This window comes from Rhodococcus sp. NPDC059234, from assembly GCF_042754225.1.
Taxonomy (GTDB): domain Bacteria; phylum Actinomycetota; class Actinomycetes; order Mycobacteriales; family Mycobacteriaceae; genus Rhodococcus_G.
In genome coordinates this window covers 1-55,651 of sequence record NZ_JBHZAH010000022.1, presented here as the reverse complement: position 1 = coordinate 55,651, position 55,651 = coordinate 1, and the positions used below count along the sequence as shown (strand labels likewise).

40 protein-coding genes, 1 tRNA gene and 1 pseudogene are annotated in these 55,651 nt (G+C 65.6%); 24 read left to right on the top strand and 18 right to left on the bottom strand.

Annotated features, from left to right (window positions below; all coding sequences use genetic code 11):
- Nucleotides 1-11: 11 nt before the first annotated feature.
- Nucleotides 12-683, bottom strand: coding sequence for an ammonium transporter (locus ACFXGJ_RS07555; RefSeq protein ID WP_378617730.1), 672 nt, complete (start codon nt 681-683; stop codon nt 12-14).
- A gap of 353 nt (nt 684-1,036) precedes the next feature.
- Between ACFXGJ_RS07555 and ACFXGJ_RS07550 the strand changes: the two genes are divergently transcribed.
- Together ACFXGJ_RS07550 and ACFXGJ_RS07545 are read left to right on the top strand one after the other, a co-directional pair.
- Nucleotides 1,037-4,108: a heterodisulfide reductase-related iron-sulfur binding cluster gene (locus ACFXGJ_RS07550; protein ID WP_378617729.1), complete on the top strand. Its 3,072-nt coding sequence runs from the start codon at nt 1,037-1,039 to the stop codon at nt 4,106-4,108.
- Nucleotides 4,109-4,258: 150 nt separating this feature from the next.
- Nucleotides 4,259-4,441: a hypothetical protein gene (locus ACFXGJ_RS07545; RefSeq protein ID WP_378617728.1), complete on the top strand. Its 183-nt coding sequence runs from the start codon at nt 4,259-4,261 to the stop codon at nt 4,439-4,441.
- 108 nt (nt 4,442-4,549) lie between these two features.
- Here the strand turns inward: ACFXGJ_RS07545 and ACFXGJ_RS07540 are convergent, their stop codons facing one another.
- Both ACFXGJ_RS07540 and ACFXGJ_RS07535 read right to left on the bottom strand, forming a co-directional pair.
- The gene (locus ACFXGJ_RS07540) at nt 4,550-5,728 is read right to left on the bottom strand and encodes an alkane 1-monooxygenase (protein WP_378617727.1); all 1,179 of its coding nucleotides are present in this window, start codon (nt 5,726-5,728) and stop codon (nt 4,550-4,552) included.
- A gap of 154 nt (nt 5,729-5,882) precedes the next feature.
- Nucleotides 5,883-7,280 carry a carotenoid oxygenase family protein gene (locus tag ACFXGJ_RS07535; RefSeq protein ID WP_378617726.1) on the bottom strand — a complete coding sequence of 466 codons (1,398 nt, stop codon included), beginning with the start codon at nt 7,278-7,280 and terminating at the stop codon, nt 5,883-5,885.
- 200 nt (nt 7,281-7,480) lie between these two features.
- Between ACFXGJ_RS07535 and ACFXGJ_RS07530 the strand changes: the two genes are divergently transcribed.
- Together ACFXGJ_RS07530 and bluB are read left to right on the top strand one after the other, a co-directional pair.
- The gene (locus tag ACFXGJ_RS07530; protein ID WP_378617725.1) at nt 7,481-8,737 is read left to right on the top strand and encodes a pyridoxal phosphate-dependent aminotransferase; all 1,257 of its coding nucleotides are present in this window, start codon (nt 7,481-7,483) and stop codon (nt 8,735-8,737) included.
- Nucleotides 8,738-8,746: 9 nt separating this feature from the next.
- Nucleotides 8,747-9,376 (top strand): 5,6-dimethylbenzimidazole synthase, encoded by a 630-nt coding sequence (gene bluB / locus ACFXGJ_RS07525; RefSeq protein WP_378617724.1) that lies wholly within the window; start codon nt 8,747-8,749, stop codon nt 9,374-9,376.
- A gap of 3 nt (nt 9,377-9,379) precedes the next feature.
- Here bluB and ACFXGJ_RS07520 read toward each other — a convergent pair whose 3' ends face one another.
- A complete protein-coding gene (locus ACFXGJ_RS07520; RefSeq protein WP_378617723.1) occupies nt 9,380-10,762 on the bottom strand; it encodes a cytochrome P450 in 1,383 nt (460 codons plus the stop codon).
- Between the two features lie 385 nt (nt 10,763-11,147).
- On the opposite strand from ACFXGJ_RS07520, the gene ACFXGJ_RS07515 reads away from it, so the two are divergent.
- Complete coding sequence (locus ACFXGJ_RS07515) at nt 11,148-12,419, top strand: YibE/F family protein (protein ID WP_378617722.1); 1,272 nt, start codon at nt 11,148-11,150, stop codon at nt 12,417-12,419.
- 10 nt (nt 12,420-12,429) lie between these two features.
- On the opposite strand, the gene ACFXGJ_RS07510 is transcribed toward ACFXGJ_RS07515, so the two are convergent.
- The 3 genes from ACFXGJ_RS07510 to dcd all read right to left on the bottom strand — a co-directional run bounded on the left by ACFXGJ_RS07510 (nt 12,430) and on the right by dcd (nt 15,883).
- Nucleotides 12,430-13,707, bottom strand: coding sequence for an Hsp70 family protein (locus ACFXGJ_RS07510; RefSeq protein ID WP_378617721.1), 1,278 nt, complete (start codon nt 13,705-13,707; stop codon nt 12,430-12,432).
- A 152-nt stretch (nt 13,708-13,859) separates the two neighbouring features.
- Nucleotides 13,860-15,182 carry a UDP-glucose dehydrogenase family protein gene (locus ACFXGJ_RS07505; protein WP_378617720.1) on the bottom strand — a complete coding sequence of 441 codons (1,323 nt, stop codon included), beginning with the start codon at nt 15,180-15,182 and terminating at the stop codon, nt 13,860-13,862.
- A 122-nt stretch (nt 15,183-15,304) separates the two neighbouring features.
- Nucleotides 15,305-15,883 (bottom strand): dCTP deaminase, encoded by a 579-nt coding sequence (gene dcd / locus ACFXGJ_RS07500; protein ID WP_378617719.1) that lies wholly within the window; start codon nt 15,881-15,883, stop codon nt 15,305-15,307.
- A 77-nt stretch (nt 15,884-15,960) separates the two neighbouring features.
- Between dcd and ACFXGJ_RS07495 the strand changes: the two genes are divergently transcribed.
- The 3 genes from ACFXGJ_RS07495 (at nt 15,961) to ACFXGJ_RS07485 (ending at nt 20,095) form a co-directional block, all read left to right on the top strand.
- Nucleotides 15,961-16,034: transfer RNA gene (locus ACFXGJ_RS07495), tRNA-Gly, on the top strand.
- A gap of 2,900 nt (nt 16,035-18,934) precedes the next feature.
- A complete protein-coding gene (locus ACFXGJ_RS07490; protein WP_378617718.1) occupies nt 18,935-19,417 on the top strand; it encodes a hypothetical protein in 483 nt (160 codons plus the stop codon).
- A 534-nt stretch (nt 19,418-19,951) separates the two neighbouring features.
- Nucleotides 19,952-20,095, top strand: a complete 144-nt coding sequence (locus tag ACFXGJ_RS07485; RefSeq protein ID WP_378617717.1) for a hypothetical protein — start codon at nt 19,952-19,954, stop codon at nt 20,093-20,095.
- Between the two features lie 167 nt (nt 20,096-20,262).
- Here ACFXGJ_RS07485 and ACFXGJ_RS07480 read toward each other — a convergent pair whose 3' ends face one another.
- The 4 genes from ACFXGJ_RS07480 to ACFXGJ_RS07465 form a co-directional block, all read right to left on the bottom strand.
- Nucleotides 20,263-20,955, bottom strand: a complete 693-nt coding sequence (locus ACFXGJ_RS07480; protein ID WP_378617716.1) for a hypothetical protein — start codon at nt 20,953-20,955, stop codon at nt 20,263-20,265.
- Nucleotides 20,948-21,406 carry a hypothetical protein gene (locus ACFXGJ_RS07475; protein ID WP_378617715.1) on the bottom strand — a complete coding sequence of 153 codons (459 nt, stop codon included), beginning with the start codon at nt 21,404-21,406 and terminating at the stop codon, nt 20,948-20,950. Before ACFXGJ_RS07475 ends, ACFXGJ_RS07480 begins: the two co-directional genes overlap by 8 nt.
- Nucleotides 21,407-22,039: 633 nt before the next feature.
- On the bottom strand, nt 22,040-22,348 hold the full coding sequence (locus ACFXGJ_RS07470; RefSeq protein WP_378617714.1) for a hypothetical protein: 309 nt from the start codon (nt 22,346-22,348) through the stop codon (nt 22,040-22,042).
- Between the two features lie 48 nt (nt 22,349-22,396).
- Nucleotides 22,397-22,735 (bottom strand): hypothetical protein, encoded by a 339-nt coding sequence (locus ACFXGJ_RS07465; RefSeq protein WP_378617713.1) that lies wholly within the window; start codon nt 22,733-22,735, stop codon nt 22,397-22,399.
- A 962-nt stretch (nt 22,736-23,697) separates the two neighbouring features.
- Between ACFXGJ_RS07465 and ACFXGJ_RS07460 the strand changes: the two genes are divergently transcribed.
- On the top strand, nt 23,698-27,255 hold the full coding sequence (locus ACFXGJ_RS07460) for an SIR2 family protein (RefSeq protein WP_378617712.1): 3,558 nt from the start codon (nt 23,698-23,700) through the stop codon (nt 27,253-27,255).
- Between the two features lie 329 nt (nt 27,256-27,584).
- Entirely contained in the window at nt 27,585-29,330 is a 1,746-nt protein-coding gene (locus tag ACFXGJ_RS07455) for a hypothetical protein (protein ID WP_378617711.1), read from the top strand.
- A 317-nt stretch (nt 29,331-29,647) separates the two neighbouring features.
- Here the strand turns inward: ACFXGJ_RS07455 and ACFXGJ_RS07450 are convergent, their stop codons facing one another.
- The gene (locus ACFXGJ_RS07450) at nt 29,648-31,951 is read right to left on the bottom strand and encodes a pentapeptide repeat-containing protein (RefSeq protein ID WP_378617710.1); all 2,304 of its coding nucleotides are present in this window, start codon (nt 31,949-31,951) and stop codon (nt 29,648-29,650) included.
- Nucleotides 31,952-32,445: 494 nt separating this feature from the next.
- A complete protein-coding gene (locus ACFXGJ_RS07445; RefSeq protein WP_378617709.1) occupies nt 32,446-33,672 on the bottom strand; it encodes a pentapeptide repeat-containing protein in 1,227 nt (408 codons plus the stop codon).
- A 1,310-nt stretch (nt 33,673-34,982) separates the two neighbouring features.
- On the opposite strand from ACFXGJ_RS07445, the gene ACFXGJ_RS07440 reads away from it, so the two are divergent.
- Together ACFXGJ_RS07440 and ACFXGJ_RS07435 are read left to right on the top strand one after the other, a co-directional pair.
- A complete protein-coding gene (locus tag ACFXGJ_RS07440; RefSeq protein ID WP_378617708.1) occupies nt 34,983-35,363 on the top strand; it encodes a nuclear transport factor 2 family protein in 381 nt (126 codons plus the stop codon).
- 545 nt (nt 35,364-35,908) lie between these two features.
- Nucleotides 35,909-36,418, top strand: a complete 510-nt coding sequence (locus ACFXGJ_RS07435) for a hypothetical protein (RefSeq protein WP_378617707.1) — start codon at nt 35,909-35,911, stop codon at nt 36,416-36,418.
- A 362-nt stretch (nt 36,419-36,780) separates the two neighbouring features.
- On the opposite strand, the gene ACFXGJ_RS07430 is transcribed toward ACFXGJ_RS07435, so the two are convergent.
- On the bottom strand, nt 36,781-37,188 hold the full coding sequence (locus tag ACFXGJ_RS07430; RefSeq protein WP_378617706.1) for a hypothetical protein: 408 nt from the start codon (nt 37,186-37,188) through the stop codon (nt 36,781-36,783).
- Nucleotides 37,189-37,665: 477 nt separating this feature from the next.
- On the opposite strand from ACFXGJ_RS07430, the gene ACFXGJ_RS07425 reads away from it, so the two are divergent.
- From ACFXGJ_RS07425 to ACFXGJ_RS07390, 8 genes and pseudogenes are all read left to right on the top strand, one after another.
- On the top strand, nt 37,666-38,523 hold the full coding sequence (locus ACFXGJ_RS07425; RefSeq protein WP_378617732.1) for a potassium channel family protein: 858 nt from the start codon (nt 37,666-37,668) through the stop codon (nt 38,521-38,523).
- A gap of 120 nt (nt 38,524-38,643) precedes the next feature.
- Nucleotides 38,644-39,863: pseudogene (locus ACFXGJ_RS07420) on the top strand (IS3 family transposase).
- Nucleotides 39,864-40,481: 618 nt separating this feature from the next.
- The gene (locus tag ACFXGJ_RS07415) at nt 40,482-42,779 is read left to right on the top strand and encodes an arylsulfatase (protein WP_378617731.1); all 2,298 of its coding nucleotides are present in this window, start codon (nt 40,482-40,484) and stop codon (nt 42,777-42,779) included.
- Nucleotides 42,780-43,630: 851 nt separating this feature from the next.
- Nucleotides 43,631-44,077 carry a TIGR03618 family F420-dependent PPOX class oxidoreductase gene (locus ACFXGJ_RS07410; protein ID WP_378617705.1) on the top strand — a complete coding sequence of 149 codons (447 nt, stop codon included), beginning with the start codon at nt 43,631-43,633 and terminating at the stop codon, nt 44,075-44,077.
- A 31-nt stretch (nt 44,078-44,108) separates the two neighbouring features.
- Nucleotides 44,109-44,333 carry a hypothetical protein gene (locus tag ACFXGJ_RS07405; RefSeq protein WP_378617704.1) on the top strand — a complete coding sequence of 75 codons (225 nt, stop codon included), beginning with the start codon at nt 44,109-44,111 and terminating at the stop codon, nt 44,331-44,333.
- 555 nt (nt 44,334-44,888) lie between these two features.
- Complete coding sequence (locus ACFXGJ_RS07400; RefSeq protein WP_378617703.1) at nt 44,889-45,737, top strand: class I SAM-dependent methyltransferase; 849 nt, start codon at nt 44,889-44,891, stop codon at nt 45,735-45,737.
- Nucleotides 45,738-46,177: 440 nt separating this feature from the next.
- Nucleotides 46,178-46,570 carry a hypothetical protein gene (locus ACFXGJ_RS07395; protein ID WP_378617702.1) on the top strand — a complete coding sequence of 131 codons (393 nt, stop codon included), beginning with the start codon at nt 46,178-46,180 and terminating at the stop codon, nt 46,568-46,570.
- Between the two features lie 241 nt (nt 46,571-46,811).
- Nucleotides 46,812-47,354, top strand: coding sequence for a hypothetical protein (locus ACFXGJ_RS07390; protein WP_378617701.1), 543 nt, complete (start codon nt 46,812-46,814; stop codon nt 47,352-47,354).
- 7 nt (nt 47,355-47,361) lie between these two features.
- On the opposite strand, the gene ACFXGJ_RS07385 is transcribed toward ACFXGJ_RS07390, so the two are convergent.
- From ACFXGJ_RS07385 to ACFXGJ_RS07370, 4 genes are all read right to left on the bottom strand, one after another.
- Nucleotides 47,362-47,991: a hypothetical protein gene (locus ACFXGJ_RS07385; RefSeq protein WP_378617700.1), complete on the bottom strand. Its 630-nt coding sequence runs from the start codon at nt 47,989-47,991 to the stop codon at nt 47,362-47,364.
- 1,184 nt (nt 47,992-49,175) lie between these two features.
- A complete protein-coding gene (locus ACFXGJ_RS07380; RefSeq protein ID WP_378617699.1) occupies nt 49,176-50,060 on the bottom strand; it encodes an SGNH/GDSL hydrolase family protein in 885 nt (294 codons plus the stop codon).
- A gap of 296 nt (nt 50,061-50,356) precedes the next feature.
- The gene (locus ACFXGJ_RS07375) at nt 50,357-50,677 is read right to left on the bottom strand and encodes a DUF202 domain-containing protein (protein ID WP_378617698.1); all 321 of its coding nucleotides are present in this window, start codon (nt 50,675-50,677) and stop codon (nt 50,357-50,359) included.
- Nucleotides 50,674-51,027 carry a YidH family protein gene (locus ACFXGJ_RS07370; protein WP_378617697.1) on the bottom strand — a complete coding sequence of 118 codons (354 nt, stop codon included), beginning with the start codon at nt 51,025-51,027 and terminating at the stop codon, nt 50,674-50,676. Before ACFXGJ_RS07370 ends, ACFXGJ_RS07375 begins: the two co-directional genes overlap by 4 nt.
- 281 nt (nt 51,028-51,308) lie before the next feature.
- On the opposite strand from ACFXGJ_RS07370, the gene ACFXGJ_RS07365 reads away from it, so the two are divergent.
- The 4 genes from ACFXGJ_RS07365 to ACFXGJ_RS07350 all read left to right on the top strand — a co-directional run.
- Nucleotides 51,309-52,511: a DUF1214 domain-containing protein gene (locus ACFXGJ_RS07365; RefSeq protein WP_378617696.1), complete on the top strand. Its 1,203-nt coding sequence runs from the start codon at nt 51,309-51,311 to the stop codon at nt 52,509-52,511.
- Between the two features lie 106 nt (nt 52,512-52,617).
- On the top strand, nt 52,618-54,096 hold the full coding sequence (locus ACFXGJ_RS07360) for an MFS transporter (RefSeq protein ID WP_378617695.1): 1,479 nt from the start codon (nt 52,618-52,620) through the stop codon (nt 54,094-54,096).
- 114 nt (nt 54,097-54,210) lie between these two features.
- On the top strand, nt 54,211-54,870 hold the full coding sequence (locus tag ACFXGJ_RS07355) for a TetR/AcrR family transcriptional regulator (protein ID WP_378617694.1): 660 nt from the start codon (nt 54,211-54,213) through the stop codon (nt 54,868-54,870).
- A gap of 155 nt (nt 54,871-55,025) precedes the next feature.
- A partial coding sequence (locus tag ACFXGJ_RS07350; protein WP_378617693.1) for an MspA family porin occupies nt 55,026-55,651 on the top strand: 626 nt, incomplete at its 3' end.

The window sequence follows — 55,651 nt, the reverse complement described above, 5'->3', positions numbered from 1 at the left end:
GTTCCGAGGTTCTACTTCTTGGCGTAGACCGTGGTGCCGGGCTCGGCCATCAGGGTCTGGCCCAGGCCGACGCCTGCGGCAACCAGGGTCGGACCGCCGACGACGATGGTGCCGACGATGCCGCCGATACCCGCGCCGGTGATCGTGCCGACGGCGGGCATGACGAAGGTGCCCACCACCGCGCCGATGATGGTGCCGAGCAGGCCGCCCGAGGCAGTGGCAACCGCCAGCTGCGAGGTGAAGGTCTGCTGCGCCATCAGGTTCTCCTCGGGCGAGGCGATGTCCTTGACGGCCAGCCCCGCGCCGTTGATCGGCTGCGCGACCAGGTTGCCCGCGATCGGCTTGGCCTTGCCGAGATCGAAGACGGGGGTCAGGGTGACGGTCTTGCCGTCCGCGCTGACCTTCTGATCCATCGGGAACTGCAGGGCGTTGAGCTGCCACGAGAGCGGCAGGCTCACGACGGCCTTGCCGGTGCCGTCCTGCAGCTCGATGTTCTTGCCGTCACCCGAGACCTTGAACGCACCGGCGTCGATGGTGGTCACGACGGACTTGTCGACGATCTTCGAGTCCCAGTTGATCTTCTCCGGAGCAGGCGCCGCAGGCTGCGCGTGCGAGGTGCCGGCACCGATGCCCAGTGCGGCCACCGCCAGCATCGACGACACAGCAAACTTCTTCATTTTCATGCGGTGGATCCCCTCCGGAAGAAACAACATGGCAACAAAACTCTAAACAACAGGCGAACCTTAGTCTGAGGCTCCCCTGAGAAACAAGGACCGTAAGCCGGGCGAAACGATACGGGAACGGAGCCTTACCCGCAGGTCATCCCACGAAGTTAGGTTGACCTGCGCTGAACGCGCCAGAGGGGACGATTTACGGTGAGCGTCAGAAGATCTGTGTCGTCAGATGGACCGACCGACGACGCAAGCATCGGTTCGACGTTGAATCGTGATGCTACCGGCGGGTAACTTATCCGTCATAGACCGAGGCGCCGCCCGACAAGTCGCAGGCGTTGCCGTCACAGAAGAAAGGCCGTGACATGAACGCCCTGACGATCACGTTGGGCACGATCGGCGTACTGCTCAGCCTGGTGTGTTGGGCCTCATTCTTGAGTGGGGCCTGGACCATGGGTAAGACAGTGATGATCGGTCAGTCAGCCCCTGACCGCTGGCGCCCGTTCTTCCCGCGCATCAAGCAGATGATCATCGAGTTCATCGCGCACACCCGGATGGCGAAGTTCCGCACCGTGGGCTGGGCGCACTGGCTCGTCATGATCGGCTTCCTCGCGGGCGCACAGTTCTGGTTCATGGCGTACGGCCAGACCTTCGACCCCACCTGGTCGTGGCCGTTGATCGGTGACACATGGTGGTTCCACCTCGGCGACGAGATTCTCGGCGTCGGCACCGTCGTCGGCATCGTCACGCTGATGGTCCTCCGCCAGCTCAACCACCCGCGGGTGCCCGAGCGCCTCTCCCGCTTCAGCGGCTCGAAGTTCGGCCCCGCCTACTTCGTCGAATGGGTCGTGCTCACCGAGGGCATCGGCATGGTGCTGGTCAAGGCAGGAGTGCTGTCGCTGGAGGGCCACTCCAGTTGGACCGACCCGATCACCGGTCAGATCGCAAAGGTGATCCCGGCGAACGTCGTGCTGATCTCGATCTTCGCATTCGTCAAGCTGATGTCCGGCATGATCTGGCTGTTCGTCGTCGGTCGCAACATCACCTGGGGCGTCGCCTGGCACCGCTTCTCGGCGTTCCCGAACATCTACTTCAAGCGTGAGGACGACGGCGGCGTCGCGCTCGGCGCCGCGAAGCCGATGATGTCCAAGGGCAAGGCCCTGACGATGGACAACGTCGACCCCGACACCGACACCCTCGGAGCGGGTCAGATCGAGGACTTCTCCTGGAAGGGCTGGCTCGACTTCACCACGTGCACCGAGTGCGGTCGCTGCCAGAGCCAGTGTCCGGCCTGGAACACCGGCAAGCCCCTTTCGCCCAAGCTGCTCATCATGTCGCTCCGCGACCACGGCTACACCAAGGCGCCGTACCTGCTCGCGGGCGGCCGCAAGGACATGGGCGGCGACGAGGTCGGCCTGGTCGACGCCGACGGCAAGGTCGACGAGGCCGCGCTGGCCAAGATCCCCGAGGCCGCGCTCACCGAGGCCGGGCGCAAGCTGGTCGGCGAGACGGTCGAGGGCGAGCTCGCCCCGGTCATCGACCTCGAGACCCTGTGGTCGTGCACCAACTGCGGTGCGTGCGTCGAGCAGTGCCCCGTCGACATCGAGCACGTCGACCACATCATCGACATGCGCCGCTACCAGGTGCTCATCGAGTCGGAGTTCCCGTCCGAGCTGGCCGGCCTGTTCAAGAACCTCGAGAACAAGGGCAACCCCTGGGGCCAGAACTCCAAGGACCGCCTCAACTGGATCTCCGAGATGGACTTCGACATCCCGGTGTTCGGCAAGGACGCGGACAGCTTCGAGGACTACGAGTACCTGTTCTGGGTCGGCTGCGCCGGCGCCTACGAGGACCGCGCCAAGAAGACCACCAAGGCCGTCGCCGAGCTGCTCGCCACCGCGGGCGTGAAGTTCATGGTCCTGGGCGCCGACGAGACCTGCACCGGCGACTCCGCTCGCCGCGCGGGCAACGAGTTCCTGTTCCAGCAGCTCGCCATGCAGAACATCGAGATGCTCAACTCCGTGTTCGACGGTGTCGAGCAGTCCAAGCGCAAGATCGTCGTCACCTGTGCGCACTGCTTCAACGCCCTCGGCAACGAGTACCCGGAGGTGGGCGGCGACTACGAGGTCATCCACCACACCCAGCTGCTCAACCGCCTGGTGCGGCAGAAGAAGCTGATCCCGGTCGCCTCGGTCTCCGAGGACGTCACCTACCACGACCCGTGCTTCCTCGGCCGCCACAACAAGGTCTACGACGCTCCCCGTGAGCTGATGGAGGCCTCCGGCGCCAAGCTCGTCGAGATGCCCCGGCACGGCGAGCGGTCCATGTGCTGTGGCGCCGGTGGCGCGCGCATGTGGATGGAAGAGAACATCGGCAAGCGCATCAACGTCGACCGGGTCGACGAGGCGCTGTCCACGGATCCGAAGAAGATCGCGACCGGCTGCCCGTTCTGCCGCGTCATGCTCACCGACGGCGTCACCGCGCGCCAGGAGCAGGGCCTGGGCGAGGGCGTCGAGGTCGTGGACGTCGCCCAGCTGATGCTGAACTCCGTCACCCGGCTCGAGCCGTCCGTGCTCTCGGAGAACCTGAAGGTCGTGCAGCGGGAGAAGGTCGCCGTGCCGGTCGCCGAGGCCGCTCCGGTGGTCGAAGCGCCTGCCGCCGAGGCCACTCCGGCCGCCGCCGCTGCTCCGGCTGCGGCGGCCCCGAAGCCGGCCGCCAAGGGCCTGGGCATGAAGGGTCTGGCCAAGGCTCCCGGCGCGAAGGCTCCCGGCGCCAAGCCCGCGGCCGCCGCCCCTGCCGCCGCAGCCGCCCCCGCCGCAGCGGCTCCGGCCGCCCCGAAGGGCCTCGGCCTCAAGGGTGGGGCGAAGGCTCCGGGCCTGGGCATGAAGGGTGGGGCGAAGGCTCCGGGCGCCAAGCCCGCGGCTGCCGCCCCCGCCGCCGAGGCCGCCCCCGCAGCGGAGGCACCCGCCGCCGAGGCACCCAAGCCGAAGGGCCTGGGCCTCGCCTCGGGCGCCAAGGCGCCGGGCAAGGGTCTGCAGATGAAGGGCGCTGCGAAGGCTCCGGGCGCCAAGCCCGCGGCTGCCGCGGCTGCCACACCGGCACCCGCGACCGCTCCGGCACCGGCAGCTGAGGCCGCACCGGCCGAGGCACCGGCGGCCGCTGCGCCTGCCGCCGCACCGCCGCAGCCGAAGGCCGGTGGGCTCGGCTTCAAGTCCGGGGCGAAGGCTCCGGGCGCGAAGAAGGCCGCTCCCGCCGCCGCTCCGGCACCCGCCGCACCCGCGGCACCGCTTGAGGCCGAGGCTCCTGCCGCCGAGGCCCCCGCCGCGGAGGCACCGGCACCCGCGGCCGCACCGGCCGAGACTGCGGCCCCGCCGCAGGCCAAGCCCGGCGCGCTCGGCTTCAAGGCCGGCGCCAAGGCCCCCGGCCGCAAGAAGTAGCACCAGCGCAGAAGACGCCCTCACCGAACTCGGTGGGGGCGTCTTCTCGTTGCGCCGCACACCTCGTGACTGGATCACGCACCGGGCACGCGGGACATCGTTCGACGGGGCGACGGCCGACTGGTCCCCGCCGGACAGGTACCCGGCGGCGTGCTGTGGGCCGAGAAGCAGCGCGAGGACGGGATCCGCGATGCCGGCTGGCAGGTGGTCCGCTGGACCTGGGACGAGCTGGCGACACCGCACGCGATCGTCGACCGGGTCACCCGGGCGATCGCTCGGGCCCGGAACCGCCCGTCGCCCACCGGCCGGGCGGCGACCTCCCCGGCGCCGTGACCACACCGGAACTGTCAGCGGCACACCCCGGTTCGGCGGCGATCGCGGGTGCGATCTCGCGAACCGGTGTGTGCCGTCACCTGCCCGAGGACGCGGTGCGGCGCCCGACTATCGCCTCGCGGACTCCGGGACCCGCCGCTGCTCGACGGATCGTCCCGGCAGCGCGTTGACCTTGGACACGTCGCCGCCGTAGTGCGCGAGCAGTCGCGGGTCCATCACCCGGCGCCACAGTGGCGGCACGAACGAGAGCCAGATCAGCGTCGCGTAGCCCGCCGGCAATTGCGGGGCCTCGGGCATGCTCCGCAGCGTCTGGTAGCGCCGCTGCGGGTTGGCGTGATGATCGCTGTGCCGCTGCAGGTGGTAGAGGAAGAGGTTGCTGCACAGGTGGTCGCTGTTCCAGCTGTGCTCCGGGGCAACGCGCTCGTACCGACCGCTCGGCAGTTTCCGCCGCAGCAGCCCGTAGTGCTCGAGGTAGTTCGCGGACTCGAGCAGCACGAACCCGATCACGGCCTGCACGACCAGCCACGGGGCCACGCTCCAGCCGAAGACGGCGACGAGAACCGCGAAGAGCACGACACTGATCGCCCACGCGTTGAGCACGTCGTTGCGCGGGCTCCAGGTGCGCCGGCCACGGCGCGCGAGGCGGGCCCGCTCGTGGCGCCACGCGGACCGGACGCCGCCCACGACCGACCGCGGCAGGAAGGCCCAGAACGACTCGCCGTAACGGGCGGTCGCGGGGTCGGCGGGGGTCGCAACCCGCAGGTGGTGGCCGTGATTGTGCTCGACGTAGAAGTGGCCGTACGCCGACTGGGCGAGCGCGAACTTGGCCAGCCACCGTTCGTGGGTGGGTCGCTTGTGACCGAGTTCGTGCGCGGCGTTGATGCCGATGCCCGCGACGACGCCGACGGTCGCCGCCAGGGCGAACCGCTCGGGCCAGCCCATCGGGGCGGTGGTCCACAGGTAGCAGGCGAAGACGAGTCCGGCGTACTGAACCGGCAGGTAGAGGTAGGTACACCAGCGGTAGAACCGGTCGTCCTCGAGCGCCTTCATCGCCTCGTCGGGCGGGTTGGCCTTGTCGACACCGGCGTACACGTCGACCAGCGGGATGACGATCGCCATCAGCAGCACGCCCGCCGCCCAGAACAGTCCGAGGCCGAACGCGTGCACCAGTGCCCACGCGACGAACGGACTCAGCGGCGCCATCAACCCGAGCAGCCACAGATACCGATTCGGTTCGCGCCAACTCCCCTTGGCGCGCACACGGCGCAACGAACGAACCTGACGCATACCTCGAGAACTCCTACCCCCGGACCCTGGTCGCCAATTAGCCAGCGCGAAACTGCAATTGAGCGCCCCCACGACTCAGCAGTATCGGACGAGTGTTAGCCGTTATCAAACCTAGCAAAGCAGTCACCGGCGATCAGTGACCGAGAACACGGTGTCAGCCGGGCAGCCACGCCCCGTGCAGACCCGCGGGCACCCGGATCGGCATGCGGACCCGCGCCACCGGCCCGGCCGCGGGGTCGTCGGCGGTCAGCAGCAGGAACCACGAGGACAGGTCGCCGCGGTCGGTGCCGAGCATGGCCCAGTAGTCCCGCTCGGCGCCGGGGACGAACACCGGCTCCGCGACCGCGAGCGAACCCGGCTCCCAGTGCGTCTCGGTGCCCGCGTCCGGGTCCACGAACCACAGCGAGTCCATGGTGCCCTCACGACCGCGCAACTTGCCGATTGCCGCGATCGTCCCTCCGAGGTCGGTGAGGCGACGGTCGTCGACGCGGGGGAACTCGACGTCCCGGTCGCACACGACCTCCCGGTCCACGGTGCCGCGCACGGGGTCGATCACGGCGCGGACCAGGCCGCCCAGTGCGGGCTGGTCGAAGGTGGTGAGCAGGCCCGGGTACGACCACTGCGCGTAGTCGACGCCGACCCGGCCGTCGGGCAGGTCCCGGGCGTTCGCGAAGTGCCACACCCAGAACGCCTCGCAGCTCGCCCAGCGCACCGGGCCGCCGTCGCGGGGGATCAACGCGATGCGGGTGCCGTCGTCGGGCCGCCAGTCGAGCAGCGACCCACCGGTGAGCATCGCCGGGACGTCGAAGACCAGCGGGCACAGCACCAGCACGACGTAGCGCTCGGTCAGTGCCATGTCGTGGACCATCAGCGCCCTGTCGACGCCCTCGACGACGGTCGGCGGCCGCGACAGCGAGCCGTCCCGGGCGACCACCGACCAGGTCAGGTACGGCGCCTCGAGCAGGTAGTTGAACAGCACCATCTCGCCGGTGACCGGGTCGACCTTCGGGTGCGCGGTGCTGCCGACGGCCATCGCGCCGTCGCAGGTCTCGCGGCCCAGCGTGGACAGGTCGGCCGGGTCGAGCCGGTACGGCGGCGTGGTCTCGGCCATCGCGAGCAGCCGGTCACCGTGCCGGACGACGTTGATGTCGGGCAGTTCGCGGGCCGTGCCCGCCAGCTCCGGCCCGACCTCACGCTCGCCGGGCGTGTACCGATCGGTGACACCCGCCCAGATCACGTGACCGGCCGCCTCCTCCGCGACCACCATCGGTGTCCGGACGAACCGGTTCGTGTACCGGGCGGTGCCCTCGCTCAGCTCGACCCGGTGCACCATGCCGTCGCCGTCGAGCGGGTAGACGTACCGGCCGATCGGATCGAACCGCGGGTTGGGACCGTTGCGCAGGTAGGCGCCGTGCAGGTCGGCGGGCAGCTCGCCGATCACCTCGAGGTCGGAGACGTCCACCTCCTCGCGTTGCGGGGCGAAGATCCCGGTGAGGTGCGAGTGGTGCGCGAGGTCGACCGGCGCCGGTCGACGAATGCTCGGTGCGTTCATGGGAATGCCACTTCCATGTGGGTCCGTGCTCGGCGATGCCACCCTCCAGAATCCTCCCCCGACGGCGGCTGGTCACCGATTCGGGTCCACGGAATCGACCCCGATTCCGGCGCCCCCCAGGTCCACGAAAAGGTTCGTCAGCTACACCACAAGCGGGGTTCGCCAGGAAATTGATTCGACCCGGGTGGCACGATGGTCGGGTGACCGTCTCGGAGCCCTCCCACCACCAGCACGTCATCCCGCGCGAACTGAAGCAGTCCACCAAGCTGCAGAACGTGCTGTACGAGATCCGTGGACCGGTCCACGCGCACGCCGCCCGGCTCGAGGCCGAAGGTCACCGCATCCTCAAGCTGAACATCGGCAACCCGGCGCCGTTCGGGTTCGAGGCGCCCGACGTGATCATGCGCGACATGATCGCCGCGCTGCCCACCGCGCAGGGCTACTCCGACTCCAAGGGCATCCTGTCCGCGCGTCGTGCCATCTTCACCCGCTACGAGCTGGTGCCGGGCTTCCCCGAGTTCGACGTCGACGACGTCTACCTGGGCAACGGCGTCTCCGAGCTGATCACCATGACGATGCAGGCGCTGCTCGACAACGGCGACGAGGTGCTGATCCCGGCGCCCGACTACCCGCTGTGGACGGCGACCACCAGCCTCGCCGGCGGCACCCCGGTGCACTACCTGTGCGACGAGGAGAACGGCTGGAATCCCGACATCGCGGACATCGAGTCGAAGATCACCCCGCGCACCAAGGCGATCGTGGTGATCAACCCGAACAACCCGACCGGCGCCGTGTACTCCGCCGAGGTGCTCAGCCAGATCGTGGCGCTCGCCCGCAAGCATCAGCTGCTGCTGCTCGCCGACGAGATCTACGACAAAATCCTCTACGACGACGCGAAGCACATCTCGCTGGCCACCCTCGCCCCCGACCTGCTGTGCCTGACCTTCAACGGGCTGTCCAAGGCGTACCGGGTGGCGGGGTACCGCTCGGGCTGGCTGGTGATCACCGGACCGAAGGACCACGCCGCCAGCTTCATCGAGGGCATCAACCTGCTCGCGTCCATGCGCTTGTGCCCGAACGTGCCCGCGCAGCACGCGATCCAGGTGGCGCTCGGCGGCTACCAGAGCATCGAGGACCTGATCCTGCCCGGCGGTCGCCTGCTCGAGCAGCGCGACGTCGCCTGGGAGCGGCTGAACATGATCCCCGGCGTCTCCTGCGTGAAGCCGAAGGGCGCGCTGTACGCGTTCCCCCGGCTCGACCCGAACGTCTACGAGATCCACGACGACGAGAAGCTCGTCCAGGACCTGCTGCTGCAGGAGAAGATCCTGATGGTCCAGGGCACCGGGTTCAACTGGCCCGACCACGACCACCTGCGGATCGTGACGCTGCCGTGGGCTCGGGACCTCGCGGTCGCGATCGAGCGGTTCGGTAACTTCCTGGCCAGCTACAGCCAGTAGGAGGACGCAATGACGAGCGAACCCATGTCCGTGTACGACGCCATCGCGATGCGCCGCGACGTGCGCGCCGAGTTCACCGGTGATCGGATCACCGAGGAGCAGCTGACCAAGATCCTCGCCGCCGGACACAGCGCGCCGAGCGTGGGCAACACCCAGCCCTGGGACTTCGTCGTGGTGCAGAAGCCGGAGACGCTGGACGCGTTCGCCGCGCACGTCGCCGGTTGCCGGCGCAACTTCGCGGACTCGCTGCCGCCGGACCGTCGCGCGACCTTCGACCCCATCAAGATCGAGGGCATCCAGGAGTCCGGTACCGGCGTGGTGGTCACCTACGACCACAGCCGCGGCGGCGCCAACGTGCTCGGCAGGCACACCGTCGACGACACCGGCGTGTTCTCGGCGGTGCTGGCTATCCAGAACATCTGGCTGGCCGCGGTCGCCGAGGGCATCGGCGTCGGCTGGGTCTCGTTCTACGAGGAGGACTTCCTCACCCAGCTGGTGCAGCTCCCGTCCCCGGTGCGGCCGATCGCGTGGCTGTGTGTGGGGCCGGTCTCGGAGTTCCAGCAGACCCCCGACCTGGTGCGTTTCGGGTGGCGCGAGGGCAGGCCGCTCGACGAGGCCGTGCACCGCGAGAGCTTCTGACGTTCAGCGCCGTCGCACCTGCAGCCGGAACCCCTCCGGCTTGAGGGTGAGCTGCTCGCCGACCTTCAGCTGATATCCGGGCTCGGGGTCGAACTCGTAGCGGTGCACCAGCAGCGCCAGCGCCAGCACCATCTCGTGCAGCGCGAACTGGCGGCCGATGCAGGCGCGCAGCCCAGTGCCGAACGGCTTGTAGACGTGCCCGGGGCGCGCTCGCACCTTCTCGGGCAGGAACCGGTCGGGGTCGAACGTCTCCGCGTCCGGACCCCACACCGGGTCCCGGTGCAGCCCGAGCACGAGGACGAAGGCCCAGTCGCTCTCCTCGAACTCGTAGTCCCCGATGGTGGTGTCGGCGACGGCCTCGCGGAAGTAGCCGGGCGCGGTCGGCCACAGCCGGAGCGTCTCGTCCACGATCCGTCGGACGTGGCGCAGCTTGGCCACCTCCTCGTACGAGATCTCGGGCCGGTCCTGCCCCGGCCACAGCGCCGCAACCTCGGCCCGCGCCGCGTCCGCGATCGCCGGGTTCGCGGCGAGGAAGTACAGCGCGAAGGCGAGCGCGTTGGCGGAGGTCTCGTGACCCGCGACGAGGAAGGTCAGCACCTGGTTGCGGATGTTGACCTCGTCGAGGCGCTCGCCCGAGTCGGGGTCGGTCGAGTGCAGCATCAGGTCGAGCAGGTCCTGCCGGCTCGCGCCCGGGTCGGCCCGACGGTCGGCGATCACCTCGTCGACGACGCCGGTGATGTACGCGATGTCGGCCTCGTTCTGCCGCTCGGCCTTGCCCGCGAACAGGCCGCGGAACGGGATCGGGATGGCGGTCTGCTCGGCGTGCCGCAGGGCCCGCAGCATCGCGGCGACGAACGGGTCCTCCTCCGCGTCGCGGGCCTCGACGAACGAGTCGAAGCTGTACCCGAACCCGGCCCGCCCGATCATCTCGAGCGTCAGCTTGCTCATCTCCGCGGGCACGTCGACGTACTCCGCGACGGCCCGCTCGTCCCAGCGGTCGATCAGCTCGCGGGTGGTGTCGAGCATCGTCCGGTGGTAGCCGCGCATCGCCTCCCGGGTGAAGCCCGGCATGAGGATGTTGTGGGCCTTGGACCAGTTCGGTTCGGCCTGGAAGGCGGTGAACAGCCCGTCCCCGACGATGGTGCGCAGCTTGGCGAGCGGGCGGCCCACGTGCTTGCGAAAGCGCTTCTCGTCGTTGATCTCCTCGACGAGGTCGGCGCCCGTCACGAAGGTGAGCTTGGTGCCGAGGATGACCCGCCGGTAGATCGGGCCGAGCTGCCGGTGCTGCCACAGCGTGCGCTGGCTCGGTGCGCTGCGATCCATCCCGAGGATGTCGCCCAGGAGCGGGACGCGGCGCGGGGGATGCGGGATCGTGCGGGTCGCCATCAGCTGCCTCGGGGTCGGTGGGACGCGATCGCGGCAACAGTACCCAGCGCCCCGTCGCGGAACTCGACCCGCGGCCCGGTCGCGCCGCGAAAGTTTGGACAGCCTTTGCACCCGCGCGGGACAGATCGACGATCACACGGTAGATTCGGACAGGACACTTCGGTGTCCAGCAAACTCGGTTGCCCCTCCCCCCCCTGTGGGTAATCGAGTCGGTGGCGGGGAGACACCCCCCTGTACCCCGCCACCGCTGCTGGGGAATCCCCGGACCGCCGCCGACGGAGAACGTCGTGAGCGAGCCAGTCGTCCGGGTCGAGCACACCGCGCGCACCACCGTCTGCCCTCACGGTGACCCTCGGTACCCTGACCGAATGCGGAGTCAGGCTCGATGAGTCACGGCCACGGTCACGGCCACACCGGTCCCGTCCCGATCGGCCCCGTCGCCGCCAGGGTCGTCGTCGGGCTGCTCACCGCGATCGGCCTCGCGGTCCTCGTCGGCGCGGTGATCCTGTGGCCGAGCAAGCACAGCGTCGACATACCGTTGCCGTTCCAGACCGCGAGCGGCGGCGCGGTGGTGACCGAGGCGGGGACCGTCACCTCGCAGGACCTCGGACCGTGCGGCAGCCCGTCGGCGGGCCGCGCCTTCACCGGGCCCCCGCAGGCCCCCGCCGACGCCTCCTACCAGTGCCAGCGCAGCATCGTCGACATCGAGTCCGGCCCCAACGAGGGCACCCACACGCTGCTCGAGATCGGCCCCGGCCCTGGCCAGCCGGACCTTCGCGTCGGCGACCACATCCGGCTGGTGCGACAGACCGACCAGTCCGGCACCACCACCTACTCCTTCGAGGACTACTCCCGCGGGCTGCCGCTGCTGCTGATCGTCGCGGCGTTCGTCGTCGTGGTGATCGTGGTCGCCCGCTGGCGCGGACTGCGGGCGCTGCTCGGGCTGCTGGTCGCGTTCGGCGTGCTGGTCGGGTTCATGCTGCCGGCCCTCCTCGACGGCAAGCCCGCCATCCCCGTCGCGCTCGTCGGCGGCTCGGTAATCCTCTACGCGGTGCTCTACCTCGCCCACGGGGTGAGCCTGCGGACCAGTTCGGCACTGCTCGGCACCCTGGCGTCGATGGCGCTGGCGGCGGTGCTGTCCTGGGTGGCCATCGAGATGACGCACCTGACCGGCCTGTCCGAGGAACAGAACACCAACGTGCAGACCTACCTCGGGCACGTGAGCATCACCGGGCTGCTGCTGGCCGGGTTCATCATCGGCTCGCTGGGTGTGCTCAACGACGTCACCATCACCCAGGCGTCGTCGGCGTTCGAGCTGGCGCACCTGGACCCGGGGGCGAACCGGCGCGAGGTCTTCGGGGCGGCGATGCGGGTCGGGCGCGACCACATCGCGAGCACCGTCTACACCCTGGTCCTCGCCTACGCCGGCGGCGCGTTGCCGCTGCTGCTGCTGTTCTCCGTCGCCGGGCGCTCGATCAGCGACGTGCTGACCGGTGACGCCGTGGCGATCGAGATCGTCCGGTCCTCGGTCGGCGGCATCGCGCTGGCCCTGTCGGTGCCGTTGACCACCGCGATCGCGGTCATCCTGGCCCGGCCGACGCGCTCGGGCACTCCCGTCCCGCCCGCACGCCCGGCGGGGCGGCACGCCGCCCGCTGACCCGCAGCCGTCAGCGGACCATCCCGGGCGGGAGCTGGATGCCCGGCGGCACCTCGATCTGAATCGGCTGCGGCAGGTTCAGGTAGCGCGGCGGGGGCGGCGGTGGCGGCGGTGGCGGCGTCGACCCCGAACTGGTCGCCTCGCGCACCGGAGCGGCCGGCGCGGGCGGGGTCGTGGTGACGGAGGTGGGTGGTGTGGTCGTCGCCGGCGCGGTCGTCCTCGGCGGCACCGTGTCCTCGGTCGCGACCGTGGTTCCCTCGGCGCGCTGGTTTCCGTCGTTTCCGCCGCCGAGCGCGAGACCGACCCCGGCCACCACGACCAGGCCGGCCGCCGCGACACCCGCGATCGCGAGCTGACGCTTCGACGTCCGGCCGCGGGGCAGCGGGGGCAGGTCGGCGAGTGCCGGCGTCGGCGGCGCCACGGGCGCGGGGACAGCGACCGGCGTGGCGAGCAGGGCGGCGCCCTGCGCGGTGACCATCTCCGGTTCCGCCGGGACGACGGTCGGCAGGGCGAGCCAGCCGCGCAGCACCGCCTGCACGAGCGGGATCCGGGAGCCGCCGCCGAGCAGCACCACCACGTCGGGCCTGCGACCGGACGCGGTGATCACCTCGCGCGCCAGCCGGGCCGACCCCTCCACCGGCACCGACACCAGGGACTCGAACTTCTCCCGGGTGAGCAGGATCAGCCCGCCGTCGCCGGGCAGGCACACCGCGTCGGACTCGGACAGCTGCTCCTTGGCCGCCCGGCACCGCTGCGCCAGCTCGGCCGCCGCCCACTCGTCGGCCGGGGCCGCGAGACCGTGGTCGCGGTGCTGCTGCTCGCGCACCAGCCAGTCGAAGTAGTCGCCGCAGGCGACGGTGCTGGTCTCGGTGGCCACCACCGACCGGGTGTACCGGTCGACGACGCTGACGGTGACGCCGGAGCTGCCGAGGTCGTAGAGGACGACGGTCTGCGCGTCCCCGAGTTGTCCGGTCTGCTCGAGCAGCGTGATGGCCGCGGTCGCGGAGGGCACCACGTGGTAGTTGTGCAGGCGTTGCCGGCCCATCTCCTGGTGCAGCGCGTCGGCGCGGTGCGGGATGTCGCACACGACGGCGGTGGCGCCGATGTCCGCGTGGTCGTCGTGTTCGAGCAGGACGCCGATGGACTGCGCGGCGAGTTCCTCGCGGCGGGCCGAGTCGACCGCGATGTCCTGGCGGTGGAAGGCGACGGGGCCGTAATGCTCGGGGGCTGCGGGCATCGCCATGCGGACAGCACTGGCCCCCACCGACACTCCAAGAACCGCACTCATCGAGCCGCCTTTTAGCAGACAGGTGCGCACCCCCGACCCTCGTTCAGGGCGCACTGAACTCGGTGAGTCTAGCGAACCAATCCGGGGGCGCTTCGGACAGTGCGACCCGGCCTCGACGACTCGGAACCCGTCGGGCGCCCCGGCTCGTCGGCTCACCCGCGGCCCAGACCCCGATAACTCCAGCCAGCGGCGGTCCACGCGGCGCCGTCGAGGCAGTTGCGCCCGTCCACGATCGCCCGGGCCCGCACCACCGGGTCGAGATCGGTGGGCCGCAGGGCCCGGAATTCGTCCCACTCAGTGGCCAGTAGCACCGCGTCGGCGCCCTCGCAGGCCTCCGCGACGGAGGTCGCGTAGTTCAGCGTCGGGAAGAGTCGACGCGAGTTGTCGAGCGCCTTCGGGTCGTACACGCTGACCACCGCGCCGTGCAGCTGCATCATCCCGGCGACGTTGAGGGCGGGAGAGTCCCGCACGTCGTCGGACTCCGGCTTGAACGCCGCGCCGAGGACCGCGATGTTCGCCCCGAGCAGCGAGCCGCCGACCGCCCGGGTGGCCAGTTCCACCATCTTGGTGCGGCGACGCATGTTGATGCTGTCCACCTCGCGCAGGAACGTGAGCGCCTGGTTGGCACCCAGTTCGCCGGCCCGGGCCATGAACGCGCGGATGTCCTTCGGGAGGCAGCCGCCACCGAAACCCAAGCCCGCGTTGAGGAATCGACGTCCGATGCGGGCGTCGTAGCCGAGAGCGTCGGCCAGCGCGGTGACGTCGGCGCCGGTGGCCTCGCACACCTCGGAGATCGCGTTGATGAACGAGATCTTGGTCGCCAGAAAGGCATTCGCCGAGACCTTGACCAGTTCCGCGGTCGGCAGGTCGGTGAGCAGGAAGGGCACCCCGTCGGCGATCAGTCGGGCGTAGAGGTCGCGGACCAGCCCCTCGGCCCGGCCGGGGCGCGCCCGGTCGACGCCGAGCACCAGCCGGTCGGGCCGCAGGGTGTCCTCGACGGCGAAGCCCTCACGCAGGAACTCGGGGTTCCACGCGACCTCCACGGCGTCGGCTGCGGGCGCGAGTTCCCTTGCCCGCACGCCCAGTTCGGCCGCGGTGCCGACCGGGACGGTCGACTTGCCGACGATCACGGCGGGGCGGTCGAGCAGCGGGGCGAGGGTGTCGATCACCGAGTGCACGTGCCGCAGGTCGGCGCCGTACTCCCCCTTCTTCTGCGGGGTGCCGACACCGAGGAAGTGCAGGTCCGCGAAGGCGGCGGCATCGGCGTACGAGGTGGTGAACTGCAGGCGGCCGGCGTCGATGTTGCGCCGGAGGACGTCCGCCAGGCCGGGTTCGTAGAACGGGACCTCGCCGCCGGACAGCTTCGCGACCTTGCCCGGGTCGATGTCCACCCCGAGCACCTCGTGCCCCAGTTCGGCCATGCACGCGGCATGCGTGGCGCCCAGGTAGCCGGTTCCGAATACGGTGCAGCGCATACATTCTTGATACGCGCCGCGGGTGAGCGGAGCGGGGCGCGGACGCGATGGTCCGGGCAACAGCAGGTGTACATCCGGTTGCCCGCGCAGCCTGCCGAGCCCGCGACGGCGGGACGAGCGGGCTAGGACGTCGGCGACTTCACGAAGTTCAGGTACGCCTTCGACGGCGTCGGCCCGCGCTGACCCTGGTACTTCGACCCGACCGCGGCGCTGCCGTACGGGTGCTCCGCCGGACTGGACAGGCGGATCAGGCACAGCTGACCGATCTTCATGCCCGGCCACAGGGTGATCGGCAGGTTCGCGACGTTGGACAGCTCCAGCGTGATGTGGCCGCTGAAGCCCGGGTCGATGAACCCGGCGGTCGAGTGCGTGAGCAGCCCGAGACGGCCGAGACTCGACTTGCCCTCCAGGCGGCCGGCCAGGTCGTCGGGCAGGCTGCAGAACTCCAGCGTCGACCCGAGCACGAACTCGCCCGGATGCAGCACGAACGGCTCCCCCTCGGCCGGCTCGACCAGGCTGGTCAGCTCGTCCTGCTGCTGCGCCGGGTCGATGTGCGTGTACCGCGTGTTGTTGAAGACGCGAAACAACCGGTCCAGGCGCACGTCCACGCTGGACGGCTGCACCATCGAGTCGTCGAACGGATCGATGCCCAGACGACGGGTCGAGATTTCGGAACGGATGTCACGATCGGAGAGGAGCACAACAAGAGATTAGCGGTCTGCTAGAGTTGCCGCTCGCAGGGTGTTGGACCGCCGGATTGGTGGCAAAACGCCTGCGTGCCGATGTAGTTCAATGGTAGAACATCAGCTTCCCAAGCTGAATACGCGGGTTCGATTCCCGTCATCGGCTCCATGGGGTGTTCACCCATCAGGTGCAGATGAGTTCACCTATCGGCCCGCTGCACGCTCGAATCGCATATTCTCGGCCGGAATGGCTCGGTTCATTCTGACTGCGGCACGTACTTCACGCATTGACGGCGCGGTTGGGGTGCGCGAATCTGGCGAACTTGTTCCCTGAGGACCGAATTCCGGCACATGGCCGAGGTCACTCCGCTGGGACCGGGGTCCCAGCGGTGGGGCGTGGTCGCTAGGTACCGTTAAGCGCTGTTGCAGCCGCACGTGCCAATGGTCGGCGAGTACCCCGCCGGTGCGACTTCGTGTGCCGAGGCTCAGGCTCGGTTTCCCCGAGGAGCTTGCCCCAGAAGTCGAGGATGCCGCGCCTGAGGTGCCAGTCGCGCAGAGTGACCAGGTTCTGCGCAGCGAAGGTGAATCCGAGCAACAGTCGGTGTGCAGTGAGCCCGAACACTCGATAGTACCCGCGACGAACGTGCAGAACGTTGTCCTTCAAATCTCCAAACACGGACTCGATGCCAACCCTGCGGTGGTAGGACGCAAACCATTGTTTGGTTCCGTGCGGAAACGGCATGCGGGTTCTGGGTTGGTCCTCGTTGCGGATCGTGACGGTCTTGCAGCACGCGCATGGATCGTCCGGCTGGCGGCGGTTGCACTGTACGGTCGGGTGTTCGTAGCCCAGTCTCATCGATCGTGGGGACAAGGGGCTTCGAACGCGGGCGGACGATCCAACGGCGGGTCCTCGGAAGCGTTGAGTGCCGTCGGAGTGTCGAGGTCCGTGTGGCACGAATGCGTAGGGGGCGCGGATCTCCCGCAGCTTCTGTGCTTGTGCCAGTTCGGCCGCGCTCATGTCCCTTCTGATCTTCGGCAGCTTCCGAAGGCGGGCAGGCAGGCACTCGGTAAATAGGGTTCCGTCGATCCAGACCGATCCTGGGACAGGGCCTTCCTCGCTTCGGTACATGGTCGAGTGCAGGTCGACAATAGGAACATATCCGCATCGATGCAGCGGCAGTGCGAATCTCCATTCCTCGGTGTTGTTGTAGGCACGATCACAGAGAACTTGTCGCGGTTTCGGGAGCTCTCCTGGGGCAAGGACGGCGATCAATCCGGCTGTGCCGCGGTTGTATCCAGCTCGTGTCACGTGCAGTCCTCGCACCACGTGCGGGACCGGTCCAGCGCCCGGTTTGGCGGGGACGTCGGTGACGGCGTGCGCTTCGTAGCCTATGTAGTAATCGGTCTCGTTGAATCCGGCGCTGCGGTGTGCTGCTCGCGCGTCCTTGTCGATTGTGTACATGTGCTTGCCGTCGACTGGCGACTTGCGGGCCGCGGGTCTGCGATGGAGCCATGGCGCGTGCGGCTCGGCGTGGCGAGTCGGGTGTCGTACTCCAGTGGCGAATCGGAGTTGTCGTCCTCGACGACGACCTTCGGTCTTTCGGTGCGAAAGAGTCGATCTCGGGAAGACCACCACCTGACGACACGGTGCGGCTGCCGACACGGCGCCGGCAGGGTTCTTCCACTCGGCCCATCAGAGGGGCAGCGTCAAGCCATCGACTTGCATTCAATGTAGCCCGAATCTGGGACTGCTGCACAGATAAGTGACACCTGATCTGTCCAAAACGTAGAGGGACCGATCTCCGTCGCGATCGAGTTCGGCTGCCCTTGAATAGATCCCGCCCCATACGGCCCACTACCGCTAGGCCCCGGCGCGATACCGTCGGCGCAACGAAAGCATGACGGCTAAAATCCACAATGTTGGTGCACGGCATAGCTCGTGCACTCGACCGGGCCCACATCAAGTGGGCGCGAACTTCCGCCGCTGGTCCACCACAGGTGGCGCAAGTCATCGACTACAGGTCCGGCGTCGGCCAATGAGACCGACGCCGTACCTATGTCAGTACTCCGCGGACCACAAACCTGTCGTTGCGTGCCTGCGTAGCAAGCGAACTGCGATAGATCGCCTGAACGCTAGGTGGTGTGCGCGAAGATCCACTCTCGAGCGAGTTCGGCCCGTCATCCGGTAACGGGAAATACGTTTGACTGGCCAGATGCCGTTTCACATCGTGCAAGTGCTTACCCGTCGTCCCCCAGCGACATCGAAGGTCTCGGCCAGAAGCGAAGCGTCTTCCTGGGTCATGTGCGATCAAGCACCGTCCACGCGCGGGTTGTGCAATGGAGGCGCGTCAGCCGCCATCTCGACCACCAGAGAATCAAGCGGAACCTCCTTGTCGAACGGAAGCTTCACCCAATCCGAAACATCGGCCCAACCGCGACCCTTGAGCAAAGTCGCGCTCTCGTGGTCGACCAACTGCCACGTCCGGGCAAAGCAACACCCACGCGATTACGGTTGGGCACTTCAGTATCAGGACGATCCCAGTGTCCCTGGGAGCAGGCCGGGCGGGGTCGGGACCGGATTGATGGTGTGCAAGTTCTGCGAGAACGGGACCCGCATCACCTGATGGGTCTGCCGCCACGGATCGAGCTGAAAGCAGTCGAGGCGAAGCGGGCCGGTCACGGCCCCCGGGTAGGTGTAGCAGTAGATGTCGCTAGTGCCGAACGCACTGAGCAGGTTCGCGTTGTTGTCCCACGACCTGCTTGGCTCTCACGGCAGCTTGTACCACCTCGTATTTAGCTCGTACCCGGGCGGCGTTAAGACCCGAATCCACCGCGCGCGAAGTCAACTCGCCGAAACACTCGCACCGCTGCGCACATCACTGTCGTAACCCACGACTACACCACCCACTCGCGAGGGCAGCCGATGCCTTCGAGCCGGCCGGATCACGTCGCACTGGTCCCGGAAATTCAGGGCAGGTCTCGGGGAACCTTTCACCGGTCACGCCGCATCCAACATTCAGTGACCAGGCGAGAACAGCTCGCCGGCACCGCTGAAAGGACCTGCAGCCGATGAACGCTCCCCTAGACCCGCTGAACATCGACCTGAGCGAGCTTCTCGAGCAGCCGGGAACCACGGCTGTGTCGTCACAGTCGATCGACGCCGGCATCTCCACCCACAGCAGCCTCCATGCCGGCTCTGGCCTTGAGATCTCCCTCGATCCCACCGGCGGTATCAGCGCGGTGGTCGAGGGCGGTGTCGCTGCGGTCACCGGCTCCCACGCCTACGGGAGCTATGACGAGATCGAGACGACCACTGACACCGACACGGGGGCCACCGATGTATCGATGACATCCGTCGACGGCAGCGTTTACGCAGACGCGGGATTCGAGGCGGGCGGAGGGCTCGCCGTCACCCTCAGTCCTGGAGATGGCGGGTTCCCTGAACTCGACATCGCCGCAGAGTCCGGCCTCGACACGTACAGCGACTACGGCACCCACGGCAGCTACGACACCACCGAGCTCCACCAAGACGGCAGCCTCGATATCGGCTGACACCCGTCCCTGCAACCGGGCCACAGTGATGGCGCGGCGGTCCATCTCGGCACCGACCGCCACCGTCCTACGCCAATGCCGCCCACGGGGTCTGTTCCGCATCTATCCCGTTCGGCCGGTAACAGTAGTTGCGACATTAACCCTGGTTCGCAAACCAAATTCTCACCACTTCGCATACGCGAACCGAGGTGCCACTAGCGCGCCTTGCGCGCTCCTCGACGGCCGTTGAAGATCTCCCCGATAACGCCGGGCACCGTGGTGCGACCCCCGTTGCTGAGGAACGGACGCGCGCTGATCGCACCCTGTGAGGGGAAATCGTCGACCGGGTACTGGGGCGACGGAGTGTTTCGAATCTGGGCGATGGTCAGGAAGTCACCGTCCTCGAGGCCAGTGAAGGCGTTGACGATGTGCTGTCCGATGTCACGCCGCGCGGAAACCCCTGGAACTGCAGTGTTCCGGTTCCGGGGTGACGACCTAGTCGATTCGTCGGCCAGGTTCCTCTATGTCACGGTGAGGCCGGACGTGCGTGGTCGTGTGAATGATCCGCGACAGGACACCGACGTGGTCGTCGAGCACGACGACGGCGGTACCGGGGTGCTGCTCGGCGTTCACGGTCGCGTAGGCGACCCGGCGGGCTTCGGACAGGAACTCCAGGGCGCCCTGGGACCGCGAAACTGATGACCGGGTTCAAGGACACCCCCGACCGACGAGGCGACGGTGCGCTCGCCGGATCAAGTTGCGTCGATTATGTGGACAATCTCCGCTCGTCAACCCGTGCGCAGTACGGTTCGAGGGGGGACCAACCATATGCTGACACAGTCAGCACTTTTGCCCACTAGGCGTCATTAATCCTGTTGGATCTGGTCTCGAAGTCTGTGGGCTGACACCACCGCCCTCTTCAGCTCATCATGCGTAACGTTCGAATCCCGCCCACGGTGCACCACCTGATTTCGCGCTCTCAAGATCGATCGGAACTCTTGTGCATCCGTGGCGTCCCAAAGGCCGAGTTCCACGAGCTCCGGGATGAATTCACTAGCGGTTGCAGGTCGTCCTCGGGTTCCGATGGCGACACCTGCGGACACCTCAAGGTCGCGAAGTTCATTCAGCAGCTCAGCTTCCAGCGATGACATCGCCGTAGAAGGAACTTGCAGGTGCACCGAACCTGAGTGTGTCGCCTCTTGGGTGCCAAAGTAATAGCCGAGAGTCGCTGCCAGAAGCGCGATTAGCGCTGTCAGAACTGTCGACAGCACCCCCCCTGTTTGAGATACCGCCGACTGGGTCAACAGCAACGCGAGAATGGTGATAGCCGCAGCGATGCATGCAGCCACGAATGCCAGCCCGAGGCGCAGAAACCGGCGCCTTGCAGCTCGTAGTTCCTCAGCGGCAGAGTCGAGCATCCTCATTGCCTGCTCGACGTCGAGTTCTGAAAACTCAAGTGGGGCATATACGTGGTCGGGTTTCATCGCCTCGACCGACGCTTCCGCCGGCGTCACCTCCGCGCCAGATGCTCGGGTGGGCTGCTGTGCCGGGTCACTCATGATTCCCCCGAAAGATCCATAGGGTTGTGATGAGGAAGATAAGGACCGATGCGGTACATATGGCGACCTGCCAGTAGCTGTGCAGCAGTGTCAGCATCGCCCCAGACAGGACGCCTGCCGATGCCTGCAGGAACTTGATCGCCAATTCGATCTTGCTAGTGGATCGCCGAGTCTCGCTCCTTGGCCTCCTGACCACGCGGTACGCCTCGTGAACGATTGTGGCCGTCACCTCCGGATCGTCCTGCTCCCGAGCTCTTTCGCCTTCCTCGATGCGGGACGCTTCACGAGCAACTTCGTCGGCAAACGACTGGATGAGTTCAGACAAACGCACAGCAGCAGGGCCGGAGAGCCCAGGCAAACCCGTCACTTGTATCTGCAAGTCGCGGGGTGCCGGGACACTGACGGTGGGCGGCGAGGCCGTCTGAGTACCATCGCCCGCAGACTCAGGCATAGCGCCCACGACACGCAGCATTGCGCGGCCGCACGACGCTGCTGCTGCAACAATCGTTGGGGCGGATTCGGCTGGCAATAACCATGTCGGCCCTGGTCGGCGTATGGTAACTCCACTCGAATAGGACACGAGCCATGGACCGATTGTCCCATGACGATCAAGGTCCTGGGATGGTTACTGAAGCCCCGCTTGGGCGTTCCACTTCCTTGGGGTTTTGGGACGATGCTCATCCTCGCCATCGTGTAGCGCTCCGTAGTCCGCCCACGCCACAGATCCGTAGCGTGACGTCTACTCGGCAATCACTGCACCAGAGCGAGATCGACACCCGGTGCGGCGAGTGCGCTTCCGGCTCACGTTGAGTGGCGGACAGATCCGGCATGTCCCGGTCTGACCACCGCACTCGCTGGCAGTCCCCTCTGTGCGTCGGTGGCTTAGCTGCTGCCAACAGGTTGCACAGCGACCCGGTGCACGGCGGTGTAGTCGGCTGTGCGGGCTGCACTGCCACGGCCATGGGGTAATTAAGGCCACTGACCAGCAGAGTGGGGGTGCCACCGGTCGTCGGCATCGAAAGCACGGCCCCTGTGTTGGTGGCGTTGCCCGCGTCTGCAATGTAGAGAGTGCCTTTGGAGACGGCTAATCCGATGGGGAAGTGCAGGTCAGTGACCAGAGCGGCCGGTCCGACCCCTCGGCGAAATACCACGCCGTCTGCCCGTCGTACAGAAACTTCACCGTGCCGTCGAGGGTTTCGAGGCGGGCCTTGCGTCCGTCGCGGGTCAGCCGCGCACCGTCGGGATTCAGACACAGCAGCACCGGATCCTCCCCGTACGTGGCGTAATAGACGCGAACCGGTTCGTCATTCGGCCGGTACGGCCGCACGATCCCCTGCACCGAGGTCGTCGGGCCGTCAACCATCGTCACCAGAACCTCGATCCATGCGGTCATCGAACTCCCCTCAACGCAGGCAAAACTGGTTACTGCGGCACCGGATCATCATGTCCACACCCACCCGAACCGGCCCGGCTCAATCCGCGCGAGCCGCTCGACACCGCCGGACTCAGCGATCTCCATCCGAATCGACTCCATCAGTGTCGGCGGGCCCCGCCACAACGCCGGCCGGCCGTCGCGGTCGAACAGGGCGTAGCGGCGCGCACACGTCACACCCGGAAGCTCGGCGACGGCGAACGTGACAAAGATGCTCGTGTACTGGAACCAGCCGTCTATCTCGATATCGAGCAGTCCCTGCCCACGGTTCTGCTCGAGCAGACGTGCCCGCTCGCTCTCCGCCCACCGCTCCGGATTCCCGATCGCAGCCAGCGGGCGGATCGCCACCTCCGGGCCGGCAGCTCGTCCGGGCCCACCGGCGACATCTCGATGGACCCGGCACAGTCGACCCCGCCGGGTTCGCTCACAAACATCCCGGCCGTCGTGACGATCCACAACCGCCCGTCTGCATCGGTGACGGTGAGATCCTTCGGGAATACGTCGGCGACCGCCCACGATTCCGGCACAGTCAAATGCGAACCCACACGAAAGTAGGTGTACTCGTTTCGGTCGTCGGATGCCCGAACCCGATTGCCGCACCTGTAGGCGAGCGCCGACGATCGCTGCACCAACCACACACCCGCCCCGGTCTGGTACGGACGGAAGTCCGAGGTGAACGGCATCGGTGCCACCGGAACGAGCCGATCGTCAAGGACCTGCGAACCCGCCGACCTCGACACTGCAACCGGGGCACCAAGACCCACGACAGAGACACCGCCGACACCCCAGTACGCCCGCGGCCACGGATCCCCAAGCACGACACGGCCGTCGACTCCACTCGCGCGCACCATTGCCCGCGATCGATCACCGTCGCCCCCGGACCCTGGGTCCCGGTACGCATCGAGACGAGGAAGCCGTCCCGAGTCAGCTGAATGTCCTGCACCTCGCCCGGCACCGGCACAATCGTCGGCTCGGGCGCGTCGAGTGCCCAAAGCCGGATAAACGTGTTGCCGCCGCCGTCGCGCTCACCGCATGCGGACGCCAGAACACCGTGGGCCAGCGCAGACACCGACACTGGTTCTGGTTCATCTTCCGTGACGATCCGCCGGTTAAGGCGGCGTCACCGCTACCAGGGTATGGCTGGGCGCAGAACAGCCTGACGATCGAGCACAAGTTGCTTCGCTCAGCTGCTTGAAGGAGCCAAACATTATTCATGTGGATGACAGGCGAGGGACTCGTCTTTGGGGTGGCCGAGAGGCAAAGTGCGGTGGTGAGAGGATCGAACCCTCCGAGGAGAGGTAGTCGTCTGCATGTGGGTAACGGGGGATGTCGACATTCCAGAGGCGTTGGTCGACGCTCATCGCGCCGGTGACCTCGTCATCTTTGTCGGAGCCGGAGTGTCGGTGGACGCGCCGTCGTCGTTGCCGTTGTTTGGAGCCCTCGCCCGGCGGATAGCTGAGACAGCATCCTACGAGTACGACGATAAGACCGCTCCAGACGCATTCCTGTCGGACCTTGGCGCTCGCGGCGTCGAGGTGCATCGTCTGGCCCGAGAGTTCATCGGTGAGAGTGGTTCGCTGCCGAATGCGACGCACCGAGCGGTCGGGAACCTGGCGAAGGCGTCTCCACGGATCCGTTTGGTGACGACGAACTATGACGACCACCTTGGCTCCACGTTTGCGGAGCTGGGTGATCCTCAGCCCCGGAAATACATGGCACCTGCACTGCCACTGGGCCGGCAATTCGAAGGGCTGGTTCACCTGCATGGCTCCATCGAGCAGCCTTCCGAAGAACTCGTGCTGACGGACGTCGACTTCGGACAGGCGTACCTCACGGACACCTGGGCCTCGCGTTTCCTCGAGCCGATGTTCGCACAGTTCACGGTGTTGTTCGTCGGATACAGCCACGACGACACGGTGATGAAGTATCTAGCGAAGGGTTTGACGCGGTCCCGAGAGCGGTATGTCCTGATCGGGGAGGAAGGGGATGAAAAGTGGCGCCCGCTGAACATCATCCCGATCAAGTATCCGGTACGAGGAAAGAGTCATTCGGCACTTCCTGAGGCCCTCGAGGAATGGGCAAGAAGATCGAGAATGGGCGCGTTCGACCATCGTTCCCGGATTCGGGATATTGTCTCTGCTCCACCGCCGCAGACACCGGTGGAAAAAGACTATGTCACAGAGCTACTCGCCAAAGGATATGGGGCACGGTTCTTCGCACAATGTCACACCGGCGACGAATGGCTGGGATTCGTGGAAACCCATCCGGCCTTCGCGATGAACCTGCGAGAGGGCGAAATCAGCGAGCCAATGACTGTGCTGGGGCAATGGTTCGCCTCGTCGTACGTGGCGGTCCCAACAAGGCAAGCTCTAGCACTAGGCGTCATTGCGCGAGCGGGGATCGGACTGCACTCAGATTTTCTGGATAGGATCATCTCCGGCGTGACCGCGTTGGCGGCGGAACATCCCGAGCACTTCAACCGCTGGGTATCCGCTCTGGGCGAGCACATCTCGCGTGCGGTGAATGCACCCGATCATATCGAGACGCTTCTGTCGTCGTGCACGTACCCGGAACATCGGTCATCAGTCACCATTCTGCTCCGAATTGGTCTCACCCCACACGTACGCTTGCGACCTGCCCTCGGGCTGTTCACCACCGATACCGGTGACGGACCCTCGTTGCCAACCGCCGAGCTCACCTGGATGATCGCCCACCACACCCTCTATACAGTCTGGAACGGGGTTCTCTCCGCGCATCTTCCAGAGCTGGCCGAGACGGTCGTCGAACTCTTCGGTCAGGCGCTCATACATGCCTACGACGTTCTGTCAGGCTATCGAGGCACGCTGGACGGCTTCGACTCGCTCTCCTACGGTCGGTCGGCGATCGAAGACCATGAACAAGATTCCGTGAACGAGGTCAAAGACGTCCTCATCGACGGCCTCCGAGACGCATCCACAGTCCTCGTGGAATCTGGGCAAGCTACCGAGCTGCTCGACCGGTGGTGGAGTTCGGGTCTGGCGGTGTTTCGCCGGTTGGTCATACACGCCTACGGCGCATCACCCGACCTCTCCGGTGACGACAAGATCCGCCTGGTCCTCGACCGTGACCTGCTCTACAGTGCAGACACCAAACATGAGGTTTTCACGGTTTTGGCGCAATCATTGCCCCATTCCTCAAAGGCTTCTCGCGCACAACTGCTCGCCGCTGCCAACCGGCCTCCGGAGGACGAACACGAGTATTCCCAGTACAATCTCTTATTCTGGTTGACCACCCATGCCGACCCCTGGGTCGAGGCCCACCGGGCCTTTGACGACATTCAGCAGAGACATCCGAAGTGGAGACCACGGGAGTATCCGGACCTGGATTCGTACATCATCTCTAGCGTGGATCGAAGGCCGTTCCCCATCACCGTCGACCGATTCACTACCGAAGCCCGCACCAACCCTTCCGGCACCCTCGATCGACTGGCTTCAATAACCTACTCAGAGTTGTCCATCGACGGTCCGACCTGGCCGGACGCCACGATGCTCATATCTCAATCACTAGCTGAAGCTCCGGAACTCGCGTCCACACTCTGGGATGCCTCCGGCGCAACCCAGGCCAGCGAACGAGCAAGCGAGATCCGCACCGCGATCCTGCGCGGCCTGACCAGGGCCCAGATTGAAGAACCAGAGTGGGAACGCGTGCTGACTGCGATCGAGGCCATGGAGATCGAGGACACCAACGGCCGCCACATCGCGGACCTGCTGTTATCGGGGGTACAGGCGGACAACGGGGAAATCCCCGATCGGTTGTTGAACCAGGCAAAAACGGTCGCTGCCAAGATGTGGAGTGACCGTTCAGACGGGTTTACTTACTCCTCAAGCGGCAGCCACTTTACCCTGGCGATCAACTCCTGGCCCGGGAAAATCGCCGAATTCTGGATCCGGCTGGTCAGCAGAGCATGGAGCGAGGCCGGACCGACAAACTGGCAGGGGATACCGGGCGACGCTCGCGAAACGCTGGCTGAGATGACCGGTCACGATCTCGCGGCCCACGACATGACGCGAGCGATCGTTGCCTCGCAGCTGTACTTCCTCTTTAACGCGGACGAAGAGTTCGCCGTCAAGTACGTACTGCCCCTGTTCGACTCGAACGTCGATGCTGCGAATACCCCCCACGCGTGGGACGCCTACCTGGGCCAGCCCCGAATCAACGAACGCCTCCTTGAGCGAGGCTTCGCCGAGCACCTAACGCAGACCCGGATCGCATCGAACCTCTCGGATCGAGCGCAATACCTGCATCTCGTTGCAACAGTGTTCTCGCGCAGCGCTACCACCGACCCCTTCCGGCGGACGTTTCTCGACAACCTGGTCAGCGAAGGCGCCCATGTTATCGAGTTCTCTCGCCAAGTCACCCACGTTCTCCGCGACAGCACCGTGGATGAGACCGGGGAGGTCTGGGACCGTTGGCTGCAAGAACATGTCGAGCGGCGAATCACAGGCTTACCCAACGTGCCGAGCCTGGAAGAACTTAGTGTCATCGCCCAGTGGGCCCCGTATGCGGGACCACGATTCCCTGACATCGTGCACAAGCTGAGACAACGTCCGTTCGGTTTCAGCGCGCCCACGACACTGCCCAGAGACCTCGCGCGCTTGGGAATGGTCTCTGACTATCCGGATGCTGTCTTCGATCTCTTGACGCACCTCGTGCAGAACACCGAAGACGGGGTGCGTATCCCGCCGAATCAAATGCGTGCTGTCGTCAGCGAGATCGCACGCCATGCGTCCCACCTGGCGGTCGACAAACTGGCCGAACAGGCGGTCACGAAGGGCGTCCCGCACGCGGATTCTTGGATCGCGGACGACGACGCATCGCCGAATGAATGACAAACGAACGCACTCACTCGAAAGATCGCCGGTACCAACGACTACGTGCTCCCGCGCCTCTTGAAACGGCGACACGTACCGACCCCCGGCAAAGGCTGAGTCACCCAAGCCGACAGCACCCGACAGGTCGCGCGTGGCGAGTAGAGGCCAGTTCTTCGGACGCGCGAAGATCGGCCTCCGCCGACCTCCGTCTCGCCCGCCGTAATACCAATGGTCTTGCCCCCCCCGCATCCGAGGCCGACACCCCTCCGGGACGTACCATCCACCCTGGTCACAGCCGGATAGAGTGATCGGGCCAGCGCCATCGGTTCAAGGTTCGGAGGTCGAGAGTGTCGCGGATTCCGTGGACTCGGTACGAAGGTGACGACATCGAAGCCGTCGCAGCGATGTGTATCTGCCGCGAACGGCCCACGGCGCGCCGCATTCGGCCCTCACGCGGCGACGGCGGAATCGACGTGTATGTGCCCCTCGGGGACGACCGCGTGGAGGTGTACCAGGTCAAGAAGTTCGCGGAGAATCTGACATCCAGTCACCGCGGACAGATCCTCAAGTCCTACAAAGGGATCAAGGACTACGCCGCTAAGCGTGGATGGAGCATCCAGGCATGGCATCTGACCATGCCACTCGATCCAACCCCAGAGAACGACGAGTGGTTCGAGGAGCTGACCAGCAACGACCCGTTCGAAACCACGTGGAAGGGGCTGGCCGCATTCGACAACTGGGCCGCCGACTTCCGCCAGGTCATCGACTACTACCTGGATGGCGGCAGAAGCCAACTCGAGCAGGAAATGAGCAGGTTCGCGGCCACCGCCTCGATCCTCCTACCCGGCGTGAATGCCCCCGACGCCAAACGCGCCTTCAGTGCCCTGGAGCCGGCAACGGTCCGCGACCGGCTCGCGCTACTACGCGCCACACTGAACGACGCCGACCCCCACTACCAGTACGACATCACCGTGGGAAGCGGGCCTGCCGGCCCACCGATACTCGGCGACGGCTACCCAGCCCTCGTCGCGTCTGTGTCCAACCAGATCGATGACCAAGTGGTGACGGTCCACATCCTCGCCCGCTGCGCTGAATCCCAATACGAGCGCCCCATCACGCACAAGGGAACGATCGTCGTCGACAGAGACAGCGAAGAGGAGCGCGAATGGCAGAAGTTCCTCGACTACGGTCGCACGCCCTCCCGACCAATCAAGATCCGCGACTTCATCACCGATCTACCCGGCGGCCTCGGCGGAACCACCGCGGAAGGCATGATCCACATCCTCGAGATTGACGATCCCAAAGCCGAGTACGACCGCACGCTCAGCGTGCTTAGCCCAGACGGCGAGAGCCTCGGAGAGGTGCCGGTCCACTTCTCTGCCCCGAGCAGCAACCACGACGGCACCGGCCTGTCGACACACGGAACGGACCCCTCGGGAGTCCTCACGGTCGAGATCTTGTCCAAGCACGCTGAGCCCGGCTGGGACATCACGTTCAACTTCACCCTCGGTGACGTGACCGGCCACTTCGTCGCCGACATCGCACCGGCGCTAGCGTTCGTCCACAACTTCACCGCACCCAACACACTGCGCATCGCTGACCCCCGTGTCCCCCGCCTGACGCACGATCGACCAATCTCAACCACGAAGGTCCGCAACAACGAATCCCGCGCCGCCGAGATTCGGCACGACTACGTCCAGGCGCTGGCCACAATTCAGCAGTACGCCGACATCGCTATCAAAGTCCCCGACCTAAGCCACATCTCCCCGGATGACGCCTCCGAAGTCATCCGCACCGGACGTCTGCTCCGTGACACGCGGATCACCGTCAGATGGGACCAACTGACCGTCACCCTCCACAAGGGGCTCCAGGAACCGGAAGGGCCGCAAGCACTGCTCACCGATGTGGCGCTCCAGATCACCGTGGATGGAACCACCATCCCACTCGGCCTCATGCGAGCAGTCTTCGAAGCCGGAGAAGTCGCCGAACGGCGACTCGACAAGGATGGAGACCACGTAGTGGTGTTCCACCCTGCATTAGGAAAAACGACGGCTCAACTCATCTGGGCAGGCCCCGACTCGATCAGTGCGTGATGATCTCGACCCGAACCGCACTGAAGGGAAAGCGAAAGTGGAACCTATCCAGACTCGTGTGATTCGCACCCACCAGTATGCGTGATTACCGCCGGGTCAACTCATCCAATCCAGCTGAGGCCCAGCCACGGCGGCGATAGGTGAACACCTCTCCCACATCAAGTCAAACCCTCCCCCTCTCTCGTCTCGGCGGGCGGTCTCACTCGTGTTTCTCTGCCCATCCTCACCACACACCGGGATACCGCCGCTGTCAGGCGGTTTCATTGGGGCTACACGGCTCAGGTCGGCGGACAGTCCGGTCCTGTTCGACCGCAGAGTCAGCGTTTCGTGCGGCCCCGGATCGCCAATACCGCGAGCGCAAGTAGCACTGGCACCAGTAGTCGCAGCCCGATGTCAGTAACGGTACCGATCCCGGTCAGCTTCGGTGCGCCCGCCGGGGCCCGCAGCAATGCCACGCTGCTGCGGGCGGAGAACTCCAACGAATCCGGCCACGTGAACGCAGGCAGCGGCACCTTCGTGTATTCGACCTCGCCAGTCCCGACATTCACCTTGTCGACCTGGGACGTCGGCACCCGGACATACTCAACCTGACCAGCACCGGAATTCACCACGGCTACCCGCGCCGCTTCGCCCGCCGCGTACTCAACCTGACCAGTACCGAGGTCCACCTTGGCCACCTGAGATGTTGACCCCGGCGGGTTCTGCACCCCCACCGTCCAGAACACCACCGACCCAACCAGGATCAGAACAACGATCGCAGCGATCGCCCGCCATGCCCGCAACCCATACCCGGACACCGCCCAGTACGCGGTCAGCAATGCACGCTCGGCGCGCGGCTGCGCCCGATCCCCAGTCTTCGTCTCTCGGCGGGCGAGCCGGCGCATCTCCATCTCGCCGTAGTAGAAGTCCGCCGCACCCGGCTCGTTGCCGGAGTCCTCGCGTCCCTTGCGCAGCGCGCGGTAGATCCCAGCAATCGTCGCCGCATCCGGCAAATCGCGAGATTCGTCCTGACCTGACGCGGCTGGCGCGGGAACGGCGTCGGATCCCGTCCCCTCCATTTCTGGACCGCGCTCGGCGTCGGTCACATGATCCGGCGCGACCTTGGAGCGGTCCGGCACCACCGTTCCGCGGTCCCACGTTGCGTGTTTCTGCCGCCAGAGACCTTCTTCTGCGATCACAGTCCGCCGGGTGAATCGCGGCAGCCCCCAGAACGCAGCAACGGAAGGGGTGCTGAGGAGAGTGCAGGCGCTGTCGATACGCAGTTTGTCAAGGCCATGCGCGCCGTCGAAACGGCACTCCGTCAGATCGACCGCGGACAGCTCAAGGTCGGAGACAGTCGCCCGCCGAAGCTCTCGCACCGCTGTACGGAAGTTGGGTGCAAGGAGAGGTAGGAGGTCCTCCACGAGAGCAGTCCACGCATCATGCGGAACCTCGTCTCCGTCGAAGCGCATTTCGTGGGGGCTAAGAAGCCATCCTTTCCAGTCCTCGGTTCCTGGATCAGCGAGGGTTGTTCGCCCCCCGAATGTTGCTGCGGTTGCGTCGATTCTGCCGCGTAGCTGGAAGCTTCCTCTAGATCGCGAGTCAATGCTGTTCAGACTCACGTTCGGGCACAGCAACCGAATGGTCACAGGTTCCAGAAACAGAGCCTCGTCGAACCTGACTATTCGAGCGGCCCAGACACCGTCAACCGGACCATTGAAAGTGGCTCTCTGAAAAGATGCTTCTCCTATGACAGCCTCCGAGAGAAGGAGGTTCCCGAATGTCGCCCAGTCGAACCGTGCCTCCCCGAGGAATGTCGACTCGCCGAACCATGCCTTCCCGAACGCCGACTCAAAGAACGAGGTCTCCCCGGCGAACGTCGCCCTGTCGAACCATGCCTCCCCGGTGAACGTCGACTCAGAGAACGATGCCACGCCGGTGAAGGTCGCCTGAGCGAACCATGCCTCCCCGGTGAACGTCGACTCAGAGAACCGCGCCGCCCCGGCGAACATTGCCTCCCCGAACCGGGCCTCCCCGGCGAACGTCGCCTGGGCGAACCATGCATCCCCAGAGAACCTTGCCTCAGAGAAGTCTGCCTTTCCAGAGAACCTCGCCCCAGAGAACCATGCCTCCCCGGCACACATCGCCTCAGCGAACCATGCCTCCCCGGCGAACATCGACTCAGCGAACCAGGCATCCCCGCTGAACGTTGCCTCAGCGAACGCGGTGTGCCCGGTGAATTTCGAACCAAAGAACGAGGCATCCCCGGTGAACGCCGAACCAAGGAACGAGGCATCCCCGGTGAACCTCGCCCCGTTCGCAGTCACCTCCTGATACCGGCTGTACTCGGACCGGAAGCCGATGACATCGACCCCTTCGCTGAGGTTGAGCTCTCCGCGAATGATGGCGCCACGGAGTTCGACCTTCTTAAGGCGAACTTCGGCGTATCGGTTGGTGACCAGTCGGGCTAGGAAGTCGGCGCGGATTTCGCGGTCCGGGTCGTGCCACGCGGCGATCTCAGCATGAGTCGGTCTGGCGTCTGCAGCGATGAGGTTGCAGGGTTTGCCGGCGATCGCTGCGTCAAGGAGGAGCTGTTCGGCGGGAATGAGCTCTCGAAGGTCGATGAGGCTGATGGTGGTCATCGTTCGGCGATCCTCGTGGCTCGGTGGTGGACGCTGCGATGGTCCCCGCGGTGGTGGTGTGGGTGGCGTGAAGATACCGAAGGGTTCGTGGTTTCTTGCATTGGTGCAGGTGTCGCGCGATTTCCCGAGCGCCGTGACGGGCGAGTTCAGGTGGACGCAGAGCCCGAGGATCAGGTCCCGGTGCTCTGCGTCAGCCCGATAGCCGTAGTGGGCTGGAGACTGCCGCGGGATCCCGCGAAGATCGACTCCATGCCCGTCGACATGCCCTGCAGGTACATCGTCGTCGCCGCGGTGTGCCGAGCATCGTGCAAACGGATGTGCCGGACGCCCGCCACGTTCACACTTCTGCCGAGGCTTCGCCGCCTCCAACGCTGCTGCGAGCGGCAGAGGGCTTCACGCGGATGGTCGCTGGCCTCCGCCCGCACACCCTGGCCGGGGATCGGCAGGTCGTTCCCGGAGTCATATCCAGGAAACGGTTGATGGACGGCTGAAACTCAAGGAACCGGGTTTGGCTCTGGGGCCGAGAATCCATCCGGCCACCGGGTTTCGGTGGTGTGGAAGGCGCCTGCAAGGTTCGCGTTGGTCAGGTTCGCGCTGGCCAGGTCCGCGTTGGTCAGGTTCGCGCTGGCCAGGTCCGCGTTGGTCAGGTTCGCGCCGGCCAGGTCCGCGAAGGTCAGGTTCGCGCCGGCCAGGTTCGCGCCGGTCAGGTTCGCGCCGGTCAGGTTCACGCCAGTCAGGTCCGCCTCGACCAGGTTCGCGCCCGCCAGGTTCGCGCATGTCGGGTCCGCGAAGGTCAGGTCCACTGTGTACGGGATCGCGCGGGACAGATCCACCTCGAACAACCCGCCGCCGGGGGTCAGGTGCGCGGCGTGCAGATTCGTGTAGGCCAGGTTCGTGCCGGACAGGTTCGCGCCAAACAGTCGCGCGCCGATCAGGTGCGCGCCACGCAGGTCCGCGTTCGTCAGGTTCGCGTACGTCAGGTTCGCGAGGGTCAAGTCCGTGCGGGTCAGGTTCGCGTTCGCCAGGTTCGCGCCGGACAGATCCGCGCGGTGCAGGTCCGCTGAGCTGAGAGAGAAGGAGACCCCCTGCCAGCTCTTTTCAGGGCTCGTCGCCTGCCCCGAGCGGCTTCGAATGACGCTGATGACCGCAGCGCGGACTTCCAGTTCTTGGGGGTCAGGTCTTGGGGGTTGCGGCGGATTTGGTGTGAGTCGTCGGACCTTGCGGCCGGCGAGCGTCCGGCCGGAAGCCGGCCCTGGCGCAGGTGTTTCCGACGTCCATGACGGCCTTCTGGGAGTCCGTAGATAGGCGCACAGGAGGTCGATGCACACCTGACGCTCGGCATCGTTGCCGGCGGCGTGCCAGTCGTCGGCAAGGGAGGAGAGTGCGTAGACCCCCGCCTGCCGGATCGCAGGTGCGTCGTGTCCAAGCTGTTCGGCGCAGGTTGTGTAGCGACTTCGCAGTTCCCCGGTCTCCTGGAGGACATGTGTCGCCTCCGTGGAACGCTGTTTGCGGTAGGCAAGGAAGGCTGCGCCACCGAGGCCGATGATTCCGATCAATGTCACGGTGGTGCGAGCGGCATCGAACCACTGGGTTCCGTTGAGGTAGAAGCCATCTACCCACACCGCTTTGCCAGCCTGCAAGCGAGCGAACAGCAGTAGTACCGCGAGCCCGACGCCGGTCGTGACTGCTGTTCCCATCCAGATCCAGACGTACAGCGGCACTCGTGCCCGCTTCTTCGATGTCCTGTTCACATGAGCATCTTCCTCAGGTCGCCGGCGGAAACGTGAGCACCCCTTCACCCGACCGTTGCGATCCACACGACACCGACGACCGCCGCTGCGGCACCAATGCGCAGAACAGTCCTTGCCTTCACCACGTGCATGACCCACCTAGAGGCAAGGGCGCCCGCGACCAGGAGCCCGACACCGATGACGTACCACAAGATCGCATCCCAGTTCGTGGGGCTGATGGAATCAGAAAACTGCCCACGGCCTCAACGGGGTGCCACAGCGACCGCTCGATTGCAGGTATTTGACGGCAGGCAGACCTGACCGTCGTCGACATCCCTCTTGAGTTCGAGGCCGGAGAGTTGGTCGGTCGAGTGTCATTCCGATCGGACGGCAAGGTCGCCAGGCTGTTCTTCCTCAACCCAGAGTATGCACGCCAGCACTAGCGAGAACCACCTGCCAGCAGCCAACCCGCCGATCCCAGCCGATCGCCATCCACCCACCTCGCTTCGTTAGAGCACGCAGGCGCAGCACCGATGAGGCAGGGCGACTGGTCCGTGGGCCACGCGCCAACCATCACTGGAACTGATCCAGATTTGTGTGATTTGAAGCCTTCCCGAAGTGTGATTACCGACCGGTCAACCTATCCAATCCACATGCGGCCCACCACGCTCCGCCATTGGTCAACACCTCTCCATAGGGTGTTCACCCATCAGCACCGAACAGGTTCACCTATCAACCTGCCAGCGACAGAATCCGGGCATTTCCGGCCGAATTTTCGGGTCTACGCCGACGACCCGCCGTCTGCAGAACTTGGGTGGGCCACCCTGGGGCCTTCGGTCCCAGTGCGGAGCGCGGTAGCTAGAGGCCGTTCCCGTCGGCCATCGCCCGACGTGACGCCCCTCGACGAGAACCTCGCCTCCGCGAAGTGGTGTGCCGCGGATCGGGTTCCCCGAGTACCTGCCCCAGGGGTCGGGCAGGTCGCGTTCGAGGTGCAGGGGCCGAGGATCTCGAAGTCATCGAACGCCGCGCGAAAAATCAGGACGAGCTGTCAAGACGATGTGCGCCGCCAGATCCAAACGCTACACTTGCGATGGATCTCGGTGAAGGATGCCAGTGCAGGTTCATCGTTTGCGTGCAGGCGCTGTGCCACCCGATCACCGACAACAGCGTGATCCCCGATTATCACCCACCATGCTGGCAATACCAGCCAGTTCGGAGAACGTTGCGGTGCGGGATCGACATCTGCATCGGGGGCACGCCCAATGGCGGAGCGTCGTTGCGTCCGCCGGGGAAAGATGGCCATGGATGATGACGATGTGCGGGCCGCTCTGCGGCGCCACTGGGCCGCCTCCGACGCCAACGACTTTGCGACAGAGCACCAAATCTACCGAGCTGATGCAGTTCTCGAGTATCCGCAATCCGGTGAGCGCATCCCTGGTCGAGCCAGCATCGAGGCGACGCGCGTCGCACAGCCAAGCACGAAACGCTTCACCGTGCGACGCATGCTTGGTGGCGGCGATCTTTGGATCAGCGAACTCGTCCTGACGTATGACGGGCAACCGTTCTACGTGGTCAGCATTATGGAATTCGAGGACGGTGAGGTGGTCCGCGAGACGCAGTACTTCAGCGAGGCGTTCGAACCGGGGCCGTCTCGGGCTCAATGGGTCGAACGAATGGAATGAAGGGCATGAGCAGCACGGGCGGCGTCGCAGGCAAGCCCCCTCGCCGGCAGGCCGGGCGTGTCCGGGGTCTGCGAGTTTCCGACCGGCGCTGGAGGTGCTTCTCACGCTGACAGGGGCGTGGTCGATGATCTAGGACGCTATGGCCGAGCCCTTTCCGCGGGGAGGCCGAGGTCTGCGTCGGCCTCGATTTCCACATGGGTCGGATGGCCGGATGGCTCAGATTTCAGTCGGCGGTGGAGATTCACGCAGCGACTGCGGAAATGCTTGCGCGAGTGCAGGTCCGAGCTCTTCCGAGTGCGGGAGGCTGGCAGCGCAGGATGACATGCGCGGCAACGTCTGGCGGACGAGACCGTGCCCGGCAGCCAGGCGGTTGACCCGTGACTGACCTTCAATCACCGCTGGAATCATTCCAATTTTATGTAATCAGAGGCCCGGTGAGTGTGATCACCAACTGGTCAACCTATCCAATCCGCATGCAGCCCAGAGTGACCCACCATTGGTGAACACCCCTCCATTCTCTCTCCAGAGGCTCTCTCCTCTTCTCGGTGCACACTGTCATGGTGAGGAATGCCGCGAGGCGTGCCGGTGCTCTTGTCGCGATCGCCGTCGCATGCGCCTGTTCACCCGTCGATGACCACAAATCGGCTGCTCCGACCGTTCTCGTCCAGTCGACACAGTTCGCACCGCCACCGGCGCCGATCACCGATCTCGTTCCCACTGCCGAGCAACTGACCACGCTCTACAACGCCACGACCGACTACTCGATACGCGAGGAGGACCGTTCACGACTCTTGGACGGTCCCAGCGATCAGACCTTGCGGATTGCACGGTCCTGGGGTGCACAACCCATGCCCCAATACATCCAGTTCACCACCGTGGAACCCGGCGGACCGGACCGTGTCAATGCGAGTGGGCAGGGCTACGTCGATGGCATGGCCCCGTATCCGGTGGGGCCGATTCCTTTCGTGCGTTCCGACAACGAGTGGAAGCTGTCCCACCTCCACGTTTGCAGCGTCTTGACCGCGCTTCCGGGGCTAGACGGCGGTTGTCGGTGAGGCTGACCATCGTCGTTGCTACCCGGTAGGTCCAGGATGTGGGCACAGGGTGGCAGACGGCTCATCGTCCCGATTCTGGAAGCATGAGTATCAGGATTCGATCTGCCTCGCTGCCCGTGAAGCGGATCACCGACCTGGCCGCCGAAGCAGCGGTCATGCACTCCCGATCGGGAGGAGCCTCAGAAGTGGCAGCGCGATCCATCCAGTACGACCGGTCTCCCCTTTCACAACCGGGGCGGCCCACTGGCACACAGGTTCTGGCCGACCCACAGCGTCCAGAGCAAACGACCGCCCAGCGTCAGGGGAAGGCTTACATGATCTCGGAACCGGGGATCGTTTGAAGGCCCCCCGAGATGGCCACGTCAGGGTGCGCAGCCGCTGTCCCGTCCAACTGCGACATGGCTGCTGTCGGTGGGTGCGGAGCTGCACAGGCGGTAGGTGGCACCGTTCTTGAGTTCGTCGGACGTGAAGGACTGCTCCGTGAAGTTGTTCATCCAGATGACGTAGTTTCTCTGGTTCGCGGGGACGGCATCGAAAGGCGACGTGTAGGTGCATACACCCGTGCCATCGGGCCTCTCGTTGATGGACCCGGCCTCCAGTGCCGACGATGCGTATGCAGCACCGCTGTCTCCGAGGATGACCACTTGGTCGCCCGGGGCGACACGAGCCGTTCCGATGGTGCACTCGCCGGATGCAGCCGATGCCCGGTCTGCTTGGCCCGTGACAGTCACTGTGGCGGCGAAGGTTGCCGGCACGTCCGTGTTGGTCACGCAGCTCGTCAAGATCAGCGCTCCAACAGATGCCGCCGCCGCGATCCGCCCCCATTTATGCCCCATAGACAGCCACGGTAGGCGACCTGAGGCGCGCCCGTTGGTGGTCACCCGAACCGAGGCGGTGGCATTCACACATGGCTTGTAACTAATGAGCCACGGCTGCGGGAGCAAGAGAAAACCGCGGTCCTGCAATGGTGGAATGTGGACGAACCTCCGACTCCGATCGGAGCGCATGAAGCGCACGTGCTCGATGCTCTGCGCGCCAGCGAGCTGCCGCCCCTTCGCTCCACCGCACTCGTCATCGCAACGAACCCGCGTGAGTACGGGTCTCATGTTTGACGAACGCCATGTGGGACGAACATTTGGCCTTCCGGTGGGAATCCGATCTCGACCAGAAGCCTGCGCAGGCATCCTGGCTCGGCGCAGGCCGTCCGGATTCGCCCCGCCGCGACTGGTATGGATACCTGCATGGTGATGAACGCCGAGAATTGGCAGCGACGTACCGAGTGGCCCTTGATCGTTGCATCCCTCGTATTCCTGGCCGCGTATTCGTTCTCCGTTCTCGCACAGCCCGTTGGCCCGACCGCACGAGGCGCGAGCGCGGTAATGACCCTCACGTGGGGCTTGTTCGCCGTCGACTTCGTCGTGCGGCTCACACTCGCCGAGCGGCGCGGGCACTGGCTGCTACGCCACCTCCACGAGCTCGCGATGGTGGCACTCCCTATGCTGCGGCCGCTACGCCTGCTGCGGCTCGTCACACTCCTCGGCGTGCTCCAGCGCTCCGTCGGCACAGCGCTGCGGGGGAAGGTCGTCACCTACGCGATCGGCTCGACAGTGCTGCTGATTCTGGTCTCCTCGCTCGCGATGCTCGACGCTGAGCGTGGCGCTCCGGATGCCGTCATCACGACCTACCCAAACGCGTTGTGGTGGTCGGTCGAGACGGTCACCACAGTCGGATACGGCGACTACGCGCCAGTCACTGAGACCGGGCGGATGATCGCAGTTGGGCTGATGATCGCAGGGATCGCACTGCTGGGCGTCGTCACGGCAATTCTTGCGTCGTGGCTCGTCCAACGAATCGGTGAAGAGGACGAAGCGAGTCAGGTCGCGACGCGTGAGCAGATCTCAGCGCTCACGGCGGAGATCAGGCAGCTGCGGGTAGAGCTGCAGGGTGAGAACGGGACGATTCGGCTCGACCTGGGCACACGTTCGACAGCAAGTTCCGCCACCCAGACAATGGGCATCAGTGCGGGCTGGTGCGAATGTGGGCATGGCCCAGTTTTGGAAGTCGGAGAACATCAGCCCATTCCGGGTCACTGCATCGAAACGTGACATCAGCTGTAGCGCCGAGGCAGGACCGCTACGCGTTGAAATATCAGCGGCGGGACTGCTGCACGGATAGATGACATCTGATCTGTGGTGCCAGGAGGCACTGCTGGAAGGATGTACCCCGTGCCGAAGCCGCACCCCAAGGAGTTCCGCGACGACGTCGACCGTGTGGCCCGGAACCGAGAGCTCGATCAGCAGCTGAAGCAGATCGCCGCTGACTTCGGGGTCAGCGAGTCCTGCCTGGCCAGCTGGATGAAGGCCGCCGACGTCGAGGACGGCATCAAGCCCGGAACCACCGCCAGCGAGAACGCCGAGCTACGCGAGGCGCGGAAGCGGATCCGACTGCTCGAGCAGGAGAACGAGGTCCTGCGCCGGGCCGCGGCGTATCTGTCGCAGGCGAACCTGCCGGGAAAATGAGGTACCCGGTCGTTCGTGAGCTGGCCGCTGACGGGATCCCCGTCGCGGTGACGTGCCGCGTATTGAAGATCGCTCGCCAGCCCTACTACGGCTGGCTGGCCGCCCCGGTGGCCGCCGCCGAACTCGACGAGGCGTACCGGGCGAACGCGCTGTTCTGCGCCGAACTCGACGAGGCGTACCGGGCGAACGCGCTGTTCTGCGCCGACCGTGACGACCCGGAGTTCGGATACCGGTTCCTCGTCGACGAGGCCGCCGAAGCTAGCCAGAAGATGGCGTTGCGCACCGGGTGGCGAATCTGTTCGGAGAACAAGTGGTGGAGCTTGTTCGGGAAGAAGCACGGCACCAAGAACATCCACTCCGGCCCGCCGGTCCATGACGATCTGGTCGCCCGAGAGTTCGCCGCAGAGGCCCCGAACATGTTGTGGCTCAACGCCATCACCGAGCATCACACCGGCGAGGGCAAGCCCTACCTGTGCGCCGTCAAGGACGTGTTCTCGAATCGGATCGTCGGCTACTCGATCGACTCGAGAATGAAGGCCCGTCTCGCCGTCGACGCTCTCGACTCCTGCCGTCGCCCGCCGGGCTGCGGCCGGGGATCAGGTGGCCGGCTGCGTGGTGCACAGCGACCGCGGATCGCAGTTTCGTTCAAGGAGATTCGTCCACACTCTCGGATGGCATGCGACGGCCGGATCGATGGGCCGGGTCGGGGCCTGCGGCGACAACGCCGCGATGGAATCGTTCTCGCGCTGCTGCAGAAGAACGTCCTCGACCGCCGGCCCTTGGCGACGCGTGACGAGCTCCGGATCGAGATCGCCACCTGGATCGAACGCACCTACCACCGCCGGCGGCGCCAGACCCGTCTCGGCAGGTTGACCCCCGTCGAATGCGAGACCATCATGGCCACGTCAGCCAGTCAGGTTGCGTGACCGAACCTGTCACCTATCCGTGCAGCAGTCCCAATATCTCTCATCGCCCGAGCGCTGGCCGGGTTGCGCCAAGCGGAGCACGAGGCGTTCGCGCGCAATCGGTGAGAAACAAAACGAGACACATCGATCCTCGGCGGGGCTGAGATACCCGTCCGGCCGGCCACTCGACGTCAGCTGACCGCAACCGCCCAACCGCCACTGGAACTGCTCCAAATCTGTGTGATTTGGAGCAGTCCTTAAGTGTGATTACCGACTGGTCAATCTATCCAATCCGCATGCAGCCCAGAACGAACCGGCATTGGTGAACACCCCTCCATTCCAAGGGTGTTCACCCATGAAGCCAGTTTGGGTTCACCAATGCGCGCCGCGAGTGGCATTCTCAGCCAACGAGCTCTCTTCCCTATCTCTCCATCCGTCCAGTCAAATCCAGACGGACGAGTGGAGGAGCCCAGGTAGTAGTCGCCCGCCGCGGGTGAGGCGCGGCGCCTGACCAGTGCCTAGCGTCGAGTTCGGTGCCGGCGAAACGCCGCCGAACACCCGACGAGGAGGAGCACCGTGAGCGAAGCGATCCGGCGGACGAGTTTGCCGATTCCCGACATCCGCAAGGCGGTCACCCCCATGTACGAGGCGACCGACCCGGACAGCACGTTCGACCCGATCGAGCCGCTTCGCCCGCCGGAGGGTGCGCCGAACGTCCTGGTGATCATGCTTGACGACGTCGGGTTCGGGGCGTCGACGACGTTCGGTGGCCCATGCGCGACGCCGACGGCGGAACGGCTGGCGTCGCAGGGGTTGAAGTACAACCGTTTCCACACCACCGCGCTGTGCTCGCCGACGCGTGCGGCCCTGCTGTCGGGCCGCAACCACCACGCCGTTGGGATGGGTGCGATCACCGAGATGGCGACGTCGGCGCCGGGCTACAACTCGCAGCGACCCAACACGTGTGCGCCGCTCGCGGAGACCCTCAAGCTCAACGGCTATTCGACCGCGCAGATCGGCAAGTGCCACGAGGTACCGGTGTTCGAGTCCGGCCCGACCGGCCCGTTCGACCACTGGCCCCATCCCGGTGGCGGGTTCGAGTACTTCTACGGCTTCATCGGCGGCGAGAACAACCAGTGGTACCCGTCGCTGTACGAGGGCACCACCCCGATCGACCCGTGGGGTACCCCGGAGGAGGGCTATCACCTGATGCCCGACCTCGCGGACCACGCGATCTCCTATCTGCGGCAGCAGAAGTCGACCGCGCCGGACAAGCCCTTCTTCATGTACTTCGCGCCCGGCGCCACCCACGCACCGCACCACGTGCCGCAGGAGTGGATCGAGAAATACAAGGGCAAGTTCGACGATGGCTGGGACGCCCAGCGCGAACGGACCTTCGCCCGGCAGAAGGAGCTCGGGCTGATCCCGGCCGACGCCGAACTCACCGCCAGGCCGGCGGAGATCCCGGCCTGGGACGACATGGACGAGGCCCTCAAGCCGGTCATGCGCCGCCAGATGGAGGTGTACGCAGCGTTCCTCGAGTACGCGGACCACCACACCGGCCGCGTCATCGACGCACTCGAGGACATGGGCATCCTCGACGACACCCTGATCTACTACATCATCGGCGACAACGGCGCGTCCGCCGAGGGATCGCTGATCGGCACCACCAACGAGTCGATGCTCGTCGAGCCGGGTCCGTGGCAGCAGCCGGACTATCTGATCGAGCACATCGACGATCTCGGTTCCCCCAGGGCGCACAACCACTATGCGGTCGGCTGGGCGCACGCGATGTGCACGCCGTACCAGTGGACCAAGCAGGTCGCGTCGCACTTCGGCGGCACCCGCAACGGCACCGTGGTGCACTGGCCGGCGAAGATCGCGGCGAGAGGCGAGATCCGGCAGCAGTTCGCCCATGTCATCGACGTCGCGCCGACCATCCTCGAGGTGGCGGGCATCCCGGAGCCGGACTTCGTGAACGGCGTGATGCAGGAGCGCATGCATGGTGTCTCGATGGCCTACAGCTTCGACGATGCCGATGCGGCCGAGCGGCACGAGTCGCAGTACTTCGAGATGGCCTGCAACCGCGGCATTTACCACAAGGGCTGGACGGCGGTGACCAAACACCGCACGCCGTGGGATCCTGCCGGCGCGACCACCAGCGTCATGGCCGACAGGTGGGAGCTGTACGACACCAGCACCGACTGGACCCAGGCACGCGACCTCGCCGCGGAACAGCCCGACAAGCTGGCGGAGCTCAAGCGGATCTGGGACATCCAGGCGGCGATCCATCACGTGTTCCCGCTCGACGGGCGCTTCTTCGAGCGGTTCAACTCAGAGATCGCGGGCCGGCCGACCCCGGTCACGTCCACGACACAGTTCTTCGACGGACGGATGCGCCGCATTCAGGAGAACGCGGCGATCAACATCAAGAACAAGTCGTTCTACGTGACCGCCGAGATCGGGATCCCCGAAGGAGACCCAGCGGAGGGCGTGCTGATCTCCCAGGGCGGCGAGGGCGGCGGCTGGGCGCTCTACCTCAAGGACGGGCGGCCGCGGTTCTGCTACAACATGCTCGGCGCGCGCTACGACTACGTCGGCGGCGACGACGCACTCACCCCGGGCACCCACCAGGTGCGTTCCGAGTTCGCTTACGACGGTGGCGGTATCGGCAAGGGCGGCAAGATCGCCCTCTACGTCGACGGAACCAAGGTCGGCGAAGGGCACATCGAATCGTCGGTGCGATTCACCTTCTCAATGGACGAGACCCTCGACGTCGGTCAGGACTGCGGCTCGCCCGTTTCCGAGGAGTACAAGGCCAGGTACAACGAGTTCACCGGCGACCTGAACTGGGTCCAGATCGACATCGGCGACGACGACCAGGACCACCTGATCTCGGCGGACGAACGTTTCAAATTCGCGATGATCAAGCAGTAGGCAGCGCGACCCGAACACGAAGCGGCCCCGGAAAACTCGACTTCCCGGGGCCGCGGCGTGCTTCCAGACCGCTCGACCGTCGGACGCAGGCCGGCGACCGTGACAGTGCGGCGTCGCTGGGCCGCCCATACCGCGCCACGTCGATCCACACGTAGGGCTCAGCGGGACCGCTGGCAATCGCCCGGCACACCTCGTCGTTGGTGAAAGCTGGAACGCATCCAGATTCCCGTGTGATTAACGGCCCTCGCTAAGTGTGATTACCAACTGGTCAACCTACCCAATCCGCATCCTGGGCAGTACGGCTCGCCATAGGTGAACACCCCTCCATCCATCCATCCACGCGCCATCTCTTCTCGATCGCTGCCTTTGATCGGTGATGGCCGCGTATCGGCGCCGCGCCGACGATCGCGAGTCAATTGTGGGGGCTTGGTGAACACGGGGCGTCGAGATCGGGGCGACGCCCCGTATGCCACCTTCAACCGCGCGGCACACTCGCGGAAACAAAGCGTCATTGCAAACGCGAATGCCCTCACACGACGCCCTCGAGCCCGTCGAACTCGCTGCACCGAGTGCCCGGATCGACGAGCAGCATCCGCCCAAAGCGGGAGCGCTCCGCCGCGTCGAGACGGCCGGAAATCCTTGCGAGCAGCCGTCTTCATCCTCAATATCTGCGCCACGGCATCATTCACCAGCTCCGGTTGCCGCCGTGACCGGGGTTGTGCCGCGGATCGGCCGGGCGTTCACTTGAAGAGCCACATCCCTCAACGCCGCGCAGAACTAGCACGGTGGGCTGGACGTCGACCAGCGACGGGCGGCAGGAAGGATGATTCATCGATCCACCGGAGGCGAAAGTGACCGACCTAGAGCAGTTTGCGGAACTGGTGTCGCTCGACCACGGCCTCAGTGTCGTCGTCACCGTCCGCGCCGACCACACCCCGCACATCGCGGTCGTCAACGCCGGCATCCTCGCCCATCCGACCACCGGTGAGCAGGTGGTCGCGTTCGTCGCCGTGGGCGGCACCCGCAAGCTCGCCCATCTGCGCCATGACCCCACGATCGCCGTCGTCGTCCGTGCCGGCTGGCAATGGGTCGCCGTCGAAGGCCGTGCCCAGCTGATCGGACCCGACGACCCCCACCCCGAGGTGGACACCGAACGGCTCCGGCTCATGCTTCGCGACATCTTCAGCGCAGCAGGGGGGACCCACGACGACTGGGCCACCTACGACCGTGCGATGCGTGAGGAGCATCGCACTGCCGTGTTCGTCTCTCCCACTCGGGTCTACTCGAACCCGACCTGAGCGGATGGCCCCCGCCGCCCGGCGGACGTCTGTGCTCGAGCTGATCGACCAACGCACGAACGTGCGCACCGCGACGAATCCGAACTCCCGCCGACTCTTTCCCGGTCGCCGCGCCGGACAGCCGCTCCGAATCCCGGCAATCACCATCATGCGCCGAAGCCGCGAGCCGGATCAAACGGTCGGTTTTCTCTCTACTTCTTTGCCGACCCCCGCGAACGCCAGAATCACCGGCGACAGACAAATCTGCCCCAAGTGAGAACGTTCGACTCAATCGAGAGAATGGCGTGCCATTCGCTTCGAGCGAGTCGGCTAAACCATCGAACCTCAATCAACCGGGCACACCAACGCCCAATGATCTCGTCCTCCATCCACCCCAGAGTCTCGTCGACGGCCTGGCGCCGGCTCGGCTGTCCCAGTGGTCGAACCGGGCCACAAGGAGCCCGTCCGCCTTGAAGCTGCTTCGCCCCGTGTCCGCCATCCGGGGGGAACCTCAGTCCGCACCGCTCGACGAACCAGCGACGGAGAATCCGAATGTCCGAACGTCCGAACGTCCGAACGTCCGAACGTCCGAACGTCCGAACGTCCGAGAGTGTCCGGCGAATGCCCTGTAATGCCGACTATCGCGCGGTTCACCTGCGTCTTCTTGCGGTCGGCAGACGATCGTCGAGAGTTGGTCTGCCTGCGAATTCGATTGCCTGCACATGGGATTGGCGGGTGACATCGCCCACACCGCGTGCCTGCCCGCGTGCCACCCTCTATAAATGTAGAGGTAACCTGTAGATGCAAGGGCGGGCCAAAGGAGCTGGGTTAAATGTCTTCACAACCGCTGGTTTCCAACGTTTCGGACACCGCGCGATGGGTGGCCGCGCATCGCGCCATGGAATCCGCGCGCCCGGATGCGTTGTTCCGCGACCCACTGGCCGACCGGCTCGCCGGAGAGCGCGGCCGCGCGATCGCGGAGGCTGCCGGGCAGGGGATGGCCGATGACTGGTTCCTCGTGACCCGCACCAAACTCATCGACGACCAGGTGGCCGCGGCCGTCGCCGCCGGATGCAATCTGGTACTCAATCTAGGCGCCGGCCTCGATACACGGCCCTACCGGATGGAATTGCCGACCGACCTGGTTTGGATCGAAGTCGACCTGCCCGATCTCGTCGCCGAAAAGTCCGCACTACTCGCCGAGGAGACACCCCGGTGCCGCCTGGTTCGGACCGCGGTCGATGTCACCGACCCCGGCGCTATGACAGCGTGTCTCGACTCGGTACTCACCGATGCTGCAAGAGCTTTGGTGATCTCAGAGGGGCTGGTGATGTACCTGGACGAGGCCGACGTAGTCGCCTTGTCCATGGTGTTGACGCGCCCCGAGATCATCGGATGGTGCCTCGACTTCAGCACAGCCGGAGTGGCTCAACTGATGGCCGACCGTAACGAGGGCCTGCTGCGGCGGGCACCGTGGACATTCCTGCCCGCCAATGGCGTCACGTTCTTCGAGGAACTCGGATGGAATGCGACCTACCTCGAATCAATCGTCGTGGGCGCAGCTCGATTCAACCGGCTCTCGCCGCCCGTTCCTCATGAAGACCTCGCCGCTCAGCAACCCGATCCCTGGGCGCCCGGCCAGCAGCCCTACAGTGCCGTCGTCCGATTGACTCACAAGTAATCGCCCGTTGCTCTGCCGGCCTGGTTCGTCAATAGTTCGAATCGTCGGTCACCAAGCGATAGACGACGTACCCGATGAACCACGCCGACAGGGCGCAACGCAATCTGTGTGATTTGGCGCCCTCCCAAAGTGGGATTACCAACTGGTCAACCTATCCAATCGGCACGCAGCCCAGCATGCTCCGCCATAGGTGAACACCCTTCCATCCACGTCCATCAGTCCATCCAGCCCTCCCGTGCGTTCTCGCGGCACTGAAACCTCGAGAGTTCTCCAACGTTCTTGTGACGGAGGAAATCTGTCCTGCTGGAGGGTCGTCAAACAGGACGGCCGGCAGAAGCGGAACCCGAGAGTTCGAACGCCCTCGCGGCAACTGCAGTAACGATGCGCCTGCCCCAGCGGATATCCAGACTGTCCGTTTCTTTCACAGGGGGTAGATCTGAATGAAGCGCTCATTTCTCGTCCGAGCTGGCGCAGTAGCCGTCGGACTCGCGGCGCTCGGCGCGGGCGTAGCGGCGCCGCAGGCGAGTGCGGCGGAGGCGTACGTTCCGCCGCCCGGGTACGAGCTGAACACGAGGTGGTTCAAACTGCCGTGGGAGCCCAGCAGGTCGTGGGACAACAATTCGAACCTGCTCAGTCCGTTCGGCACTAGCGACATCTACTGCTACAGCCACCCCGAGGCGGTGACCGGCCCGCTTCCGCTCGACTGCTTTCAGCTCGATCCGTGGCGACAGACCCATCAGGTGATGCGGGTCCCGTTCTCGCAGAACTTGCACACCATCAATCCGGTCCCGACCCCGCCCGGGCTACTCCCAGGGACGCTGGGATCGTCCTGACACGTGAAGTGCCCAACCGTAATCGGTTGGGCACTTCACGGTTCGCCATGAGCACCGTGGCCGGCATTCCCTCACCAGCTCTCGCACGACCATCTATGACTCTCAGAGTGCCGCCAGCCGTCCTGTTCAGCGATCGGTCACAGGACACCCACCGGGCCTGCGATCAGTGCCAGTTGAAGCACGTATGACCCGCGGAATCCGGTCTGAGTACACAGAAGATGGTGCGCGATACCCTGCGTGGGTGGCCAACAACGTGAGCCTTCGCATCATGCGCCTGCGAGCTCTGATTGAGCACCCACGCACTGGAGACAGTGAACGGGCAGCAGCAGAAAGAATGCTCGAGAGAGTCCTGAACAAGTCGCGCACCCAGTACGACTACGGTGACCGTACATACGGTGCGCGCCACGATCGGATCGGCCGGCATGCCGGTCTGTCGCGAATCGCAGACATGATCCGCGAAGACATTGCGCTTGCGCGAGTGACGTTCCCGGCGGCTACAACATCGGAACAGGTTGCCGTCAAGGACCCAATCGGCGATGCCCCTCCAGGGATCAGCTTCACCGTCGAGACGCCGCATGATGCCAGTATCGACATCACGATTCGTGACGTCCCCAGGGATTGGGGATGGGACGGCGAAGATGGTGTTGAGACCGTCAGCGCTTCGCTACGAGCCCTCGCCGGCGAGCTCGCGGAAATCATGAACGGCTACAACCGCAACGGGTCCGACGTAGAGAAAAGGTTCTTCGGCCGCGTTCGAGTGGGCAGTGAGACGCTGGAGTGGTGACCACGTGTCAGATCGGTTGGTGCGCTGATGCGGACTCTCGTTCCCCTCGGCCCTCGCCCGACGTGACGCCCGTCGAGCGAGAACCTCGCCGACGCGAAGTGGTGTGCCGAGGATCGGGTTCCCCAAGTAGCTGTCCCCAGGGGTCGGGCAGGTCGCGTTCGAGGTGCCTAGACCGCAAGGTCACCACATTCATCGCAGCCAGGGTGAACTCGAGCAGCAGTCGGTGCGCGGTGAGGCCAAAGATCCGGAAGTACCCGCGGCGCAGGTGCAGCACATAGCTTTTCAGACCGCCGAACGCCGATTCGATACCCATTCGGCGGTAGTAGGACGCGAACCACCGACGGCTCCCGCGCGGGAACGGCATTCGGATCTGCGACTGGTCCTCGTTGGTGAGCGTCACCGACTTGCAGCAGGCGCAGGGGTCATCCGGACGGCGGCGGTCGCATTGCACGGTCGGATGCTCGTAGCCAAGTCTCATCGATCGCGGAGACAAGGGGCTGCGGATCCGTGCCAGCCACACCGCCGGCCCCCGGAAGCGCTGGGTTCCGTCCCGCGGCTTCGCGCCGAGCGGCACGAACGCGTACGGGGCCCTGAGCGCACGCAGTTGCTGGGCACGAACCTTGTCGTCCTCGTTCATGTCCCGGGTGAGGCGCTGAATGCGACGCAACGCTGTGGCAGGCATTCGGTGTAGAGCGTGCCGTCGATCCAGATGGTTCCGGAGCAATCTGGCCAGGATCCTCGAGGCCCTCGTTCCGGTTGTCGAGCGTGGCATCTCCAGCGGTGAACTCGAGCCGGAAACCGATGCGCGGCAAGTGGTTCTCGAACTTCTGGCGCTCAACGAAGGGTTGCGGTCGCAATGGGCGAGCCTGCCGGACGAGTCGATCTCCCTCGAGTCTTCGAGGCCGCGGCGGACGCTCTTCCGACGCGCAATTCCGTCGACGGGGCCGGTCTCTGCTGACGCCGGTTAGTTCCTCGTCGCCTCCGAGTGCACCTCGGAGGCGGCGGCCCGTCACGCGCAGGTGCTGGCGATCACCACGCCACTGGAGGCGTCGTACTACCGCGCGTACTCGTGGGAGGGCTCGAACCGACGAGAAGGCAGTGGCAACATCCTTCGACTGGCTGGATTCCGAAGCGGTCTAGAGTTCGCCCCGTGCGTGTTCGTTCGGGTACGAGCCGAATTCCCAACTGGTGTAGGCAGTTAGTCGAGGGCACACCACCGAGCGGGCATGTGCTTGCCGTCGCCTGCGGTGACGGGCCGCGAACCCTAGAGATGTGACACTTCGGACAGCCTGGAACCTGCCCAGACACCGTGGGCTCAGCAGCCCCTAGCCAAGCGTGATGCCGGAGCACACGAGACAGAAACCGCCTCCATGGAAAAGAGCGATGACCACTTCTCCGCGGCGTTCTCGTTGCCGTGGCTCAGCCGACTTGATCCGAACTGGCGAGAACGACATGTTGCGAAACATCGAGACGGCTTACCACTGCCGGAGGTGATGGCGCCCAACGCCATCCCGATCACCCAACCTGGATGGGACTGCACGTAAGCCAGCCCGAGAGTGACACAGGACACACCGGCGACCATCCACCTATCGATTCCAAGGTGCTCACGCAGCGCCTCGATGCCGGCGATGAGGTGCTCGGTCGTGTTCGTCGAGAGAGAGCCCGCGAGTGGTTGACTACGTCCGCCGCCACGCGGGTCGAACAGTCCCGCACGAAACACGCTCGGGTCGAAGAACCACCGCGCGCCCACCGGCGGCACGGCCTCCAGCGAGCCGCTTCAACGCCAAGCCGCCCCGACCGAGATTCACCGGTCGCGGCGCACTATCGCCCGATTGCCGCGATGACCCGATCCGCGAGTGCGCGTTCACCATCCGCATTCGGGTGCACCGGAATCGGCTGCGTGGTGTTGAGCATCGGCTCGACCCAGCGCTGTCCGACCGGCTTGCAGGCGTCGTGACCATCGGAGACCTGCGACATGTCAACGAAGGTCGAGCCGGTCTCCGCGGCGGCACGTTCGACGGCGTCGTTCAGCATGGCCTGCATGTCACGCAGGTATCGGACGTCGCCCTCGGCCACCGGCATCTGGGGAAAACAGCCGCCGCTCGCGGGCAACACCCACGGGTAGCCGACGATGACGACGTGGGCGCGCGGCGACTTGGCATGGATGTCACGCAGCGCGGTGACCAGCGCGGGGTAGGTCTTGTCGACGATCGGATCGGTGAGGCTGGTCCCGTACTGGGCCCGGCAGGGTTCGAACGCGCCGGGGTGCGTGGCCATCGCGCGGATGCAGGTCGCCATCGCGCCCGCGAAGGTGCCGTTGTTGTTGCCGCCGATCATCAGGCTGACCAGTTCGGTCGTCGGCGTGAGCGCTTCGAGCTGGGGCCGCATGCCGTCGTGCTGGGCACCGTAGAAGTCCTCCGTCGTCGCACCCCCGCAGCTCACGTCGGTGAGCCGGTACCCGAGCTGCGCGGCCACGACGTGCGAGAAGTCCCGCTGCGACTGCCAGCACTTAGGCTCTTGGTCGGGCACGATCGGGAAGACGCCCGACCCGGCGCTGAAGCTGTCGCCGAGATTGACGTACTCGAGACCGGGCGCGTGATCGGCCGGCGCGGATGCGGATGCGGTGGCACCCGACGCGACGCCCGTGACGGCGGCCAGGGCCGCCGCCGTCGCCACGAATCGTCGAACTCCAGCCTTGAGCCTCATAGCGTTCTCCCGCCTTGTTGTGTGTCGGTTGCGCGATCGGCGGTCGCAAGGCCACTCGCGCTGCGTATCGCCGATCGCTGTGAAAACCGCATTTTCACCGGACCGCGACCGAGGGTACGGGACGCACATCAGGCCGGGGTGTGGTTCCCTCGTCAGGACCGTCGACTTGCCCGTTCGGCCCGACAGGGGCGGCGATGGTCACCGGCGGGAAGGAAGGCCGGTGGGGGCGCCCACTCCCGGGCGAAGTGCGCTGGCTGAACCTGTCGAGCAGAGCCTCCGGCTCCGCTGCCGCGGTTTCAGTGAGGTACTCCGGCACCCACAAGTCCGACGAATAGGGCACAGCAGGAAATCGATGCGGACACAATGCTGGTTGCCCGCGCGCTCGCCCGGATGCGCCCTCCACGTATCTGGCGCGCCTTGACCAGGCTGACGATCACAATGATCGACGTCGCGCAGGCTGCGATCACGGGTGACACAACCGCGAGACCCCAGTCTCGGCCGACGGCCTGATGCGCGACTATCGCCGTGACAGCCGTGGCGGACAACGCAGTTCGCCTCCAGGCCAGTGATGTTCGCTCCGCCTGCAGACCCGGGTCCCTCTGTCCGTGCGCGCTCATGAGAACACGATCGCGGAGCCGGCCAGGACCGCTATGACAATCGTCCCCACGGCCAGGATCCGGATGAGTCCGAAGCTGGGCAGTGACTCATCACGACGCATCGCCCGCTGTATCGACCGCCAACGTGAATACGCGCCGCTTGCGAGAGCGGTCGAGAGGCCGATGCAGGTCAGGGAGACGGCGATGCGCGCCGACCCATTGGCAGCCGAGGCCGCGAGTTGGTCGACGGCCACGCCGCCGGCCAGGAGGCCGAGTGCTGTGCGAATCCACGCCAGGAACGTTCGCTCGTTCGCCAGGGTGAATCGGTAGTCCGGCTCACGCTCCTCGACACCTGCTTCTGGCTCTGACACCGCGAGATCCTTCCCTCTGTGGCCCGAGAAAAACGGGCTTCTACCTGGCTGTTGATTGCGGCCTTGATTGCCCTGACCGACCCCATCGCGATGGATTCGTCGAGACCGCGGGACGTTCCCATCCATCCCGCGACGGCGAATCGCAGGGGTTGACAATGACGTTTTCAGGTTTGAGTATGGCATTTGCGCTCGGAGGTACCGAGCGGTCCTGGGTGGTCTGCCTCGTGAATCACCGGTCCGACTTCCCGACCAGGAATGTGCAGCAACACGGAGGAAGAAACATGACGGAACGCGTGGAGTCGGTGCGTTCAGGCGCCTTGCTCGACCAGCTGAGCGAGGCGTGGCGCGGGTTCGGCCGCACGGTGGTTTTCGACGACCCGGATACCGACACGCCCCTCCTACGGGCTGAGGGCTTGCGGTTCGCAACCAGGTACCTCGCGGCGGGCGCCCTTCTGAGCATGGAACTGGCCGATCCGAGCTATCCGGAGTTCGGCAGGTGGGCCGACACCACGTGCAGCTGGGGTATCGACAACCCCGACGTGATCTACACGCTCGCCGCGGTCAGCGGTGACCGCACCTACCGGATCCACGGCGACCGGGGAACCGCCCACTACTTCGACATTCAGGTCCACTCCCCGCACTTCTGCGAGGCACCCGACTACCGGATCAACTCCAACATCGACAGTCGCACCCTGTCGGCCGGAAGTGACGGGGAGTTCGAGTTGCTCCTCGGTCCCGAACGCCCGGCCGGCTACACCGGAAACTGGCTGGCGATCGACGCCGAGGCGGGCTCGCTGTGTGTGCGACAGGTGTTCAGCGACTGGGCAACCGAGCGCCCGGCCAACCTCGTGATCGAGGCCGTGGACGCCGTCTACCCCCCGCCCGCCCCACTGTCGGAGGCCGATGTCGCGGCGCGTGCCGAGCGGCTAGTTCGCTGGCTGGACAAGGCCGGATCCTATTGGGACAACATGTGCAAACTGTCTCTCACGGCTCCCGCCAATTCCCTGGAATTCACTCCACTCAGCGAGAGTGCGTGGGGCGGCTTCCAGAATCAGGCATACGGCATGGGCAGTTTCCGGTGCGCGCCGGACGAAGCCGTGATTCTGGAGTTCGAGCCGCCGCAGTGCCACTACTGGAGCTTCGGTACGGGGAATTGGTACTGGGAGACGGTCAACTGGTTCTCTCGCCAGTCCTCTCTCAATCACGCCCAGGCCCGGCTCGACGAGGACGGCGTCTTCCGCGCGGTCATTTCCCACCGAGATCCCGGGGTTCCGAACTGGCTGGACACCGGCGGTCACACCCACGGCACCGTCAACGGCCGCCTGCTGCTTACCGAAAGCGTCCCGAACCCGACCATGAGGCTCGTGCCCCTCGCGGACGTCCGTAAGTACCTGCCCTCGGAAACGCCGACCGTGACCCCCGCCGAACGCACGGAGCAGATTCGGCTCCGCCGCCGTTCCGCGCATTTGCGCAACAGCCACTAATACCGACTGCCGCCGGGATACCCCTCCCACACCGAAGAACTGCGCGAACCTACACGCCCCTGACAGATCGGGTTATTCGGGTCCGCCTTACTGGATCGAGATCAACATGACCGAGACCACGACCAACAGACCTCCCCCACAACCCGGCGAAGATCCGCCGCTGAGTCGGCGGCAGCGCTGGCGGTACGGTGCGGCGCTCGCGCTCATCGTGCTGATATCTGAGCTCGCGCCGATGGAGATCACCTTGGTCTATCCAGCAATTCCACACATGACCCAGGATTTCCGAACACTGCACCTCGGCTGGGTCCTGACGATGGTGAGTTTGGTCGCCGTGATCAGCCTGCCGCTGGTCGGCAAGCTCGCCGACACCTACGGCAAGAAGCGAGTGATGCTGATCCTCGCGGCGCTCTTCTCCATCGGCTCCCTGATCTGCGCGACAGCGGACTCGTTCCCGATGCTGCTGGCGGGCCGGGCACTCCAGGGAACCGCGGGCGGGATGGTCGCGGTGTCCTACGCGTTGGTCCGCGACACCTTCCCGCGTCGCTGGGTCCCGGTCGCACTCGGTACCGTGGCCGCGGGAATCGGCGTCAGCGCGCTGGCGTCGCCGTTTGTCGCCGGCTGGTTCATCGACAACCACGGTTGGCAATCGTTGTTCTGGTTCATGCTCGGCTACGCCGTGTTGCTGATCCCGGTGGTGGCGGTGCTCGTACCCGAGACCTCGCTGCGACTTCATCAGCGATTGGATCTGCTCGGAGTCACGTTGCTCGGCTCCGGCGTCGGACTGGCCCTGGTCGGTATCAGTCAGGGACCGAAATGGGGCTGGGCCAGCAGCGGAACGCTCGGGACGCTGCTGGGCGCCGCCGGGCTGCTCGCCGCGTTCGTCGTCTGGGAGCTGCGCGTGTCTGCTCCGGCCATCGACCTCAGGCTGCTGGCCAGCGGTGCGCTGCGTTCCACACTGGTGGCGTACCTGTTCATCGGGTTCATGATTGCCGGGTACGGGCTGCTCATGCCGCAGATGCTGCAGACCCCGGCCCAGGTCGGGATCACGTACGGCGTGGGGCTGACGGCGACAGCGCTCGCGTTGTGGACCTTTCCCAGCGGCTTGCTGACCATGGTCTGCGGGCCTCTCGGCGGCGCCGTTGCGCGCCGGAGAGGCGCCCGGCTGACACTCATCGGTGCCGTCTGCGCGATGATCACGGGCCTCGTAGCCGCTGCTGCGCTGCCCGAACAACGTTGGCAGATAATGGTGATCTCCGCGGTCTTCGGCATCGGAATGGGGCTTTACTACGCGTCCGGACCGAACCTGGTGATGGATGCCGTGCCTGCCGAGCAGAGTGCCGTCGGCGCGGCCATGCTCGGGGTGGTCGCCCAGCTCGGCAATGCGATCGCGGTGACAGTCCTCAGCGTCGTCATGGCACAGAACATCGCGCGCCAAAACCCCACCACCGGACGAATCACCTACTCGGACACGGCGTTCCAGCATTCCTTCATCCTCGCAGCGGTGGTCGGTCTCGCGGGCCTCGCAGTCGCGATAAAGATGCGACACGGCCGGGCCCCCGCCACAGGGGGTGCCGTAACGCACTGAGCATCGTCGAGCGAGAGCCCTACCGACAATTCGAGCCGCTCCTCGGACCGCATCGATATGGCTATCCTCGAATTCGAGAACGGCAATCTCACCACGACTATGAGGACAGACAAGGTGACTTCCGCAGACCAAGAGGCTGTGAACCCCATCGCCACTGCCGCCGTCGATCGGCTGTTCGATCGGCAGCGCGACGAATACCTCACGGAAGCGCAACGCCTCATTCGCGCTTGCAGCAGCCTCATCGCCGAAACCGGTCAAGTGGATCCCCCTGTCACTGCGATTCTCGAGCGCGCGGGTCTGGCAACTCGCGCGTTCTACCGGCTCTTCAACTCGAAGGAAGAGCTGATCATCGCCGTGCTGCAAGATGGCACCACCACGAAAACCAGCTACGTCGTCGAACGAATGTCATCGGCGAGCACACCGCTCGAGCGTGTCGATGCATGGGTTCGAGCCGTCGTCGTCCCCTATACCCAGGATGTGCTGCAGGGGTATCGAGCAATCCTGCTCCACACGTACCGGTGGGAGACGATGTTCCCCACCGAACTCGCAGCGATGCGCGAGCAGCTCCTGCAGCCACTGGTCTCCGCAATCACCGACCTCCGCGGCGAGGACAACCCGAAGAACGCTCAGACCGCGGCCGAGATCATTTTCGACGCATTCTTCGGCGTCGCCTGCCGCGCAGAAGCACAAAAGCGGCTGGTCGATCCGGACGAGGTCACTGCCCTCACCCGGATGGCCGCACTCATCGCCACATCATTCAGCGCTACGGAGTGAACTACTAGTCACCTCGGGGTGGCAGTCGTCAGTTCGACCTGACGACAGAACGATCGCAACACAATTCGCTTGGCCGCCCTTGTGGCCAAGCCTCTTCGGCGAACGCTTGTGCATTGTCGAAGCCCAGAACTCCACCCACCCTCGAGAAGGAACCCATGAACTCGAACGACTCCCCCTCGCGCCGTGGCGCCCGCATCGCAGGCCTCGGCGCAGCTGCCGCCGTCACGATCGGCCTGATGTCGACGGGCGCCGCGAGTGCTGACACCTTCGTGCCGTTGCCGGACGGATCCAAGGCCACCCCCGGGGTCGTGGTTGCGCGGACCGGCGAGAGCGCCCTGATCTCGCCCTCGCTGGCCGCCAACGGCGCAGGCCGCACCGCGTGGGTGTCGGGCACCGTCACCGCGGACGTCTCGTCGATCACGAAGGAGGGCGAGGCGGGTCCGTTCAACGGACAGACCAACGTCCCCGGCACGAACAACTCGTCCACGCACGGGGTTTCGCGGATCAGCACCGGCTACATCGTGGGTTGCCAGGTCGACATCACCGGCCTCGGCGGCTCGATCGGCGGCGGCATCGATCTGAACGGCCCGTCGATGAACGCCTCGCTGACCGTCCCGGTCGCGGCCGGACAGGTCAAGTTCGTGAACGTCGCGGGCAAGGACATCAAGAAGAACGGCAAGTACTCGGTCCAGTACCAGGACACCCAGCTCGAGATCCAGAACTGCGGCGGCTACGCCCAGGCGCGGTCCTACACCGTCGTCGAGATCGTCGGCGACAACTA

What these genes read in the sequence shown, in the direction of transcription:
- ACFXGJ_RS07555 (WP_378617730.1), bottom strand. Translation starts at nt 683, where the DNA reads ATGAAAATGAAGAAGTTTGCTGTGTCGTCGATGCTGGCGGTGGCCGCA.
- ACFXGJ_RS07550 (WP_378617729.1), top strand. Translation starts at nt 1,037, where the DNA reads ATGAACGCCCTGACGATCACGTTGGGCACGATCGGCGTACTGCTCAGC.
- ACFXGJ_RS07540 (WP_378617727.1), bottom strand. Translation starts at nt 5,728, where the DNA reads ATGCGTCAGGTTCGTTCGTTGCGCCGTGTGCGCGCCAAGGGGAGTTGG.
- ACFXGJ_RS07535 (WP_378617726.1), bottom strand. Translation starts at nt 7,280, where the DNA reads ATGAACGCACCGAGCATTCGTCGACCGGCGCCGGTCGACCTCGCGCAC.
- bluB (WP_378617724.1), top strand. Translation starts at nt 8,747, where the DNA reads ATGACGAGCGAACCCATGTCCGTGTACGACGCCATCGCGATGCGCCGC.
- ACFXGJ_RS07520 (WP_378617723.1), bottom strand. Translation starts at nt 10,762, where the DNA reads ATGGCGACCCGCACGATCCCGCATCCCCCGCGCCGCGTCCCGCTCCTG.
- ACFXGJ_RS07515 (WP_378617722.1), top strand. Translation starts at nt 11,148, where the DNA reads ATGAGTCACGGCCACGGTCACGGCCACACCGGTCCCGTCCCGATCGGC.
- ACFXGJ_RS07510 (WP_378617721.1), bottom strand. Translation starts at nt 13,707, where the DNA reads ATGAGTGCGGTTCTTGGAGTGTCGGTGGGGGCCAGTGCTGTCCGCATG.
- ACFXGJ_RS07505 (WP_378617720.1), bottom strand. Translation starts at nt 15,182, where the DNA reads ATGCGCTGCACCGTATTCGGAACCGGCTACCTGGGCGCCACGCATGCC.
- ACFXGJ_RS07490 (WP_378617718.1), top strand. Translation starts at nt 18,935, where the DNA reads ATGAACGCTCCCCTAGACCCGCTGAACATCGACCTGAGCGAGCTTCTC.
- ACFXGJ_RS07480 (WP_378617716.1), bottom strand. Translation starts at nt 20,955, where the DNA reads ATGAGTGACCCGGCACAGCAGCCCACCCGAGCATCTGGCGCGGAGGTG.
- ACFXGJ_RS07475 (WP_378617715.1), bottom strand. Translation starts at nt 21,406, where the DNA reads ATGCCTGAGTCTGCGGGCGATGGTACTCAGACGGCCTCGCCGCCCACC.
- ACFXGJ_RS07470 (WP_378617714.1), bottom strand. Translation starts at nt 22,348, where the DNA reads ATGACCGCATGGATCGAGGTTCTGGTGACGATGGTTGACGGCCCGACG.
- ACFXGJ_RS07460 (WP_378617712.1), top strand. Translation starts at nt 23,698, where the DNA reads ATGTGGGTAACGGGGGATGTCGACATTCCAGAGGCGTTGGTCGACGCT.
- ACFXGJ_RS07450 (WP_378617710.1), bottom strand. Translation starts at nt 31,951, where the DNA reads ATGACCACCATCAGCCTCATCGACCTTCGAGAGCTCATTCCCGCCGAA.
- ACFXGJ_RS07440 (WP_378617708.1), top strand. Translation starts at nt 34,983, where the DNA reads ATGGATGATGACGATGTGCGGGCCGCTCTGCGGCGCCACTGGGCCGCC.
- ACFXGJ_RS07425 (WP_378617732.1), top strand. Translation starts at nt 37,666, where the DNA reads ATGAACGCCGAGAATTGGCAGCGACGTACCGAGTGGCCCTTGATCGTT.
- ACFXGJ_RS07415 (WP_378617731.1), top strand. Translation starts at nt 40,482, where the DNA reads ATGTACGAGGCGACCGACCCGGACAGCACGTTCGACCCGATCGAGCCG.
- ACFXGJ_RS07400 (WP_378617703.1), top strand. Translation starts at nt 44,889, where the DNA reads ATGTCTTCACAACCGCTGGTTTCCAACGTTTCGGACACCGCGCGATGG.
- ACFXGJ_RS07395 (WP_378617702.1), top strand. Translation starts at nt 46,178, where the DNA reads ATGAAGCGCTCATTTCTCGTCCGAGCTGGCGCAGTAGCCGTCGGACTC.
- ACFXGJ_RS07385 (WP_378617700.1), bottom strand. Translation starts at nt 47,991, where the DNA reads ATGAACGAGGACGACAAGGTTCGTGCCCAGCAACTGCGTGCGCTCAGG.
- ACFXGJ_RS07380 (WP_378617699.1), bottom strand. Translation starts at nt 50,060, where the DNA reads ATGAGGCTCAAGGCTGGAGTTCGACGATTCGTGGCGACGGCGGCGGCC.
- ACFXGJ_RS07375 (WP_378617698.1), bottom strand. Translation starts at nt 50,677, where the DNA reads ATGAGCGCGCACGGACAGAGGGACCCGGGTCTGCAGGCGGAGCGAACA.
- ACFXGJ_RS07365 (WP_378617696.1), top strand. Translation starts at nt 51,309, where the DNA reads ATGACGGAACGCGTGGAGTCGGTGCGTTCAGGCGCCTTGCTCGACCAG.
- ACFXGJ_RS07360 (WP_378617695.1), top strand. Translation starts at nt 52,618, where the DNA reads ATGACCGAGACCACGACCAACAGACCTCCCCCACAACCCGGCGAAGAT.